Consider the following 56,214-nt stretch of genomic DNA (forward strand, 5'->3'; position numbering starts at 1 on the left):
CGCGCCCGCCGAGCACCTGCCCGCCGGCTACCCGCCCGCCGAGCACCTGCCCGCCGGCTACCCGCCCGCCGGGCACCTACCGGCCGGGCGTCCCTCCTCCGGCCACCTGCCCGCCGGGTACCCACCGGCCGGGCGTTCCCCCTCCGGCCACCCGCCGGCTCGGCACACCGCGGCAGGTCCCGTACCGGCCGTGCACGCTCCCGCCGGTCCCGCACCGGCCGTGTACGCCCCCGTCGTCGCCGCGACCGCCGAACACCCGGGCGGACCCGGGTCCACCCCGCACGCGTTCCCCCCGTCCACGCCCGTCCCGCACGCGACCGCCGACCCCCCGCGGAGAACGTCCGCGCCGGCCGGACCCGCCGATCCCGCCGGTCCGGTGCCCGCGGGGCGCGTGCCGGTGGAGGCCGCGGCCACGGCGTGGGGCGAGCACGGGGTGGTACCCGCGCAACTGCCCGCGGACGTTCCGCACTTCGTCGGCAGGACCACCGAGATCGCCCAGCTCGACGCCCTGCTCGACGAGCGGATCGGGCAGGGCCTGCTGACCATCGCGCTCGTCACCGGCGTCGCCGGGGTCGGCAAGTCGGGCCTGGCCGTGCACTGGGCGCACCGGGTCGCCTCCCGCTTCCCCGACGGGCAGCTCTTCGTGAACCTGCGCGGCTACGACCTCAACGCGCGGCCCCTCACGCCCGGCGAGGTCATGGATCGCTTCCTGCGCGCCTTCGGCGTCGGCGGCGAGCGCATCCCCGAGGACCTGGACGAGCGCGCCGGTCTGCTGCGCACCGTCATCGGCAGGCGCCGGTTGCTGCTCGTGCTGGACAACGCCCGTGCCGTCGAGCAGGTCAGGCCGCTGCTCCCCGGCTCCGGCACCTGCTGCGTCGTGGTGACCAGCAGGGACCCGCTGGGGGACCTGGCCCCCACGGAGGGCGCCAGCGTGATCCAGCTGCAGGTGCTGGGACCGGACGACTCCGCGGCCCTGCTGCGTGGGGTCGCCGACCCCGTGGCCATGGGCGAGGACCCCACCGCCACGGCGCTGCTCGGCGAGCTGTGCGACGGGCTGCCGCTGGCCCTGCGGATCGTGGGCGCCCGCCTCACCGCCCGCTCGTACTGGACCCCGGCCCGGCTGGCCCGGCGGCTCGCCGACGAGCGGCGCCGCCTGGACGAGCTGAGCTACGGCCAGCTCACCGTACGGGCCGGCTTCGCCCTGAGCTACCGCGACCTGAGCCCGGAGGCGGCGCTGATGTTCCGCAGGCTGGGCCTGCTGGAGGCGCCCGACTTCGCCTCCTGGGCGGGCGCGGCACTGCTCGGCATCGACGTCCTCGACGCCGAGGACCTGATCGACCGGCTGGTGGACGCCCAGCTCGTCGAGGTGCAGGGACGCGACGGCGCCGACCAGATCCGCTACCGCTTCCACGACCTGATCCGGCTGTACGCCAGGGAGCGGGCCCACGCCGAGGAGACCGCCGAGGACCGTCTCGCCTCGGTCACCCGCGCGCTGGGCTGCTGGCTGGCGCTGACCGAGGACGCGCACCAGCGGGAGTACGGCGGAGCCTTCACCCAGGTGCACGGCACGGTGCCCCGGTGGCGGCCGGACGACGCGGACGAGCTGCTGGAACGGCCGCTCGACTGGCTGGAGGCCGAACGCGGAGCCCTCGTCGCCGCGATCTCCCAGGCCGCCCGCCTCGGCGCGTCCGAGCTGTGCTGGGACCTCGCCGTCACCGCCACCACCCTGTTCGAGGCGCGCAGCCACTTCGACGACTGGCGCGGGACCCACGAGACGGCCCTGGCCGTCGCCCGCGAGCACGCCGACCTGCGCGGAGAGGCCGCCGTACTGTGCTCGCTGGGGAGCATGTACCTCTTCCAGCAGGAACCGGACAGGGCCGGTGAGCACCTGCTGGCGGCCCGCGAGCTGTTCGAGCGGCTCGGGGACTCCTACGGACTGGCGCTGACGCTGCGCAGCCTCTCCCTGCTGGACCGGCTCGCGGGCCGCTACGACCTGGCCCTCGACGGTTTCCACGCGGCCAAGAAGATCTTCGTGGAGACGGGGGACCGGTTCGCCGAGGCCCACGTGCTCGGCGGGATCGCCCAGGTCCACACCGACCGGGGCAGGACCGACCTGGCCGAACCGCTGCTCAGGCAGGCCCTGGAGGTCTTCCGGCGGCTCGGCAGCGAGCGGGGACAGGCGCAGATCCTCAACAGGCTGGGGGAGGCCCTGCTGCGTCAGGACCGTCCCGAGGAGGCCGAGGAGATCGCCCGGCGCGCGCTCGTCCTGGTCAGGGACCGGCGGGACGGCATCGGCCAGGCGTACATCCTGTGCGGGCTGGGGGAGATCCAGATCCGCCGGGACCTGCCGGAGGCCGCGGTGGAGAGTCTCGGCGAGGCGCTCGCCATCGCCAGGGAGGTACGCGAGCGCTTCGTGGAGGCACGGATCCACCTGGCCTTCGGCCAGCTCCACACCCGGCGGGGCCGGTTCGACGAGGCGGTGACCCACCTCCTTGAGGCCCTGCGGTTGTCCACCGACCTGGACACCCGGCTGTGGCGGTTCCGGGCCCTGTCCGCGCTGGGGGAGGTGTTCGCCCTCAAGGGGGACGAGGCCGCCGCCTTCGACGCGCTGAGCCGGGCCCTGGACTGCCGTACCGGCATCGCGCCGGAGGACGACCGGCGGATCAGGGCGCGGCTGGCGGTGCTGTCGGAGGTGTCGGGGCTGTCGGGGGACGCGTCAGGTCCACGTGCTGTCGCCGGTGGTACTGGCGATTGACGAGGCCACGCCGAACGTGACCTGCCCCATCGCCGGAGTGAGCGTGAGGAGCGCGGCAGTTGCGGTGACCTTCGCGGCCCAAGTGATCCACCGGGACATCTTCCACCTCGTTCGTTCGTGTCGGCTGCTTCCGGCGACGAACGTAGGACGGGGCGGGATCGCATCGGCATCGCATCGGTCATCGCCGGGCATCGGGGGCGGACGGGCCGTGCCTGGCACGGGCACGGGCACGGGTGGTGACACGGGTGCGGGTGTGAACGAGGTCAGGACGTCCCGCCCGCCCCCGTGCCCACGGTGTGGTCCCAGGCCTCCCGCAGCCACCCGGACCGCTGCGCGCTGCCCCGGTCGACGGCGGCCAGCCGGTCGCCGACCTGCTCCAGCAGGAGAAGGACGTGCTCCGGGCCGGTCGAGCCCGCCGTCCGCTTGCGCCGCACGCCCGCCTCCGGGTCGAGCAGCTCCCGCACCTCGTCCTGCCCGACGTCCAGGGCGAGGCCGAACCGCTCGCCGGCGGCGACCAGGCCCGCCGCCGAGAGCGCCCCGGCCGACGCGCTCCACGCGTCGACGACGGCCCGCGCCGTCCCCTCCGGTACGCCGTGTTCCAGCACGAGGTGACCGGTGACCGCCGAGACGGCCGCGGGCTCGTCCCGTACGGCCCGGCTCGCGGGCTCCGGGTGGAACCGCACGTCCGTCACCACCCGCTCGAACAGCGCGAGCATCGTGCCGCAGGTCGTGAACAGCTCCTCCGCCGCCTCGCCGCCCTCCCCGCCGATGCCCTCGGGGTCGGTGTGGCCGAGGTCACCCTGCGCGGCCACGATCTCGTACGAGAGCCCGGTCAGGTGGCGCGCCAGGTCGCGGGTCCTCTCCAGGACCGGCGCGCCCGGGGCGTGCGGCCCGGTGGAAGAACCAGCCGGAGAGGAACCGGTGTGCGAGGGCCCGGCGGGGGCGTCCGGTGGGCCGATGAACCGCAGGCCCGGCCCTGCCCACCGGATCAGGTCGTTCAGGAAGCGGTTCAGCGTGGTGGCGAGCACCGACAGCTCCGCGGCCGAGCGCAGCACCCAGGCGCCGGAGACGGCCGAGGTCAGCGCGTGCGGCTGCGGCCCGTCGAACCCCAGCGCCACCGCGAGACGGTGCCGGTCCAGCGGCGCCTCCAGCCCGGTCATCACCCCGGCCCCCAGCGGGCAGAGGTTGACCGCGTCGAACGACGCCTGGAGCGACTCCGCGGCCCCGGCCGTCGCCTCGGCGAGCGCGGCCAGGTAGAAACCGAAGGTCATGGCCTGCGCGGGCCTGTTCCCCCGCCGGGGGCACCCCGGCATCACGGACCCGGTGTGCCGCGCCGCCGCCTCCAGCGAGGCGCGGGACAGCCGGCTCAGCGCCGTCACCGTCTCCAGCAGCCGCTCCCTGCCCCGCATGAGCCACGCGCACGCCCGCACGTCGTCGCGGACGGGGGCGTCGTACCGGACGCGCACGTCGTCGGGAAGACGCGACCTGACGCACGCCTCCAGGGCGGACAGCGGATCCGGCGCGACGGCCGCCGTGGCACCGGCCGCGTCGCCCTTTGCCCCACCGGCCGCGCCGTCCGCCGCCACGAGGGGAAGGGCCAGCACGGCCTGGCGGATCCGCTTCTCCGTCTGCGGGCCGATCAGCCCCGTGCGGGTGTACTCGCCGGCTCTGGCCAGCTCGATCCAGCGGTGGTGGTACGGCAGGGAGTGCGCCCCCTGGCGGGGCCTCCGGGCCGGGACCGCACCGCCGGGATCGTCCGCGGCGCCGGGGGCGCCGGGGGTTCCGGAGACGTCGGGGGCGTCAGGGACACCGAGGTCGTCGAGGGTGTCGCGGTCGTCGAGGCCGAGGCCGCCGCGTGGGCCCGCCGGGGCCCGTCGTGTCCGTCCGGTCGCAGGCATGGACCCCACGCTTCCCGTGCGCACCGGAGGTGACCAGGAGGAACGACCGGCGATATCGCGGCGATACCAAGACGAGAGCGGTCGATGACCGACCTTTCCTAGCGTGACGCCATATGTCATAGCAGGGGGTTCATGTGAGGTCTGTACCGTTGTCCGACGGCCTGGGATTCGCCCGGCTGCTGCGCGCCCACCGGGGCAGGGCGCGGCTGACCCAGGAGGAACTGGCCGAACGCGCACGCCTGAGCGTGCGCACGCTGCGCGATCTCGAACGGGGCCGCACCCGCTACCCGCACCGCGCCTCGGTGCGTCGCCTGGCCGCCGCCCTGGAGCTGACCGGTGAGGACCGGCTGGCCTTCGAGGCGACCCCGCCGCCCCGCCCGCTCACGGCGCTCCCCGGTGCGCCCGCGTCCCCTCCCGCCGCTCCGGCCGTGCTCTCCCTCCCCGGACGCGACCCGTCTCCCGGCCGGGACCCGTTTCCCGAACGGGGCGCGTTCTCCGGGCGAGACCCGTTCTCGGGACGCGACCCGTTTCCCGGACGTGTCACGTTCCCGGCGCGCGGCCCGTCCCGGGAGTGGGGCCCGTCCCCGGAGTGGGCACTGCCCCCGGTGAGCGACAGCGTCACGCTGAGCCGCCTCCTCCCGCTGCGCGAGGCCGAGGACGCGGTGATGATCGCCTCAGGGGGCGGGAGACCGGCGGTGGTGACCGTCACCGGCCCGGCCGGGACCGGCAAGACCACCCTGGCCGTCCAGTGCGCCCACCTGCTGCGCCGCCGGACGGGGATGGACGCGCTCTTCGTCGACCTGGGCCGCGACCGCCGTGACGCCCGCGAGCTGCGCGCCGCCCTGCGGATGGCGCGCCTCGGCCTGGCGGCGTCCCCGGCCTCGGGCGGGCGCTGCCTGCTGCTGGTGGACGGCGCGGACGGCCGCCGGGACGGATCGGCGGCGGGCCGGGTGCCGCCGCTGCTGACGCTCGGGTTCACCGGGATCGTCGTCACCGGCAGGGAACCGATCGCGGGACTCGTCCCCTCCCGCAGGATCGTCCTCACCGACCCTGGATGAGACCCGCGTCACCCCGCCCCGCCGGACCGCACCGCCGGTCCCGGCACGGCGATCGCGGTGACGATCAGGCCGTCGGCCACCAGCCAGCGGCCCTCGAAGCCGGTCACCTCCCGGCCGTCCACCACGGGGCCCGGCACCAGCAGCCGGGCGGTGAACGTCCCGGAGGGGGAGAACGACAACCGGGCCTCCTCGAACCCCAGCCAGCGGCGGGCCAGCGGGAACCACGCCTTGTAGACGCTCTCCTTGGCGCTGAACAGCAGCCGCTCCCACTGCACGCCGCCACCGAGACCGGCCAGCTCGGCGCGCTCCTCGTCCAGCGAGATCGAGGGCAGGATGCCCTCGGGGAGCGGCTCGTGGGGCTCGGCGTCGATGCCGACGGTCAGCGCCTCCAGGGAGACGGCCGCCGCGCGGTAGCCGGCGCAGTGGGTGATGGCGCCCACCACCCCGTCGGGCCAGCCGGGCGCGCCGCGCTCGCCGGGCAGGATCGGCGCCGGCGGCACCCCGATGCGGGCCAGCGCCTGGCGGGCGCAGTGGCGCGCGGTGCCGAACTCACGCCGCCGCTTCTCCACCGCGCGGGCGACGACCGCCTCCTCCTCGGGGAACAGCGCGACGTCCGGCGGGTCCTCGAACGCCTCGGCGCTCGTCACCCACGACGGCAGGATCTTCTCGATCATGCGACGGGCTGCGGGCTGGGCAGGATGTGCCGCAGCCTGCCGGGCGGGGTGGAGCGGGGACGCCATTCGCGTGGGTAGCCCAAGGAGACCTCCTCGAAGCGGACACCGTCGTACCAGGTGGTGCGGGGGATGTGCAGGTGGCCGTAGACGACCGTGTGGGCGTCGAAGCGCACGTGCCAGTCGGCGGTGCGCTCGGTGCCGCACCAGATCGCGAACTCCGGGTGGTACATCACCTGCGTGGGGTCGCGCACCAGCGGATAGTGGTTGACCAGCACCGTCGGGACGCCGGGCGGCCTGGCCTCCAGTCGCCGCTCGGTCTCGGCGATCCTGACCTCGCACCAGGCGTCCCGGGTCGGGTACGGGTCGGGGTGCAGCAGCATCTCGTCGGTGCAGACCACGCCCTTGTCGTAGGCGATGGCCAGCGCCTCCTCCTTCGTCGCCACCCCGGGCATGCGGAAGGTGTAGTCGTACAGCACGAACAGCGGGGCGACGGTGACCGGGCCCTCCGGGCCGGTCCAGGTGAGGTACGGGTCCTCGGGCGTCGTCACCCCCAGGCCGCGGCACAGCTCGACCAGGTGCCGGTAGCGCTCCTCGCCGCGGAGCTGGACGGGGTCGCTGGGATGGGTCCACAGCTCGTGGTTGCCCGGCGCCCACACCACCTTCTCGAACCGCTCGGCGAGCAGGCCGAGGGTCCACTCGATGTCGGAGACCTTCTCGGACACGTCACCGGCGACCAGCAGCCAGTCGGAGGCGGACAGAGGCCGCAACTCCTCGACGATGCGCCGGTTCTCCTTGTACCCGATGTGCAGGTCGCTGATGGCCAGCAGTGACGTCATGCCCGGCCCGCCCTGTTCACGGCCAGGGCCGCCGCCCCGCGCGTTCCCTCGTCCACGAGCACCGTCGCCTCCGTCCAGCGCGCTTCCCCGAACCCCGCGACCCGGTCACGAGACCGTGGTCCACGGGTAAGGAAGACCCTCTCATGACCGCGCCCGGCCGCACACCCCGCCCCGGCGCGGAACGTGCCATGCCGGTCGGCGCACGAGTGCGGCGATACCCGTGCGCCCGCCGGGGAGAGCGGCGATTCTTGACCCATGACCACCTCGAGGACGACCGTCCCCCACCCTCCGCCCGCCTGCCACATCGCGCCCCCCGACCTGCTGGAGGCGGTGGCCGGGCAGGGCGCCCCCGACGAGCGCCGGGCCGCGCTCAGGACGCTGGCCACGTCGGAGAGGGCCCGGGCGCAGCGCGCCTCGGTCGCCGGCGTGCTGCGCCAGCTCAGCCTCACCATCTCCGACGTCGCGCCCGCCCCCGGCATGGTGCGCACCGTCTACGACGTGGAGAACGGGGGCGACTTCGACCTTCCCGGACGCCGGCGCCGCGGGGAGGGCGACCCGCCCTCGGGGGACGCCGCGGTCGACGACGCCTACGACGGCGCGGGCACCACCTACGACTTCTACCGGACGGTCCTGGGCCGCGACGGCATCGACGGGCGCGGACTGGAGATCGTCTCCTCGGTCCACTACGGGAACGACTACGACAACGCCGCCTGGACCGGCTTCCAGATGATCTACGGTGACGGCAGCGGGCAGATCTTCACCAAGGGGTCGCTCACCAGGGCCGTCGACATCGTCGCCCACGAGCTGACCCACGGCATCACCCAGTTCACCGCGCACCTGGTCTACAGCAAGCAGGCCGGGGCGCTCAACGAGTCCTTCTCCGACGTCTTCGGCTCCCTCGTCAAGCAGTACGACCGGGGCCAGAGCGCGGGTCAGGCCGACTGGCTGATCGGCGACGGCATCCTGGGCAGCGCGCTGCGCGGGACGGCCCTGCGGTCGCTGAAGGCGCCGGGGACCGCCTGGTCCACCCCCTCCGGGGGCCGCGACCGCCAGCCCGCGCACATGCGCGACTACGTGGACCTGCCCGACGACGGCGACCCCGCCAACGACCACGGCGGCGTCCACATCAACTCGGGCATCCCCAACCACGCCTTCTACCTGGCCGCCACCGCCATCGGCGGTCACGCCTGGGAGCGCGCCGGCCGGATCTGGTACGTCACGCTCACCGAACGGCTGCGTTCGCGCTCGGACTTCCAGGAGGCCGCGGAGGCGACGGTGGAGGTCGCCGGGGAGCTGTTCGGCGAGGGCGGGGACGAGCAGGGGAAGGTGCGCGACGCGTGGCGGCAGGTCGGCGTCCTCTGACCGGGAACCACCCGCGGCGGCCCGCGCCGCGACCCGGCCCGCCCCGGGACGCACGGCTCCACGAGGCACCGCTCCATGAGAGACCGCTCCATGAGGCACGGCTCCATGAGGCACGGCTCCATGAGGCACTGATCCATGAGGCACCGATCCATGCGTCACCGGTCCGGGACGCGCCGCTCCCGGGTCGTAGGATCGTGCCATGAAGGTCTCGATCGTCCGCGGCGGCGGCATCGCCGGCCTTGTCACGGTCACCACGGCCGACTCCGCGTCCCTGGCCCCGCACGAGGTCGCGGAGTTACGCGCCAGGGTGGAACGGGCCGTACCGGCCGGCGAGCCGCCGCCGACGCCCCCGGCCACCGCCCGGCCGGACCGTTTCGACTACGAGCTGACCGTCGAGGACGAGGACGGCACGCGCACGGTGCGCGCGAGCGAGGGCACGCTGTCCGCGCCGCTGCGCGCGCTCATCTCGTACGTGGCCTCGCTCCCGGGACGGCAGGAGCGGATCGGCCCGCCCGGCTGACCCCGCGCCTCACTCCCGCGTCCCACGCCCTTCACCCCGCGTCCGTCACCCCTCACCTTCGTGACCTCCCCCCCCCGCACCGTGCATCCGCCCCGCGTCGCTCGTCCTCGTTCGAGCGTTGTTCGAGCGTTTGACCACGTGAGACTCCGCACGGTCACCGGTTTCGGCGGAGACGTTTCCGTCGATCGGTCCTCCGGGGATCGATTCACGGGGCGCGGCGAGGTGGCCGGGCAGCGGAGGCGGGGCGCCGCCGCTTTATTACGCCTTGGCTGCGATTGCCGATACGGCTGGATTATCAGCCTGAGTGAAACCACATTTACCAGGAGCACTTCGGATATGCGGAGGTATATGTGAGACGCTTCATCATCACCGCGGCCGTCGCCACCCTCACGGCGGCAGCGCTGGTGCCCCCCGCGCAGGCCCGGCAGGCGATCGCCGAACCGGGTGCGGAGACCGAGTACGTGGTCCTCTACAAGGAGGGCGCGAACCCCGCGGACGCCCAGCGGGCCATCAAGGCCGCCGGCGGGAGCATCGTCAAGGAGAACACCGCGGTCGGCCTGGCCACCGTCACCACGACGAACACCGGCTTCGTCCAGGCGGTGAGCGGTGCCGCCTCGATCGAGGGGTCCGCCCACAACCGGACCATCGGCAGCGTGCCCACCGCCAGGAAGGCGGCCGCGACCCGCTCGGCCAACGAGGTCAAGGCGGTGGAGAAGGCCGGTCACGGCGCGCCCGCCGCCTCCACCCACGGCAAGCCCGCGCCCGCCGCCGAGCCCCTGTCCGAGCTGCAGTGGGACATGAAGCAGATCCGCGCGACCGTGGAGGGCTCCTACCGCTACCAGCAGGGTGACCGCGGCGTCCTGGTCGGCGTCATCGACACCGGCGTGGACGGGTCCCACCCCGACATCGCGCCGAACTTCAACAGCAGGCTGAGCCGTAACTTCACCGTCGACGTCCCCGTCGACGCGAACGGCGCCGAGGTCGACGGTCCCTGCGAGGCCGAGCCGGACCGCTCCTGCAACGACCCGGCGAACGTCGACGAGAACGACCACGGCACGCACGTGGCGTCGTCGATCGCCTCGCCCATCAACGGGCTGGGCATCGCGGGCGTGGCTCCCAAGGTCTCGATCGTGAACCTCCGGGCGGGCCAGGACTCCGGCTACTTCTTCCTGCAGCCCAGCGTCGACGCGCTGACCTACGCCGCCGACGTCGGCGTCGACGTGGTCAACATGAGCTACTACATCGACCCGTGGCTGTTCAACTGCGTCGACAACCCGGCCGACTCCCCGGCCGACCGTGCCGAGCAGGCCACCGTCATCAAGGCCACCCAGCGGGCGCTGAACTACGCGCACGCCAGGGGCGTGACCCTGGTGGGGGCCGCGGGCAACGCCGGCAGCGACTACACCAAGGAGATCACCGACTCCTCCAGCCCCGACTTCGCCGGTGTGCCCGGCGAGCTCCCCTACGAGCGCACGATCTCCCCGAGCTGCGTCTCCATGCCGGCCGAGGGCGTGCACGTGATCTCGGTCGCCTCGACGGGCATCAGCAAGCGCAAGTCGTACTACTCCAACTACGGCAACGGCTACATCGACATCGCCTCCCCGGGTGGTGACGTCTACGACCGGCCGGACAACACCCGCGACGTGACCAGGGCCACGCTCTCGGCCTACCCCAGGGCGCTGGCCGAGGAGCGCGGCGAGCTCAACGCCGACGGCACGCCCAACGTCGACTACGTGGTCCGCAGCTGCCGCGGCGACGTCTGCGCCTACTACCAGTACCTGCAGGGCACCTCGATGGCCTCACCGCGCGCCGCGGGCGTGGCCGCCCTGATCGTCAGCAGGTTCGGCGTGCCCGACCGGGCGCACGGCGGCAAGAAGCTCGCGCCCGCCGTGGTGGAGACGGTCCTGAAGGCCACCGCGACCAGGACGCCCTGCCCCACCCCGCGCGCCTACGAGTACACCAGGCACCTGTCGGACGGCACCACGAACGTCACCACGCACACCTGCGAGGGAGGCTTCCTGCGCAACGGCTTCTACGGTCACGGGATCGTCGACGCCCTGAGGGCGGTCCGCTGACCTGATCCCGGCGCCCCGCGCCGCACCACGACGGCCATCCGGCCACCCGGTCATCACCGGTGTGGCCGGATGGCCGTCCGCGTTCCCGCCCCCGGCCCGCGTCCACCTGCCCGCCCGCGTTCCCGCTCCCGGCCCGCGCTCACCCGCCGGCCCTCGCCCGCCCGCCCGGTCCCGGTCTCCCGCGCCATCTCCCGCCGCCGCGCGGGTGATCCGCATGATTTCGCAGCATCTTTACGCCTTCTTGCGCGATGAGTTGATTTACCCGCAGCCCGCCCCGGGGATGGGTCGCCCGACGCCGTCGGCCATCGGGTCGTGAGCCTGCCGCCGGAAGACGCATCCGAACGCGGTCCCGCTTGCGAATTCCTCTATCGACGCAAAGGAGTGATGCCCATGGCCGCCGTCACCCGCGAGAGCGACCGGCTCCGTGAGCGGATGGACCACCACCTCGACCGGCTTCTCGAGCGGGAGGCGTCCAGGCTCGCCTTCCTCGGCGACGACCTGGAGGTGATACGCGAGGTACTGCTCGGCTTCGTCCGCGCGGGCGGGAAGCGGCTGCGGCCCTCGTTCGTGTACTGGGGCCACCGGGCCGCGGGCGGTTCCCCCGACGACGAGGCGGTGCTCGCCGCGGGCTGCGCGGTGGAGCTCGTGCACGCCTGCGCGCTCATCCTGGACGACGTCATGGACGAGGCCGACACGCGGCGCGGGCGGACCACGGCCCACCTGGTGCTCGCCGGCCACCACCGCGACCGCGACTGGCTGGGCGACCCGAGGCGGTTCGGCGAGTCCACCGCCACCCTGTTCGGCATGCTCGCCTACACCTGGGCCGACGCGGCGCTGCTGGTGTGCGGGGACGGCCTCCCGGCCGCCCTGGAGGTGTTCAACCGGCTCAGGAGCGAGGTCGTCGGCGGGCAGTACCTCGACCTGGTCCACGCCGCCAGACGCGGCGGGGACGTGGAGGAGGCCGGGCGCATCTCCACCTACAAGTCCGGCAAGTACACCGTCGAGCGCCCCCTGCACCTGGGCCACGCCGTCGCCGGCGGGCACCCCCGGCTGCGCGCCGTGCTCAGCGCGTACGCGCTGCCGCTGGGGGAGGCCTTCCAGCTCCGCGACGACGTGCTCGGCGTGTTCGGCGACCCGGCCACCACCGGCAAACCCGTCGGCGCCGACCTGCTGCAGGGCAAGCACACCTGGCTGACCGCGGTGGCGCGCGAGCGGGCCGGGGAGTACGGCGCGGCCCTGCTGGACGACGTCGCCGACGACGAGGGAGCGGAGGCCGCGCGTGCCCTGATCGTCGCCACCGGCGCGCTGGAGGCCGCCGAGGAACGCATCGCCGACCTGGTCGCCCGTGCCGTGGCGGCCCTCGGCGCGGGCGACGTCCCGGCCGAGGCCGCATGCGGGCTGGCCGACCTCGCCGACCTGGCCACCAGGAGGAGCGCGTGAGTCCCGTCGTGGTGATCGGTGCCGGTCTCGGCGGCCTGGCCGCGGCGGTCCGCCTGGCCGCCGCCGGACGTGACGTCACGATCGTGGAGGCGGCCCAGGTGCCGGGCGGGTGCTGCGGCACCGCCACCGTGGGCGAGTACCGCTTCGACACCGGCCCGTCGGTGCTGACCATGCCGGACGTGCTGGCCGACGTCTTCGCCGCCGCCGGGGAGGACATGGAGAGCCTGCTGCCGCTGCGGCGGCTGGACCCCTACTACCGGCTGCGCTACCACGACGGCTCGCACCTGGACGTCGTGGAGGGCGAGGACGCCATGGCCGAGCAGGTGCGCGCGCTGAGCGGCGCCGCCGAGGCCGACCGCTACCGGCGCCTGCGCGCCCGGCTGGGCGAGCTGTTCGACGCCGAGTGGCCGGTGTTCATCGACCGCGACATGACCCGGCTGCGCGACCTGGCCAGGCCGGCGGTACTGGCCCGCCTGGCCGCGCTGGGCGGCTTCCGCAGCATGGACGCCCTGGTCAAGAGCCACGTCACCGATGAGCGGCTGGTCAAGGCGCACACCTTCCAGGCCCTGTACGTGGGCCTGCCGCCCCGCCGCGCGCTCGGCATCTACGCGGTCATCGCCCACATGGACACCGTCGGCGGCGTCTTCTTCCCGCGCGACGGCGGCATGCACGCCATCCCGCGCGCCCTGGCGGCGCTGGCAGAGAAGGCGGGCGCCCAGATCCGCTACGGGGTGCGCGCCGTGAAGGTCGAGTCCGGCGCCTCGGGCGTCTCGGGCGTCCGGCTCGACACCGGGGAGCGCCTGGCGGCCGGGAACGTGGTGGTCGCCTGCGACCTGTCGCGCGCCCACACCGGGCTGCTGCCGCCGGGGGCGGGCGACTGGAGGCTGCGCCGTCCCCGCTACTCGCCGTCCTGCCTGGTCCTGCACTTCGGCCTGGACCGGAAGCTGGCCGGCCAGGCCCACCACACGCTGCACTTCGGGGCCCAGTGGGACGCCACGTTCGACGCGCTGCGCGCCGGACGGCCGCAGCCCGACCCCAACCTGCTGGTCACCTACCCCGAGTCCGACACCGGCGCCGCGCCGAACGGTCACGCCACCCTCAGCGTGCTGGAGCCGACCGCCAACCTGCGCGGCGGCGCCGACTGGGACGACCTGAGCCCGCGGCTGCAGGACCGGCTGCTCGGCAGGCTCGCCGACCTCGGCTACGGCGACCTGTCCTCGGCGCCGAGGCTCACCATCGACCCGCCCGCATGGGCGCGGCTGGGTCACACGGCCGGCACCCCGTTCGCCCTGGACCACCGCTTCAGCCAGACGGCCTGGTTCCGGCCGGCGGGCGCGGCCCGGCGCGTCCCCGGCCTGCACTTCGCCGGAATGTACACCGCGCCGGGGGTGGGGGTGCCCCCGGTGCTCATCTCCGGCCGGCTGGCCGCGCAACGCGTACTGGAGACCCCCCGATGACCCTGACCGCGAGTTACGAGTACTGCCGCAGGCTCAACGCCCGGCACGGCCGCTCCTACTACCTGGCGACCCTGCTGCTGCCCGCCTGGAAACGGCCGCACGTGCACGCCCTGTACGGCTTCGCCCGCTACGCCGACGAGATCGTGGACTCCTTCACCATGACCGGGGACCGGGCGCGGGCGCTGGAGGACCTGACCGCCAAGGTGTCCGGCGCACTGGCGGGCGCCACCGGGGACGCCGGGACGGACGCTGCCGGTGACCCGGTGATCCCGGCGTTCACCCAGACCGTCCGCTCGTTCGGCATCGACCACGGCGACGTCACGGCGTTCCTGCGGTCGATGCGGGCCGACCTGACCGTCACCCGCTACTCCAGCTACGACGACCTGCTGGAGTACATGGAGGGGTCGGCCGCGGTGATCGGCACGATGATGCTGCCCGTCCTCGAACCGCTGCCCGGCCTGGCGGGCAAGGCCAGGGAGCCCGCCCGCCAGCTCGGGCTGGCCTTCCAGCTCACGAACTTCCTGCGCGACGTCGTCGAGGACCTGGAGCGCGGCCGGGTCTACCTGCCCCTGGAGGACCTGGACAGGTTCGGCGTGCGGGTGGACGACCTGGGGCGCCCCGCCCCCACCCCCGCCCTGCGCGAGCTGCTGGCCTTCGAGACCCGGCGGGCCAGGGACCACTACGCGCGGGCCGAGGAGGGCATCGAGATGCTGACCCCCTCCTCGCGGCCGTGCCTGCGCGCCGCCGTCGCGCTGTACGGGGGCATCCTCGACCGGATCGAGGCCGCCCGCTACGACGTGCTCGGAGGCAGGGCCGCGGTGCCGAAGCGGCGCAGGGCGGCGATCTTCGTACGGCACCTGCTGGCCGCCTCCGCGGCCGACCGCGCCGAGCGGCGCGTGACCGTCGAGGTCCCGTGAGCCGATCGGACGGCACGGCCCCCGGCGCGCGGCCCCGCACGCCCTCACCGCCCACGGGCCCGTTCCCCACGGGCCCGTCCTTCATGGGGCCCTCTCCCACGGGCCTGTCCTCCACGAACCCGCCCCTCACGGGCCTGTTCTTCACGGGTTCGTCCCCCACGGACCCGCTCCCCGCGGGTCCGTGCTTCGCGGGCCCGTTCCCCACCGGCCCGGAGCGGTCCCCCGCCGGGCCCGTACATGTCGTCGTCAGGAGAACGTGATGTCGGAGCCTGTGGTCGTCGACGCGATGGGCGGAGACCACGGACCGGTCGAGACCGTCGCCGGAGCGGTGAGGGCCCTGCGCGAGCTGGGCATCCCGGTGGTGCTGGTGGGCCGGGGCGAGGGCGTCCGCGCCGAGCTCGCCCGTCACGGCGCCGTCGGGGAGATCGACGTGGTGCACGCCGAGGACGTCGTCCCGATGAGCGAGCGCGGCGCCGGAGCCGTCTCCTCCACCACGAGCAGCCTGACCGTCGGCTGCGACCTGGTCCGCCGGGGGCAGGCGTCGGCGTTCGTGTCGGCGGGCTCCACCGGGGCGGTCGTCTCGTGCGCGATCCGCGGCATCGGGCGCGCCCCGGGCGTCCTGCGGCCGGCCCTGGCCATCGCGCTGCCCTCGGTCACCGGCGGGGCGACCGTGCTGGTCGACGCGGGGGCGACCTCCGACCCCACCCCGGAGATGATCGCCCAGTTCGCCGTGCTCGGCGCCTCCTACGCCCGCCTGGTGCTCGGTGTGGCCGACCCGTCGGTCGGCCTGCTGTCGATCGGCTCGGAACCGGGCAAGGGCAACCGGCTGACCCGCCGGGCCGGCGAGCTGCTCCCCGCGCTGCCGCTGCGCTTCCACGGCAACGTCGAGGGTCACGACGTGCTCGCGGGCACCGTCGACGTGATCGTCACCGACGGCTTCACCGGGAACGTGGTGCTCAAGAACGTCGAGGGCTCGGTGCGGACGGCCCTGGCGCTGGTGGCGCGCTCCGGTGGCGTCGCCGCCGAGGAGGTGCGCCGGGTGGCCCGCCTCTACGACCCCGAGACCCACGGCGGGGCGGCGCTGCTCGGCCTCACCGGCACCGTGGTCGTCGCGCACGGCTCCTCGCCGGCGGCGACGATCGCGCGGGCCTGCGCGGTGGCGCACGACCTCTCCCGGGACGGGACCACCGGCAGGGCGGGGGACCGGCTCGGCGCGGAACCCGTCCGGTGAGCACCGCGCCGTGTCGGTCGGCCACGCAGAACCCGCCGGACCCGCCGCATCTGTCGGATCTGTCGGACGCGCCGATCGTGCCGGACCCGCTGTCCGTGCCGGATCCGCCGACCGTGCTGGACCTGTCTTCTGTGCCGGGCCCGCCGGGCCGGTCAGGCCAGCGGGTCGGCACCGTCCCAGGTACCCTCGCTGGCGTACGGGGTGAACCGGGCGAAGAGGTCCTCGGAGTACCAGCGCTCCGCGCGCGTCCTGCCGATCACCTGGCGGTGCGCGCGTCCCCGGTGGGCGAAGTCGCGCATCGCGGCCTCGTCGCGCCAGAGCGAGAACGTGCCCTGCCGGGCCAGCGGCCACTCACCGATGCCGACCGAGGCCAGGCGGCCGTCCTGCTCGGCCAGGAGCCGGTCCACCTCGGGGACCGACCGGTAGAACGGCACCAGGCGCGAGGGCCGGACCGACGCGCGCGTCAGCACCGCGACCGGCCCGCCCGGACCGGGCATCCCCGTGCCTGCCCGCGTCCCGGCCGGATCCGGCATCCCCCCGGGACCCCGGTCCCCGGCGGGTCCGGCCGGCCGCCCGCCTCCCGGCAGGGAGCCGAACGGTTCCGCCTCTCCGGTCCCGTGCTCCGTGGACGATCGCACAGGCCGCCCGCCCTCCGGCAGGGAGCCGAACGGTTCCACCCCGTCCCACCTGCCGCGCGAGGCCAGCGGGGCCAGTCGCACGTGCCAGGACTCCGCGGTCTCGCCCCGCCAGCGCGCCGATATCGGAGAGGTGGCCAGGAAGCGGTCGAGATCGCTCTCCTGGCGCCACACCGCGAACAGCGCCCAGCGCCGCAGGTCGGCCGCCAGGCTGGTCGACGATCCCCGGCCGGAGCCCAGCAGCCGCCAGAACACCAGCCCCGGCGTGCGCCTCAGCACCGGCCGGTCGTACGCCATGTAACGCATACCCCCTAAATCGGGATATCTCGCCAGATGGAAGGAAGCGATGGTTCCCCTGCTCGTCTCGGTCATCGGCGGTTACCTTCTCGGGTCCGTGCCGGTCGCGGTGCTCGTCGCCCGCGCGTACGGGTTCGACCCCCGCGAGGTCGGCGACCGCAACCCCGGCTTCTGGAACGTCAGGGAACGGCTCGGCTGGCGCGCCGCCGTGCCGGTCTTCGCCGGTGACATGCTCAAGGGCACGCTCGCCGGGGCACTCGCCCTGCTGGCCACCGCCACGCCCCCGACGTGGACCGGCGGCGTGGACGCGGGCGCCGTGCCCGAGGTGTACCTCGCGGTGGCCGCGGCCATGGCCGGGCACGCCTGGCCGGTCTTCGCCGGATTCAGCGGCGGCCGGTCGGTGCTCACCTTCGCGGGCGGCTTCGCCGTCGTCTGCCCGCCGGCCTTCCTGCTCGGCGTCGCCGCCCTGATCGCGGTGGCGCTGGCCACGAGGTCGTTCGCGATCGGGGCGCGCGTCGGTGTGTTCGGTCTCCCGCTGCTGCAACTGCTCTTCGCGCCGGTGGCGCAGGTGGCCGGGACCGGGCTGCTGATGTGCCTCATCGGGCTGCGTTTCGGTCAGGCCGCGAAGTCCGCCCGCCCCTCGTGACCCCTTCCGGCCGCGCGCCGTCAGGGTCCAGGAAGGCGCCCTCACGGTCCCGGCCCGGCCGGACGTCCGTCGTGCTGGCGGGGTAGACGCGGCCCCGCCAGTGGCGCACCGGCCGCAGCGTGGCCTGCGTCAGCCGCAGGGCCGCCACCGGGTCCAGCAGCGGCGACAGCAGCACCCCGGGACCCGGCCGGGTGTAGCTGCCGCGCAGCGCGCCGGCCAGCAGGAACCGTACCGTCAGCAGGCCCAGGTCGAGCCGGGTGGGACGGCCGGCCGCCAGCCGCAGCACGGGCAGCGCCGCGGCCAGCCAGACCACCGCCAGGTCGGCGGCCTGCCAGCCCGGCGTGGTGACGTCGCGCAGCGACAGCGAGCGCCCCCACTCCCGCCACACCCCGCCGGCCGAGTCGTGCATGTCGACCTCCAGCAGGCCGCCGCCGTCCAGGAACCCCACGGCCCACCCGCCGCCCGCCAGGGTCCTGGCCAGCGCCACGTCGTCGGCCATGTTCCCCCGGACCCGGGCGAACCCGTCCGCGTCGAGCATCGCCGTACGGCGGAAGGCCAGGCACTGGCCGTTGGCCACCGCGCGGTGCGGCGCCGGTGGGGCCGACGGCCCGATCGGGCCGAAACGGTAGACCAGCGTCGTCAGGAACGAGGCGTGCAGCGCCTGCTCGGCCACGCCCTCGCACACGAACCTGGGGCCGACGCTCACCAGGTCGTACTCCTCCAGGGCCGCCGCGAGCGCGCCGAACAGGCCCGGCGCGGGGCGGGCGTCGGCGTCCAGGGTCACGACGACCTCGTTCTCCGCCGCCTCGATGCCCTGCTGCACCGCCCACTGCTTGCCCACCCAGCCCTCGGGCGGCGGCGTCCCCGCCACGACCCTCGCGCCCAGGCCGGCGGCCAGCTTGGCGGTGCCGTCCCGCGACTCGTCGTCGACGACGACGACCTCCGTGACGGCCGGATCGGCGAGCGCGGCCGCCAGGCACGGCCCCAGCCGCTCCTCCTCGTCACGGGCGGGGATCACCACCGAGACGCGCGCCGTCGTGGTCGGCGCGGGGGTGCGCGGCGCGGCCAGCGGGGGCAGCCGCCGCCGCCCCCGGGCCAGCCGCACCGCCACCGCCACCGCGGCCGCCGCCTGCAGGGTGTTCAGGATTCTCATCGCCTACCTCCACGCAGAGTCGTCCGTACGCCGGGTCTCATGCCCGCCCCCGGACCGGCGAGCCGGGGGAGCCGGGGGAGCCGGTGGGGAAGTCCTCCTCCACCAGCGAGGACACGATCCTCGCGCCCATCGCGACCAGCGGCAGCCCGCCCCCCGGGTGCGCCGAGCCGCCCACCAGGTACAGGCCGCGCCGGGGACCCCGGTTGCCGGGGCGGCGGAACGGGGCCAGCGGGCCCGAGTAGGCGCCGCCGTAGATCGAGCCGCCCCACGCGCCGTAGCGGTCGCGCAGGTCGGCGGGGGTGAACAGGTCGACGAACCGCAGCCGCCCCGACAGGTCGTGGCCCCGGCTCGCCAGCCGTTCCAGCACCAGGTCCCGGTAGGACTCCGGCGACATCGGCCACCGCTCCGGGTCCCGGGACGGGACGTTGACGAGCATGACCCAGTTCTCCGTGCCCGCGGGCGCCTGGGAGGGGTCGTCCACCACCGAGCAGCCGATGTAGACCGTCGGGTCCTCCGGCGGCCTGCGGCGGCGGAAGATGTCGCCGAACTCGCGCCGGTAGTCGGCGGAGAAGACCACCGAGTGGTGCCCCAGCCCCTCGGTCCTGCCCTCCACCCCGGCCAGCAGCAGGAACGCCGAGGAGGAGGTGCCGAGCCCGGCGACGCGCCGCAGCATCCGCCGGTCCGGCAGCAGCCGCCCGTACAGCGCCGCCGCGTCGGTGTTGGCGACCACGATGTCGGCCCGCTCGGACTCCCCGGAGGCCAGGCGCACCCCGGTGACCCGGTCGCCGTCGGCGAGCACCCGCTCCACCGTGGCGCCCAGCACGACCTCCACGCCCGCCTTCTCCAGCATCAGGGTCAGGGCGTCGGCGATACGCGGCAGCCCGCCGGGGACGTACCAGCCGCCCTCGCCGTGCTCGATCGCCGGCACGCAGCCCAGCGCGGCCGGAGCCCGGTAGGGGTCGGAGCCCGCGTAGGTCGCGTAACGGCCGACGTACTGGCGCAGGCGCGGGTCGGTGAAGAAACGGCGCGCCAGGCCGTCGAGGGTACGGCCGGGGGAGACCGCCAGCAGGTCCGCCAGGCGGGCCTCGGCGGGCGGCGAGGTCAGCGGCCCGGTGAAGAACGTGCGCCGCGACGCGTCGAAGCACTTCCGCGCCCAGTCGTGGAAGGCCAGCCAGGAGCGGCCCTCGCCGGGGGCGAGCCGGTCCACCTCGGCGGCCATCCGGGCCGGGTCGCGGTGGGCGGCCAGCGTCGAGCCGTCGGCGAAGCGGTAGTGGCACAGCTCGTCGAGCTCCACCAGGTCGAGTTCCACCCCGAGACCGGTGAAGATCTCGGGCAGGGTCAGCAGGGAGGGGCCGAGGGAGAAGGTGAAACCGTCCCTGGTGTGCTCGGCGAGCTTGCCGCCCAGCCGGGGGAGCCGCTCGTACAGGCGCACCCGGTGCCCCCGCCCCGCCAGCAGCAGCGCCGAGACCATGCCCCCGACCCCGCCGCCTATCACGATCACGTCCGGCATCGGTGCCTCCTGGAGAGCAGGGCGAGAGTTGCGAACAATCCCATCGATACTCCTCCCGCGGCGGCGACCAGAGGGTCCGGCGGGTCGAAGACCGCCGCGAATCCCACGGTCTCCATGAACGCCATCACCGTGTAGATCGACACCAGCCCGGCGTTCCACGCGGCGGGCCCGGCCAGGACGCGCTCCATCACGAACATGACGAGCAGCGAGACGAGGAGCCAGCCCGCGAAGTTGCTGAGCGGGACGCCCCGGTAGGGGCCGGGGTCGTGCCAGACCCACAGGCCCAGCCGGAGCATCTGCGGGTCCAGGAACAGGTCCCAGGCGGTCAGCGCCAGCGCTCCCACCACGACGCGCGCCACCCGGCTCGCGGGTGCCACCGCGGCGGCCACCGCGTGCGCGGCCAGTCCCATGCCGCCCCACGCCAGCGCCACGATCACCGGCACCCCGCCGAGCTGCGGGCGCAGCACGCCGGTGTAGTGGTAGCCGCCGAACGGCACACCGGTCCTGATCCCCACCCACTCGGCGGCGTACCCGGTCACGACCACGGCGGCGAACGCCACGGCGGCGCGAGCGGCGCCGTGGGTCGTCGCGGCGAAGGCCAGCGCGCTCCCGGCCAGCAGCAGCACCACCACGGCGGTCAGCGTGATCGGCCGGGGCTGCAGACCCGAGGCGACCTGCGCGGCGACCATCGCGCCCAGCAGCACCACGCCCAGCGCGCCCGCCGCCCGCCTCGACCGCGCCGTCCCCGGTCCGTCCGGTGGTGGCCGCTCCCGCAGTGCGCCGAGCCCCTGCCGTCCGCCGTTCACCTGTTGGCTCTGCCCCATGAACGGTCATTCGAGCGGCTGGGCGCGGTCAGATTCACTTTGAGGTGCCGATCTTGCCGCGAAAGGCCTCGATCTCACCGTGGAGGGCCCGACTCCGTCGCGGAAGGCCCCGGTCCCAGAGAGGGTTCCGATCCCTGAGGAGGTCCCGTCCCGGTCCCGGTCCCGGTCTCGGTCCCGTCCCGGTCCCGGTCGCGCCGCGCCGTCCGGCTCCGGGGCCGTTCCGCTCCCGCCGTGGCGGCCGGGTCCGTGAGGGGTTCCGTTCCCGCCCCGGTGGCCCGGTCCGGGGCGGTGCCGTACGGCGGCGGGGGGTGTGATTGGCTGTGCGACCGTGGACGTCGCCGATGTGCTGTGGCTGATGGGAGCCGGGACGCTCGCCGGGGTGGTCGGCACCGTGGTGAGCCTGGCCTCGATCGTCTCCTACCCGGCACTGCTGGCGTTCGGCCTGCCGCCGCTGGCGGCCAACGTGACGAACACGGTGGCGCTGACGTTCCACGGGGTGGGGGCGGCCATCGGCTCGCGGCCCGAGCTCGCCGGGCAGGGCGAGAGGGTCGTACGGCTGGGCGGGATGACCCTGCTCGGCGGGGCGGCCGGGGCGGCGCTGCTGCTGGCGACCCCCTCCACCCTGTTCGAGGTGATCGCGCCGTGGCTCATCGCGGCCGCCTCGCTGCTGCTGGTCCTCCCGCCGAGGGTGGGGCGCGGACTCGGCGGCGAGGACGGGTGGGGAGCGCGCGCCGCGATGTTCGCCGTCGCCCTCTACATCGGCTACTTCGGCGCGGCGGGCGGAATCCTCATGTTCGCGGTGCTCTCGGCGGTGCTCGACCAGGCGCCGGTCAGGGTCAACGCCCTCAAGTCCGTCGTGTCCTCGCTGGCGAACGCCGTGGCGATGATCGCCTTCGCCCTCTTCGGGCCGGTGGAGTGGGTGGCGGTGGTCCCGCTCGCGGCGGGGTTCTTCCTGGGCGGCCTGCTCGGGCCGCCGATCGCCCGCCGCCTGCCCGGCCGCGCGCTCCAGCTCGGCACCGCCGCCTGCGGCCTGGCCGTCGCGGTCAAACTCGGTCTCGACGCCTACGCGTAAACGGCACGCTCGGCCTCGTCGCTCACACACAGGCGTCGAGCCCGGCCCCGATGCTCACGCGCGGGCCACCCCGTGCCGGCCGTCCCCGGGGCGTCTGCCGGGGTGTGGTTCTCCACACCCCGCACCGGCCGCGCACCTCATTCCCGCCGTTCCCCGATCGTCCGTACCCTCGGGGCATGGCGGATCGGCCGAGCGGTACGAGGGACGGCGCGCGCGTCGCGGCCGAAGGGGTGCGGTTGCTGTGGACGGTGGTCCTCGGCGCGGTCACCGCCCTGCTCACCCTGGTCTTCGTGCTGTTCACGCTGCCGTTCACCGGCCGTCCGGCCGTGTCGGGGGCCGCGCGGCGGCTGGCCGTGCTCGAAGCCCGCCGCCTGCGCCTGGACCCCGCCGCCCTCGGACTCGGCGCCGGCCCCCCGGACGGCCCCCCGGACGGGCCCCCGGACGGGAGGGAACTGCGCTACCTGGCGGCCAGAACGCCGGTGGGCGTGCTCGGCGGCGTGGTGGTCTTCCTGCTCGTCATCGGCGCCTGGACGGCCGTCACGCTCGCGTGGTCCTGGGGGAGGGGGATGCCGTTCGACGGCATGACCCCGAGCGTGCCGCTGCTCGCCTACATCTTCCCGGCGGGTCTCGTCCTGCTGTTCCTGGTCCTGTCCGGTGTGGCGGGAGTGCACGCGCTGGAACGGCGGCTGGCCGCGTACATGCTCGGATCCGACCCCACCGAGGCGTTGCGGCGGCGCATCACCGAGCTGGCCGAGAGCCGCGCGGGCGTGGTCACGGCCGTCGACTCCGAGCGGCGCAGGATCGAACGCGACCTGCATGACGGGCTCCAGCAGCGGCTGGTGGCGCTGTCCATGCTGGTCGGGCGCGCCCGCAGGGGACGGCCCGAGCTGCTGGAGCAGGCGCACGAGCAGGCGCAGCAGGCCCTGGCCGAGCTCCGCGAGGTGGCCTGGCGGGTCTACCCGTCGGGACTGGACTCCCTGGGGCTCGCCGACGCCCTCGCCGGGGTGGCCGAGCGCTCCGGCGTCCCGGTCACGATCGTCTGCGACCTGCCGGTACGGCCGCCGACCGCGGTGGAGACGGCGTCGTACTTCGTGGTCAGCGAGGCCGTGACCAACGCGGCCAAGCACGCCCGCGCCGGCACCGTCACCGTCGAGGTCCGCGCGCACGCCACCGGAGGCGGCACGGGACACGACGCGGGACACGACGCGGGACACGACGCGGGGCACGGCACAATGGTCGTCGTGCGCGTACAGGACGACGGTGTGGGCGGGGCGGACGCGGCGGGCGGCGGGCTCTCCGGGCTGGCGCGGCGGGTGGCCGCGCTGGACGGCCGCTTCGGCGTGACCAGCCCGCCCGGCGGGCCCACCACGATCGTGGCGGAGTTGCCGTGCGGGTGATCCTGGCCGAGGACTCCACCCTGCTGCGCGAGGGCCTGGTGCGGCTGCTGGCCGAGGAGGGCCACGAGGTGCTCGCCGCCGTCGGCGACGCCGAGGCGCTGGTCGCGGCGGTGGCCGCGCACGAGCCCGAGGTGGTGGTGGTCGACGTGCGGATGCCTCCCACCCACACCGACGAGGGGCTGCGCGCCGCCCTGGAGATCAGGCGGCACCGGCCGGGGGTCAGGGTGCTGGTCCTGTCGCAGTACGTGGAGAAGCGGTACGCCACCGAGCTGATGAGCGGGAACGTCGAGGGCGTGGGATACCTCCTGAAGGACCGGGTGGCGCAGGTGGGCGACTTCCTGGACGCGCTGGAGCGGGTGGGGGCCGGGGGCGCGGCGTTCGACCCGGAGGTGGTCAGGCAGCTGCTCGCGCGCACCAGCCACGCCGACCCCCTGACCAGGCTGACCGTACGCGAGCGCGAGACGCTGGAGCTGATGGCGCAGGGCCTGACCAACGGCTCGATCGCCCAGGCCATGCACGTGTCGCAGAGCGCGGTGGAGAAGCACGTCAACGCGCTGTTCGACAAGCTGGAGCTCTCCCACGCGACCGGCTACAGCCGCCGCGTCCTGGCCGTCCTGCGCTACCTCGGTTCCTGAACCCTTTGCCCGAGGCGTAGCGTCGCAGAGACAGAGTTTCACGAAGGAGGGGCGAGAGATGGCCAGGAAGGCACCGCGTGACGAGGTCGGCGAGGACGGTCTCAAGGTCTCCCCGCCCAAGGAGTGGGCCGCAGGCATCCCGGGGGTGACCCGGTCGCTGGCGACCGCCCAGGCCCAGATGGGTGTCGGCCGCACGCTGCTGACCCTGGCCGGCGTCAACCAGAAGGAGGGCTTCGACTGCCCGGGCTGCGCCTGGCCCGAGGGCGATCATCGCAGCCCCGCGGAGTTCTGCGAGAACGGCGCCAAGGCGGTGGCCGAGGAGGCCACCGTACGCCGCGTCACCGCCGACTTCTTCGCCCGGCACACCGTGGACGACCTGGCCCGCCACACCGACCACTGGCTGGGGCAGCAGGGGCGTCTCACCTCGCCGATGCACAGGGCTCCCGGCTCCGACCACTATGTGCCGGTGAGCTGGCAGGACGCCTTCTCCATCGTCGCGAGGGAGCTGCGCGCGCTCGACGACCCCGACGAGGCGCTGTTCTACACCTCCGGCCGTACCTCCAACGAGGCCGCGTTCGCCTACCAGCTCCTGGTGCGCAGGTTCGGCACCAACAACCTGCCCGACTGCTCCAACATGTGCCACGAGTCCAGCGGCTCGGCGCTGAACCAGACCCTCGGCATCGGCAAGGGCACGGTCTCGCTGGAGGACCTGCACCGGGCCGATCTGATCTTCGTGGTCGGCCAGAACCCCGGCACCAACCATCCCCGGATGCTGTCGGCGCTGGAGCGGGCCAAGCGCGGCGGCGCCCGGATCGTCGCGGTCAACCCGCTGCCCGAGGCCGGGCTGCTGCGCTTCAAGAACCCGCAGCGGATCTCCGGGCTGGTGGGCAGGGGCACGACGCTGGCCGACCGGTTCCTGCAGATCCGCCTCAACGGCGACCTCGCGCTGTTCAAGGCCCTGTCGCTGCTGCTGCTCCAGGCCGAGGAGGCCGCTCCCGGCACCGTGGTCGACCGCGACTTCGTCGAGACCCACACCCTGGGCTTCGACGCCTGGGCACAGGACCTGCGCTCCCTGGACTGGGCCGAGGTCGAGGAGGCGACCGGGCTGGACCGCCCGGCGATCGAGGAGACCGTACGGGACGTGCTGGGCGCGAAGTCGGTCATCGTGTGCTGGGCGATGGGCCTGACCCAGCACAAGAACTCCGTCGCGACCATCCGGGAGGTCGTGAACTTCCTGCTGCTGCGCGGCAACGTGGGCCGTCCCGGCGCCGGGGTCTGCCCGGTGCGCGGCCACTCCAACGTCCAGGGCGACCGCACCATGGGCATCTACGAGCGCCCACCGGCCTGGTTCCTGGACGCGCTGGGCAGGGAGTTCGGCTTCGAGCCGCCCCGCGAGCACGGCTTCGACACCGTGGAGGCGATCAGGGCGCTCCGGTCGGGGCGGGCCAAGGTCTTCGTGGCGATGGGCGGCAACTTCGTGTCCGCGACCCCGGACACCGCGGTGACCGAGGAGGCGATGCGCCGGGCCCGGCTGACCGTGCAGGTCTCCACCAAGCTCAACCGCTCCCACGCGGTCTGCGGGCGGGAGGCGCTCATCCTCCCCACGCTGGGCCGCACCGAACGCGACACCGGCGGCGCGCCCGGCGGTCCCGGTGGTTCCGGAGGTCCCGGCGACCGTGCCGGGCGGTTCGTCACCGTCGAGGACTCCATGGGCCTGGTCCACGCCTCCCGGGGCAAGCTGCCCCCCGCCTCCGGTGACCTGATCTCCGAGGTGGAGATCGTCTGCCGGCTGGCGACGGAGCTGTTCGGCGACGACCCGCACGTGCCGTGGAAGGAGTTCGCGGCCGACTACGACGCGATCCGCGACCGCATCTCCCGGGTGGTGCCCGGCTTCGACGACTTCAACGCCCGCGTCCGCGTCCCGGGCGGTTTCGCGCTGCCCAACGCGCCCCGCGACGAGCGGCGCTTCCCGACCGCGACCGGGAAGGCCAACTTCACCGTCAACGCGCTGGAGGTGCTGCGGGTCCCGCCGGGGAGGCTGCTGCTGCAGACGGTCCGCAGCCACGACCAGTACAACACCACGATCTACGGCATGGACGACCGCTACCGGGGCGTGCGCGGCGGACGCCGGGTGGTCTTCGTGCACGCCGGGGACCTGGCCGAGCGGAACCTCTCCGACGGCGACATGGTGGACCTGGTCAGCGAGTGGCCCGACGGCGAGCGCAGGGCCGAGGCGTTCCGCGTGATCGCCTATCCGACCGCGCGCGGCTGCTGCGCCGCGTACTTCCCGGAGACCAACGTGCTGGTGCCGCTGGACTCGGTCGCCGACACCTCCAACACCCCCACCTCCAAGAGCGTCGTCGTCAGGCTCGTCCTGCGGGACGCGGACGGTGCCTGACGTACGGCCACGGGATCGGCGTCGGTCCCGGCGTCCTCCTCCCGTTCCCGTTCTCGGCGCCCGTCACGGTCGCTGAGGTGTCACGTGGAGGAGGACACCGTTCACCCGGTGGACGGGGCCGACGGGCTCGACGGGGTCCACGCCACCGGCAGCCGCACCGGGCCGCTGATGGCGTTCCCGACCTTGTACTCGACCCGGTCGGGTGAGATGGCCATCCGCAGTCCGGGAAGCCTGCGGACGAGCAGTTCCACCGCCATGACGACCTCCACATGGCCGAGGTGGCGCCCGATGCAGTGATGAGCCCCGTGACCGAACGACAGATGTTTTCCGGTACGGGCGAAGTTCATCTCGTGCGGATCGTCGAAGACCCGGGGGTCGAAGTTCGCGGCGTCGTGAGAGGGAATGACGACTTCGCCCGCCCGCAGAAACGCACCGCTGGGCAGCGTCACATCCTGCGTCACCCGGCGTGGCATTTCGTCGGCGGCGGAATTGGAGAACATCCGCTCCAGCTCGTTGACCGCACCGGCGACCATGTGGGGATTGTCGACGAGATATTCGTAGGCGCTCTTGTGGTCCTCGTACGAGTGGGTCAGGAGCACCTGGACGAAGGTCCCGATCGAAGCGGTCGCGGTCTCCCACCCTCCCACTATCAACGCGATCGGGAGCATGATGATCCGCTGAGGGGGAAGGGACGCCCCGGCGGCGGCGATCTGCGACAGCAGGTCGCCCTCGGGCTGCCGGCCGCGCTGCTCGATGAGCCCCGCCAGGTAGCCGGCCATCGCCGTCGTCGCGCTCTCCGTGTCGGCGCGGGTCAGGGTGTTGTTGGCGAGGAACACCTCGCTCCACCTGTGGAACTGCGGCCTGTCCTGGTGCGGTAACCCCAGGATGTCGCCGATGGTGTCCAGGGTCAGCGGCATCGCGAACGTCTCGACGAGATCGGCCGGCTCCCCCCGGGAGAGCATCACGTCCAGTTGCGCCGTGGCACGCGCCTCGATCTCGGGGCGGCGTTCCTCCACCGCCGCGGGGGTGAACCAGTCCTTGACGACGTTGCGTACCGCCGCGTGATCGTCCCCGTCCAGCCCCAGGAGGGTGTCGCCGATCTCCACGTCGTCGACGTCGAGAGCCGCCTGCCGGGAGAACGTCCTCTGGTCCCTCAGCACCCGCACGACATCGTGATAGCGGGTGACGATTTTCGCCGCCGTGCCGTTCGCGCGTTCGATGTCGACGACGCCCGTGCCGGTCTCCCGGACTTTGTCGTACGTTCTGCTCTTGTACAGGCCGGGTCGATTGATTCCATCCGCTCCCTGGTCGAATGGATGGGCGATCGGGCAGGTGAGGCCCTGCGTCTCGGGAGTGGTCGTCAAGGCGGCGTTCTCCTTTGTCGGGACTCATGTTCCCTGGGCAGGAATGAACCGTGGACGGGGCATGATGAATGGTCCGGGAACAGAGTACGAGCCGGGAAACGAGTGTCAAGGCGAGCGCGCCGGGTGTGCGACCGGACCGAGGTGTTCGTGAGGACGAAGAAAAACACACCGTGAATTCGGCCGGTCACCAGGTGGCGGTGCCCAGGGAGCAGGAGCGGAGGTGGGAACGCCTGCCCAGATCCGCCAGCAGTGCGTCCCACTCGGCGCCGACGACGTCGAGGTCGTAGCGGGAGGCGGTGCGCAGCGCGTTGTCTCCGAGCCGATCTCCTTGCTGCTGCCCATCATGAGGACCTTCCCGGACAGGCCCGCCTCCTCGATCCGCTCGCGCAGCCGCTGTTCCCGGTCCGGGGTGCTGCCGCCGTAGATGCGCAGGACCCAGTCCGGGTGCGCCTCGGCGACGTGCTTCCAGGCCCTGACCAGGCGGTCGAAGCCCTTGGCGTGGACCACCCGGCCGATGGCGATCACCGTCTTCTCCTGGAGCGTGGAGACGTCTCCGGCCAGGGGAGGGACGGCATTGGGGATGCGCAGCAGCCGCGGGGGGGCGTTCTGCTTGAGCAACGCGGCGTACTGCTCGCGGTCGGTCTCGGTGAGCGTGACGAACGCGTCGAACCTGCCGTACCGCCTCTTGATGAGCCGCAGCATCTCGGGCTTGTGGGTCTGCAGGGTGACGTGCTCCTGTCCGACGGTGATGACGCCGGGCGGCGCGAGCAGGGCGGCGGCCAGGGCGTACGCCGGGCGGGTGGCGATGAGCACGCCGCCGCGCAGGGACCGCAGGAAGCGCAGCAGGCGCAGGTCGGTCCAGAGCGTGACGGCCTGGCGGACGTTCTCCTGCTCGGGGACCAGCCTGCTGGCGAAGCGGGAGAGCAGCCGGGCCGCCGGGCCGCGCGGCCCCACCCTGTCGTCCAGGAACGACACCCGCACCCCCGGCGGGATCGGGAAGAACGGCTCCTCGGCCGCGCGGACGGCACTGACGATCTCCACGTCCCGCTCCCGCGCCAGATATCCCGCGAGGTTCAGCACGGTCCGGATCGTGCCGCCCATTCCGTGGGCGTGGTGCAGCAGGATCCTGACCGTTCCCGTGTCGGGCGCGGGTGCCCGCCGTGCCCTCCTGTCGTTGAGCCTTCTGAGTGACCACAGTGCCGCGTTCACGGGCAGCCTGCGGATCTTCCCCGTCATCGAAGGTCCCCGTTCACGTGTGTGCTCGTCCCGAGACGCGCTCCCGGGCCTGTCCGGCCTCGCGATCGCGAATGCCCCTTGGCGGGGAGAGCGTGGATCGGCCGGTGTGGCGATCGGCAGCCGGGCCGACGAGGACGTGGCCTTCGTCTGTTCTCTCCGGTCATGCGATGTCATGATCTCTTATACGCCTCACCCCCGCGGGGGGTTGCCCGCGTACGACCCGGCGGGGGCGAAGGTGACCCGCGGTCGGTCTGTCAGCAGCAGCCACCGCTCGCCGTGGCGCCGGCCGCCCGAGGTCGCTCGCCGGTCTTCTCCGCGCCCGTGTCGCAGGCGCCCGACGCGACCGGGTCCTGGACGGTGCTCGCGGACTTGCCAAGGGTGTCGGCGTCGGCCTTGACGACGTAGACCTCCCACGGCTCGGCGCCGGGGCCGGTCACCCACACCTTGTCCTGCAGGGCGTAGCAGCAGGAGGTGTCGTTCTCGGCGAAGGTGGCCAGCCCGGCGTCCTTGAGCCGCTGGGTGGCCGCCTCCACCTGGGCGCTGTCGGTGACCTCGACGCCCAGGTGGTCCAGGCGGGTGTCGTGGCCTTCCTCGCCCTCCAGCAGCACCAGCTTGAGCGGGGGCTCGGCGATGGCGAAATTGGCGTAGCCGGGGCGGCGCTTGGCGGGCTCGACACCGAACAGTGTGGAGTAGAAGGCGATCGAGCCCTCCAGGTCGGCGACGCGCAGGGCGAGCTGGACACGGGACATGGCGATCCTCCACGAGGTCGTGACCGGGGGGTGACGGCCACCACCCGGAACTGTTTAGATGAACATCTATACAGTGGTTCGGCTTCAGCTTGCAGGCTGCTTAGATCTCTGTCAACTTAGAGATATGTCGAAACAAGCGTCGCCGGTCGTGGACCCGGCCGGGACCGATCAGGCCGGGCAGGCGTGCTGCGCGCCGCTGGTGTGCGCGCCGCTGAACGCGGCCGAGGCCGAGGAGCTGGCGCCGTTGTTCAAGGCGATCGCCGATCCGGTGCGGCTGCGCCTGCTGTCGCTGATCGCCTGCCACGAGGGCGGCGAGGTGTGCGTGTGCGACCTGACCGGCGCCTTCGAGGTGACCGGCCCGACGATCAGCCACCACCTGAAGGTGTTGCGCACCGCGGGGCTGATCGACGGCGAACGACGGGGAACGTGGGTCTACTACCGGGTCAACCCGGGCGTTCTGGAGCGGCTCTCGGCGATCCTGGGATCGCGCGCCACGGCGATGACATGAGCACCGGCGCGGGGCCGCGCGTCACGGCCATGACCGCAGGGCATGCCGCCCAGGTACTGGCCGTCTACCGGCTCGGCATCGACGAAGGCCATGCCACATTCGAGACCACCGTCCCGACCTGGGAGCGGTTCGAGGCGGCCAAGCTGCCCGCCCACCGCCACGTCGCCATCGGCACCGGCACCGGCCATGACGGTGACACCGACGGCGGCCGGGTGCTGGGCTGGGTCGCGGCGGTCGCGGTCTCCGACCGGTGCGCTTATGCCGGGGTGGTGGAGCACTCGGTCTACGTCCACCCCGGCGCCCGGGGCCGCGGCGTCGGCTCCGCACTGCTCGCGGCCCTGATCGCCTCCACCGAGGCCGCCGGGATCTGGACGATCCAGTCCGGCGTCTTCCCCGAGAACACCGCCAGCCTCGCCCTGCACGCCCGCGCCGGGTTCCGGGTGATCGGCACCCGGGAGCGGATCGGCCGCCACCACGGCATCTGGCGCGACGTCACGCTGATCGAGCGCCGCAGCCCGCTCATCTTCTGACACCACACGCAGACCCGAGAGTTTCGGGTGCGACAGGCCGGACAGCATGCACGGACACTCTCGTCGCAGTCGGCAGCTCCGTGATCGCGATCGCCCCTCGCGGGAGAGCGTGGATCGGTCGGTGGCCGGCCGGCCGGCCGGTCAGGGCAGGGCGGGGGCCGACGGCGGGCTGTCGGTCCAGCCGACGTGGAGCACGGTCGTGGTCGACGTCTTGTGCAGGAACGGCCTGCCGTCGATCGTGGTCTTCGCCCCGCGGGCCAGCAGCAGCATCGTGCCGGTGTCGACGATCACTTCGGTCTCGAGCTTCGTACCCTTGTTCCCGCGGCCGTTCGCGTGGTCGAAGGAGAGGCGCTCGCCCGTCCTGCCCAGCGCGTCCTTCGCCTTTCCCCGGACGTGGACGCCGGGCCTCGTCGGCAGTGCCCGGTAGGCCGCGACCCGGACGTTCTTGGGCACCGGCACCTCGTGCAGCATCGAGATCAGCGTTCCCGTCACGTGACCGTCGACGGCGTCCTCGGGAATGTCCGCGGTCGGGTCCGCCTTCCGGACCCGTACGGCCTTCTCGATCCAGTCCTTCAGCCCGGCCGGGTCCGCGGGCAGCCGCTGGAGCTCCTCGTACGACAGTTGCTGCCCGGCCAGGTAGAACACGTCCGCGACGCCCTTCGTCGGGCCGACACTGCCCTTGTCCGGAAGGGTGGACAGGGAGGCCTTCCTGCCGTCCGCGGTCCGGCTCCACCTGGCCGGGGAGCCGTCGCGGCGCCACGCCCGCTCGTCGGCCGCGCTCTTCGGCCGCGTCGCCAGCTCCCGGTACCCGAACCAGCTCTTGCCGCCGGGTGTGGTCCAGTCCTCGGAGAGCCGCCGCACCTCCACGTGGTAGCGGTTGGGGCCTTTCCCCAGCTTCCAGGGGTAGGTGGCGGTCCACAGCGTCCTCGTGTGCCAGTAGGCGCCCTGCGGCGGGTCCGCCACGGCGCGGGACACGGCGACGGGCCGCGGCTCCGTCGCGCTCGCCGGGCCGGGCGGGGCGACGACGCCCACCGCGGCCAGGGCGGTGCCGATCGCGATCAGCAGCCGCCCCGGCGAGGTCGCGGTCGTCGTCTGTTCTCTCCGGTCATGCGATGTCATGACCCCCTATACGCCCGGCTCCTCCGGAAGGTTGCCCGCGTACGATCTTCAATTCGCGCAGCAGAGATCTTTTAGACATTTATCGCCGGTCGGGCGATTTTTCGGGATGTGAACTCGCCGGGGGCGCGGGCAACGCGCAATGCGGTGCGGGCGTATTAGGAGGCATGACATTGGACGGACAGGAGTGAGCGATGCCGAGGACAACGGGTTCGCGGCGTTCGTCGCCGCGCGCGGCACGAGCCTGCTGCGGGTCGCCTACCTCGCGTGCGGCGACGAGAAGGAGGCGGAGGACCTGTTGCAGACGGCGCTGGAGCGTACCTACCGGAACTGGGACCGGGTGCGCTACGACAACCCTGAGCCCTACCTCCGCCGCATCATCGTCAACGCCTCCATCAGCCGCGCCCGGCGCCGGGCGATCATGCGGGTCATCCCGATGCACACCCCCCCGGAGTCCGCGGCACGCGAGACCGACGTCGACCTGCGTCACCTCCTCATGGACACCCTGCGCGGGCTGCCTCCCCGGCAGCGCGCGGTGGTCGTCCTGAGGTACTGGGAGGACCTCAGCGAGACGCAGACCGCGGAGATCCTCGGCTGCTCGACGGGCACGGTGAAGAGTCAGGCATCGAAGGCGCTCGCCAAGCTCCGCGCGGCGATCGGCCCGGAAGCGGCGGAAGGAGTGATCGGGAATGTCCACGCCTGAGAGTGGCCTCCGCGCGCCCGAGGACGACCTGCGGAAGATCATGGCGGACGAGGTCGAGAGGCTGCACGCCCCGCCGGACCTGCTGGACCGGGTTCTCCGTGCCTCGCGGAAGAGGAAGACGCACCGGATCAGGCTCACCGCCCTGGCCGCGGCCGTGGCCGTCGCGGGCGCGGGTACCCCCCTCTACCTGGCCCTCGGCCCGGACGCCTCGACCGTAGGGGTGCCCGATCCCGCCGGGAGGGTCGCGGCCACCGGGACGCCGGACCCGAGTCTCACCGCCGTGGCCGTGCCGGAACCTCCCGCCATCGACGACAGCGGGCCGCCCCCGCAGCCCGAGCCCAGGGATTTCGGCGACCTGGGTGACGGGAGGGCCTTCGGGAGCCTCAGGGTCGGCTATCTGCCCGACGGCCTGCGGTGGTCCAACTGGTCCCTGGACCGGGGTGAGAAGTACACGACCTCGTGGAACTACGACGGCGACGAGAACGGCGCCTACTGCGTCCAGATCTACGTCTACGAGGGCCGGGCCGCCCAGGAGGCCGACGAGAGGGTCCGGGGACACCGCGAGGAGGGGACGGGGAAGGAGGTGACCGTCGGCGACGGGACGACCGCCTACCGGGTCACGGAGGGGGTCGGCGAGGACGGCGGGAAGGGCACCCCGACCGTCTTCCTGAGCGTGGGAGAGGGACGGCGGGTCACGGTGATGTTCAGCCCCGACTACGCCGAGGACCTCGGCACCGACGAGAGGGTCGACCGCGAACTGAGGAGGATCGCCGCGGGTCTCACCGCCGAGGACTGACCCGCCCGGCGGCGCGTTCGCGACAGGTCCGCACGATCCCGGCCATCATGGCGGCGCCCGCGCCGATGGCCAGGGCGTGCTGGACCACCGCCACCACCGGATGCTCCTCCGGTACGTAGCCGACCGGCCGCAGCACCGCCACGGACAGCTTCCAGCACCCCCAGGCGAACAGCGATCCCGAGGCGGTGAAGGCCAGGGAGAGCGGGACCCAGACCGGTGTCCGGCCGGTGTGCCGGGGGGAGGTGATCACCCAGATGCTCCAGGCGCCGGCGAACGCCCACAGCGCCCAGTTGCCGCTCAGCAGGCGCTCGTTCACACCCATGCCCCGATGGGCGGGAGCCAGCCCGAGCGTCCCGCCGAGCGCCCAGTACAGCCACGACGACCCCAGCGCGAAGGCCACCGCCGCCGCCACCCTCGTCGCGTACGGACTCCGGGGCGGACCCGGACCGTCCCCGAGGCGGCCCAGGAACGCGTGCGGCCAGCGCTCCCGCATGTAGATCGGAAGACCGGCCGCCAGCCCGGCGGCCATCCCGGCGAACCCGATCGTGATGAAGACCCCCTCCCAGGCCGGTATCGCCACGACGCCCCCGGACGCGCTCCCCTCCGCACCCCCGGCTCCGGCCGCGCCGAGCACGGCGTTCGCCACCAGGTACGGCAGCATCGGCACCAGGAAACCCGCGCCCGTCCACGCGGCGAGAAGCAGGGGAGCGGCGGGGATCCGGCGGCCCCAGGGCTGTGCCAGCGCCAGCCCCAGCGCGATCCCGACCGCCGCCATGCCCACCGTCACCGCGTTGAGCGCCACCCAGTTCCCGGCGCCGGACGCCCCGCCGCCGGTGAGGGCGGCGAGCACCCAGATCACCTTGACGACCAGGTAGAGGGACAGCGTCGCGGCCGCCCCGTACCCCGCGAATCTGCGAACGGCGCTCCACCGCGCACCGACGCCGGCCGGTTCCGTACCGGCTGTTCCGTAACTCATCCCGCGATCATGACGACGTCGCCCTGAGAGAACGCTGAACGCCTCTCAGCCCGTTCTCAGCCGGGAGGGGGGCATCAGCCACGACCGGGCCCGGAGGAGGAACGTCAGCCTGCAGACCATGACCGCGACACCGGCTCCGGACGTCACCGCCAGCAGTAGCGCGAGTGCGGGATAGAGGTAGACCGCCTGCGGCCAGGAGATGTCCCGGCCCTGGTAGAGCAGGCTCACCACGTGGTGGAGTTCGACGAGCAGGGCCGGCGGCAGCAGGTACGGCAGAAGCCGGGCGGCGTTTTGCCAGGCGGGGCGGTGGCCGGCCGCCCAGCGGCGGGCCCGAACGACGCCGCACGCACCCAGGGACGCGGCGCCGAGCACGAGGACCAGCGTCGCCAGGTCGATCCAGACCAGCGGCGTGGCGGGACGCGACGGGGTGCGTCCCTCGATGAGGTCGATGAGGCGCGCGCCGATGGCCTGGGCATCGCGGTGCAGCGTTCCGGTGTTGGCCATGACGGCGACGCCGTACCCGCTGCCGGGCATGATCGCCTGGTAGGCGGTGAACGTCATCATGTCGCCGTCGTGCTCGGTCAGCGGCGTTCCGGACGGGCTGGTGTCAGCCTGCCACCCCAGGCCGTAGCCGTCCGCGGACGGCCGGTGCATCTCGGCGACCGCGGCGGCGGAGACGACCGGCGTGCCGTCCGCTCCGCGTCCTTCGCCGGTGTGGGCGATGAGCCAGGCCGCCATGTCGTGGGCGGTGCTGAGGACCGCGCCGGATCCGGCGCCGAAGGCCGGTGGTTCGGGCAGTGCGAGCGCGGTGCCGGCGACCATGAGGTGGCCGCGGCTGCTGGGGGGCAGTTCGTCGGCGGTGTCGATGGTCCGGCTGTCCGCCATGCCGAGTGGTCCGAACACGTGCCGCCGCAGGTAGTCGTCGAACGGCCGGCCGCCGACGACCTCCACCAGGCGTGCGGCCACCTGATAGTTGGGATTGTGGTACTCGAACCGGCTGCCCGGCTCCGCGGCCAGGCGGGCGGTGCGCATGGCGGCGACCGCCTCGCGCAGGGTGCGCACCGGCGGGGCGCTGAACGACGGGTTCGTCCGATCCGACAGGCCGGAGGTGTGGTTGAGCAGCTGCCGCACGGTGACCCGTCCGGCGCGCTCGTCCGCCGTCGTGAACTCCGGCAGGTATGTGCCCACGGGTGCGTCCAACCGGATGCGGCCGGTGTCGACCAGCTGTAGCACGGCCAGCGCCGTCATGGACTTGCTGACCGACGCCACGGCCATCACCGTGCGATCCGTGACGGCTTCGCCCTGCCCGGTGCGCCCGTAACCCGCCACATGGATCACGGTACGACCTCGCGTCACCGCAACCGCGACACCCGGCACGCCGGTCGCCTCCCGGTAGGACCGGACCGCCGCGTCGATCGTGGCCGGGGCGACCTGCGGGGGTGGGGTGGCGGGAACGGCCGGGGTGGTGAGGAGCAGGGCGGTCAGCATTCGGATCAGCATCGCGCCAGCCTGCGCGGCGATCGGCCCCCGGCGCATCGGACCACCGTCCGATGCGCACGCGGGTGGCCGCCGCTACGGTGGCATCCGTGCTGATCTCTCGTCGTGCCCTGCTCGCGGCCGACGTGCTGCTCGCCGTCGCCGTGACGGGCGCCGCGGTGCTGCGGACGCCGGCGTCCGGCCTGGCGGTATGGGCGTTGTCGGGGATCGTCGGCCTGCCGCTTGCGGCGCGGCGCAGGTGGCCGGCACCCGTCCTGATGATCGTGGCGGCGGCCGCGGCCGCCGCGGTGCTCACCGGAGTGGGAGCGGAGGTGACGGTGTGGGCGCTCGCCGTCGCGCTGTACCCGGTCGCCCTCACCTCGGCGCGGGCCGCGGCCCGGGGTCTGTCCGTCGCGCTGGCGGCGCTCCTGGTTCCCGGGCTCACCGACGCCGCCACGAACCGGCTGCCTCTCGTTCCCGCCACGCAGGGGGAAGAGTCGTTCAGCACCGCTCCAGCTCTGGTGAGCGTGGTCAGCGTCGTCGTCCTGGCGGGCTCGTGGTCACTGGCCTGGGTGGTGCGGACGCGCCACCGGCACGCCGCCGAACTCGCCGAGCTGCGCACCGCCCAGGCTGTCACCGAGGAACGGCTGCGTCTGGCCCGGGACGTCCACGACGTCGTCGGACACACCCTCAGCCTCATCGCCATGAACGCCGCCGTGGCACGACACCTGGGCACCGAGCAGGACGCCGCCCTGCGCACCGTCGAACAGGTCAGCCGCGCCGCCTTGGAGGACATCCGAATCGTGCTGGGCGAACTGCGCCACCGATCCCCGCCCGGCGCCGGCGAAGACGACTCACCCGATCTGGCCCTCGCGGGGGCGCTGATCGACGCCACCCGGGCTGCCGGCGTGGACGTCACGGTGGACCGGCCGGACCGGCCGGATCTGTCGGCCGTGCCGGCCGCCGTGCAGACGTCCGCCTACCGCATCCTGCAGGAAGCTCTCACCAACGTGCGCCGGCACGCCGATGCCCGGCACTGCCACGTCACCGTCACGGCGATGCCGCACGCCCTCGTGCTGAGCGTGGTCGACGACGGCACCGCCCTCCGAAGCGGCCCGGCGGCCGGGTACGGACTGGTGGGCATGCGGGAGCGGGTCGGCCTGCACGGCGGCACGTTCACCGCCGGCCCCGAACCGACCGGCGGATTCGCTGTGCGGGTCACTCTTCCCTTCCCGACATGACCGGCAACGCACTCCGCGTCCTGCTCGCGGACGACGAACCGCTCTACCGAGCCACCGTGCGCCGCCTGCTCGACGCCAGCCCCGGCATCACTGTCGTCGCCGAAGCCGGCACCGGACGCGAGGCAGTGGCCCTGGCCGCCGACCTCTGTCCCGACCTCGTCCTCATGGACGTCCGCATGCCCGACGTCGACGGCATCACGGCGACCGCGCAGCTCACCGCAGGCCCGCACCCACCCCGGGTCCTCATCCTGACCACCTTCGACCTGGACGACCACGTCTACCGGGCGCTGCACGCCGGCGCCGGCGGTTTCCTCCTCAAGGACACCACCCCTGCGCGGCTGCTCGACGCGATCCGTACGGTCGCCGCCGGCGAGGCGCTGCTCGCCCCCACCGTCACCCGCCGGCTCATCGCCGCCTTCGTCGATCGACCGGCCGCCACCCGGTCGCTCGACGGTGTGACACCCCGCGAACGAGAAGTCCTGACGCTGATCACCCGCGGCCTGTCCAACAGCGAGATCCAGGCCACCCTGCACATCAGCCGGGCGACCCTCAAGACCCACATCGGCCGGCTGCTGACCAAACTCGACGCCCGTGACCGCGCTCAGCTCGTCATCACGGGTTACCGGACAGGTCTCGCCGAAGAACCAGGATCCGCTTCTGTTCCGATGGGAGGCTGATGACGGCCCGATCGCGCCTCGTCGGCCGGAAGACGACGTCGAGTGCGGCGCGGCCTGAGCGATAGCCGCCGGGACTCGGGCAGGAGAGCGGGTCGCGAGATCCGGCCACGGCCATCCGCACGTATCGTCGCACCGGAGTCGTTGTCATCCCTGTTCGGATATGTCGGCAGGTAAGGCTTCACACGGTCCGGTGCATGCCGACCGAAGCCGGAGCCGTCTGGCTGAATCCGAACTTCTCGTACAGGAACTGAGCGTCGCCGTCGGCGATCAGCGAGACGTAGGCGCCGGCCGGTGCCCGCCGCTCCAGCTCGTCCACCAGCTCCGCCATGATCCGTTTTCCCAGGCCCCGGCCCTGGTGCTCCGGCGCGACGCAGATGTCGACGATCTGGAAGAAGCAGCCGCCGTCCCCGACGACCCGGCCCATCCCGACCGGCTCGTCCCCGCACAGCACCGTCACCCCGTGCCAGGTGTTCGGCAGGCCCGCCTCGGCGGCCTCCACCGTCTTGGCGCTCAGCCCCGAGACCACCCTCAGCCGGAGATAGGTCTCCACGGACGGCGAGCCGGCACACAACGAGTAAGAGTCGGTATCAGCGTTCACCTGCTACAGACTATGGAAGAAGGGGTCGAAGGGTAAAGGCCGCAGGCGCTCGACCCGCCTCGCGAACGAGGGGAAGCCGGTAATCTCCGCCGCTCTCCTCGGCCCCACCCTGACCGGTGCCGTTGGATTGTCCGCCCGGGACGGAACACGAAGGCGGGCGGTTTTCGTAGATCACCGGGCCGAGGTCGCGGGCGCTGTCAGCCGAGGCCGAGACCGTCGGTTCTCACGCGGCCGATGAAACTGTCCCACTCGGCGGGGGTGAACAGGAGTGCGGGGCCGCCGGGATCCTTGGAGTCGCGTACGGCGACCAGGCCGGGGCGGCCGGTGGCGTTTCCGAGCCTGGCGACCTCGACGCAGTCGCCGCCGTTGTCGCCGGACAGGCTTGATTTGACCCACGTGACGTTACTCAGGTCCACTTTTCCTCTACCGTCCTCTGGATGAGCTCGATGGACATGCCCAACGGCAGCGCTTCGGTCCGGATGGCCTCGAAACGCTCGACGGCGACCGTGACGTCTTCCTGTTCGCTGGTGATGAGACCTCGTACGGCCGTCTCCGCATACAGTACGTCGCTTCCTCCTTCCAGAGTGGCAATGGCGAATCCGCCCATCAAGCCCGAATGCATCCCGTGAGGGATCACCTGAACACTCAGCCGTGGATTGACCACTGAAATCAAGTGCTCCAACTGATCCTTCATCGTCTTGGTGCCGCCGATCGGCCGATGGAGAACCCCCTCGTCGACCACGCATCGGTAGGTCGGAGGCGGCGGATCCTCTCGGGAAAGGATGGCCTGACGATGCATGCGCGCCTCCACCGCCGCCTCGTCCCCACGGAGCACCGCGCGGGCATATGCGTCGGTCTGAAGCAGTCCGGGAATCAACAGCGGCTGATAGGTCCGGACAGTGGTCGCCACCTGCTCCTTGTCATGCCATTTCCCGAACCACGGAGGAAAGGATCGTCCTTTCCTCCAGTCCAGGAGCCGGCCCAGGGAGCCACCCGTCGTGAGGGCCTCGTCGCAGACCTCGGCGAACTCCGGGCTGGCCGGGAGCTGTCCCGTCTCCACGCCGCTGATCAGGGACTCGCTGAAGTGGATCCTCTCGGCGAGCTGCCCCTGGGTGAGACCGGCGGCCTTGCGGTAGTGGCGCAGCTCCCTGCCCCAGATCGCCTGAGGCGTATGGAGATTGGCGATGACGACCTCCTTGCCGGAGTTCAACAAAAGACGCGTGAACTCCAATCAACACGCTTGGTAAACGTTTCGTGACCAAGAGTAGTGACGTTTCGGCACCCTGGACACAGGAAATCCGGAACGGAGAAAGAAATCATGGAAGAGGCACTTCGCGCGAGCGCGGCCCCGACCGAACGCCGTCACACGATGAATCCCGGCCTTTCCCCGCTGGGGGAGAGGTGGATACCGCGCGACCCGAGATGTGTCGCCTCGGCCCGCCGGTTCGTGCGCGACATCGCCGCCGACTGGAACGCGGCCGACGGCATTCCCGACATCGCCGAACTCCTGGCCTCGGAACTCGTCACCAACGCGCTCGCGTACGGCTCACCGGACGCCACCGCCGAGAGCCCCGTCCGCGTCACGGTCGGCAGGGAGGGGGAGTTGCTCGTCGTGGACGTCCACGATTCCTGCATCATGGTCCCCCGGCTGAGGCGGGCCGGTGACCTGGAGACCTCCGGCCGCGGCCTCGCCATCGTCTGCGACCTCTCCCGCAACTGGGGCTGGACCCTCAACCCCTACGGCAAGTCCGTCTGGTTTCAACTGGAGGCCTGGCCGTGAAGCCGGAGCCGGCCCCCGCGGGACGGCTCCGGGGAGCCGTCGAGGCCAGAACGCCGGGTCGCCGTCGGCGACGCTTTCCCGGCGAGCGTCGCGTCAGTGAGGCCTTCTCAACGCGCGTCGCGTATCCCGAGGATGTACGTCGCGGTGAGCGCGACGGCGCGGTCCTCGTCGCGGGACAGCTCCGCCAGGGCACGGGACGCCGCCGGTCCCGGGATGTCGGCGAGCGCCTGTGTCAGCCGCCGCCGGGCGGCCGGGTCGGCGCTCCCGGGGGAGAGGCGGCCGACGAGCGCGGTGGCGATCCGGTCCGCCAGGTCGGGACGGCCCGCCAGCCCGCTGAGCGTGTCGGCCGCGTCGACGTCGTTCGTCCCCTCGACGACCATGCCGACGAGCGCCGGGACCGCGTCGGCCACCCCGCGCGCCCCGAGCGCCAGGGCCGCGTACCCGCGGACCACGACGTCGGGGCTCGCCAGGGCGTCCCGCAGCAGCGCGGTCGCCGCGTCGTCCGGGATCTCCGCGACGGCCTCGACGGCACGCCTGCGCACCTCGGCCACGGGTGAGCCCAGGCCCTCCGCCAGCGACGCCAGCCCGCCGGTGCCCGATCGCGCCAGAGCCCACCGCAGGGCCCCGGCGACGTGCGGGTCCGTCTCGCTCAGCACCGCCTCGACCAGTGCCTCCACCGGCACCACGGCCTCCTCGGCCGAGGACAGTGCCGCGCGCTGGCGCTTGTCGGGGCTCTTCGACCCCAGCTCCCGCAGGAGCGCGACGACCTGGAGGACGTCGCGCCAGTCGCCGGGCTCGGCGGCGGCGATCCGGCTCAGCCGCGTGAGCAGCTCGGTCTCGGCCGCGATGCGTTCCCGCGTCCGGCGGACGAGGCCGTCGACGAGCTCCGAGGGCGCGAAGCCGGGATCGTCGAGCGCGCGGCCGATGTCACGCAGCGACATCCCCAGCGACCGCAGGCTCTCGATGTGGAAGATCCGCAGGATGTCCTCACCGGAGTACTCCCGGTAACCGGCGCCGGTACGGCCCGTCGGCCGCACCAGGCCGAGCGCGTCGTAGTGCCTGAGCATGCGGGCGCTGACCCCCGACCGTCGTGCCACATCGCCGATCAACACCGTCCGTCACTCCTCCTGGCCGTTCCCGCCGAGGGCCACGACGCGCTTCGCCTCCTCGATCGCCGGCTCGAACGCGGCCTCCGGGTCGGCCAGCAGCCGTTCCGTGGCGACCGCGTGCGCGCGTACGCCGGGGTCGGGATCCATCATCGCGGCGCGCAGGGCCGGCAGGATCACCTCGCCGAGCGCGATCAGCGCCCGGCTGAGGCTCAGCCGCGTCTCCCGCCCGCCGTGGCCGAGCCGTGCCGCCAGCGCCGCGGCCAGCTCCGGCTCCTCGCCCTCGGGTACGAGCACGACCGCCGCCCGCCACGCGCTCCGCGCCACCTCCTCGTCGGCGTCGGCCAGCAGCTCCCGCGTGATCACCGGCCACGCCCGCCGATCCCCGATCTTGGACAGCGTGTGCAGGGCCTGGCTCCGTGCCTGCGCGCGCTCCGAGCGGACCTCGTCGACGAGCCGGGGGAGCGTCGCCGACACCGGGTGTCGGGTGAGGGCCCAGGTGAGCATGTCGCGCACGTAGAAGTCGGGTTCGACCGCGCACCGTTCGACGAGCGTGCCGACGAGCTCCGGGTCGGGGTCCGTGCCGGCCGCCAGCGCCGCCCGCAGCCGCACCGACGAGCGGCCGTCCTCCAGTGCCTGAAGGGTTCGCATCGTGTCCGTGTCCTGTTCCCGCATGGTCAAGGGGACCACCTCCTCGGCCACAGTGAAGACCTTGTCACCGTGTCAAGGTCAAGCGGGACCGGGTCATGCCGTGGGATCACGGGGGGTGTCAGGGGCGTGCGATCACCGGGGGGTGCCAAGGCTGTGGGATCACCGAGGGGGCCAAGGCCGTGAGATCACCGGTCGCACCCGGTCACCGGCGGGAGTCAGGGCTCCACGCCGATGTGTACCGGACCGCCCTCCGGGTCCACCCCGGACAGGATGCCCGACGGGACGCGGAACACCCGGCCGGGGGCCGCGGGCCACCACACCCGCCTGCGGGCGACGACCTCTCCCTTCTGCCGCAGGACGATCCGGGGGAAGCGGATGTAGCGATCGCTCCACAGCAGGAGCCGTTGGCGGGCCGGGGCGGGGTCCGCGGGGCGGAAGATCTCCGGCGACACCCAGCGGAAGGGCTCGTCGGCGAGGAGCCGTACCTGCTCGGCCGGGGGCTTCCGCCCGTCCAGCCAGGCGACGACCGCGTCGGCCACGTGGGTGCCGTCGATCGCCGCGATGTCGGCCGTGTCGACCGGGTGGAGCAGGTTGCCCGCGGCGAACACGCCGCGCCGTTCGGTCCGCAGCGCGCCGTCGACCATGGGGCCGTTCGTGCCGGGGTCCAGGGCGATGCCCGCGGCGCGTACCAGCTCGTGGTCGGGGATCCAGCCGCCGGTCAGGACGAGCGTGTCGCACTCGACGACCCGCCGCTCACCGGTGTCGATGTCCTCGATCTCGACCGCTTCGAGCTCCGGCCGGCCGATGACCCTCGTCACGCGGGTGCGGGTGGCGACCTTCGTCCGGAAGAGGATCCTGCCCGGGACGCTGAACAGGGCGTAGGAGTCGGCGCGGGGATACTCGGTGGTCATCAGGACGGTCCGGCAACCGGCCTCGCGCAGCGTCAGCGCGGCCGACCAGCTCACCAGCTCCGCGCCGACGACGACGGCCCTGCGGCCGACCTTGCCGTGCCGCAGGTGGACGAGGTTCTGCAGGTGGCCGGTGGTGTAGACGCCGTGGGCGCGGTCCCCGGGGATGAGGCGGGCCGGGCGCGGGCGCTCGCGGGCGCCGGTGGCCAGGACGACGGCCCGCGCCTCGACGCGGACGCGGCCCTGCGGGGTGGTGGCCTCGATCGCGAGGTCACCGGCCCAGTTCGTCACGGTGACGCCCGTCCGGATCGTCGCCCCGGCGGCCTCGGCCTCCCGCACGAGCCTCCTGGCGTAGGCGGGCCCGCTCATGAAGCGCCTCATGTCCCTGATGCCGTAGCCGGGATGGTCGCTGTGGCGGGGGATGCCCCCGGCGGTGTCCTCCCGGTCCAGGACGAGCACGTCGCCCTCGACCCTCGGCGCGAGCTCGCGGGCGGCGCTCAGCCCGGCCGGTCCGCCGCCGACGACGACGACGGCCGGGGTGAGGACGGTGACGGCGTCGGCGGCGGTCGCACCGGTGGCGCCGGTCGCGCCGGTGACATGGGGGGTCGTCATCGTCGGGCCTCCAGCGGTGCGTGGTGGTCCTCGCCGGTGCCCTCGTCCTCACCGTCGCGGACGCTCTCGCGGTCGTGAGCGCGGGCGCTCTCGCACTCCAGCAGCCCGGCGATCTCGGCGCCGCAGTAGAACCCCTGGCAGCGCCCGTTCAGTGCCCGGGTGCGGCGGCGGAGCCCCTCCAGGCCGGCCGGCGGGATCGGCGAGCGGAAGGCGTCGCGGATCTCGCCCGCGGTCACCCGCTCGCAGAAGCAGACCACCTTCCCGTACGCGGGGTCGGCGGCGATCCGGGCGGCGTCCTGGTACGGGCGCGTGGTCGCCTCCCCGAGGTTGGGCATGCGGGGCGGCTCCGGCAGGTCCTCGCGGGGCACGAGCGCCAGACCGGCGTCGCGGGCGATCTCGGCGACGTACTCGGCGATGGCGATGCCGGCGGTCAGGCCGGTCGAGCGGATCCCGCCGACCAGCACGTAGCGCCGCTCGGAGTCGGCCTCGACGAGGTAGTCGGGGTGGTCGCTGGCCGCGCGCAGCCCGGCGTAGGTCGCGGTGACCTCCTCCCGCAGGAGGTCGGGCATGAGCCTCTCGCCCTTGGCCATGAGGAACTCCAGCCCCTTCTCCGAGGTCCCGGTGTCGGTGCGGTCGGTGAGGTCCTCGGCGGTGGGGCCGAGCAGCACGTTGCCGTAGACGGTGGGGCTGATCAGCACGCCCTTGCCCCGCGAGCTGGGCACCGGCAGGATGATCTTGTTGACCAGCGGGCGGGCGAGCTTGTCGTAGACCACCAGCTCGCCACGCCGAGGGGTGACGGTGAAACGGTCGTGGCCGAACAGCCGGTCGACGACGTCGGAGCCGAGCCCGGCCGCGTTGACGACCCAGCGGGCCCTCACCTCCCCGCCGGAGGTGCGCAGCACGGTCGCGTCACCGGTGTCCTCGGCCGACAGGACCGCCCGGTTCAGCAGCAGCGTCACCCCGCGGCCGACGGCGTCGGTGGCCAGGGCGAGGTTGGTGGTCCAGGTGCAGATGATCGACTCGTCGGGAACGGTGAGACCCCCCAGGACCCCTTCGCCCAGGTGGGGGAGCTGCCGGTACACCTCGGCGCAGTCGATGATCTCCGTTTTGGTGTACCCGTTCCGCTCCGCCTTCTCCTGAAGGCCCGGCAGCGCGTCGAGCTCCTCGGCGGTCCAGGCCACCAGCACGGCCCCGGTGTGCTCCACCGGGATGCCGGTCCGCGCCGCGTAGTCGGAGAGCAGGTGGTAGCCCTCCCGGACCAGCCGGGACTCAAGGGTGCCGGGCGTGGCGTCGAAGCCGGTGTGCAGGATGGCGGTGTTGGCCTTGCTGGTGCCGTCGCCGACGTCGTCGCGCGCGTCCAGCATCGCGACGTCCAGCTCGTAGGCCGCCAGCTTCCTGGCGACGGCCGAGCCGACGATGCCGGCGCCGATCACCACCACGTCGAACACGACGGACTCGGTGACGTCGGTCTTTCCGGTGATGTCGTTCACTGTGGTGCCTCCTCGGTCAGGGCGGTGGCGACGGCGTCTCTCCAGCGGGAGCGGAAATCCGCCGCCCGGTCCGCGGACCATCGGGGTTCGTACGTCGTGCTGGGCTCCCACGCGTTCACCGCGTCCCGCAGGGGGAGCGACGGGTCGAGCGCGACGCGGGCCAGCGCCACCGCGCCCATCGGGGTGGCGTGCTGGGAGGGGTAGACGTCGATCGGGATCCGCGTCAGGTCGGCGACCGCCCGCATGAGGACCCGGCTCCGGGTGAGCCCGCCGTCGACCCGCAGCCGGGTCAGCGGCCGTCCGAGGTCGGCGGCCACCAGGTCGCCCAGCTCGGCGACCTGGGCCGCGATCCCTTGCAGGACGGCCAGCACGAGGTGTCCCGGGCCGGTGGAGAGCGTCATCCCGGAGAAGGAGGCCCTGGCGTCGGGACGCCACCAGGGGGCGGCCAGCCCCGCCAGCGCCGGGACGCACAGCACCTCTCCGGCGTCGTCGGCCGCGACCGTGTCCAGGTCCGCGGCGGTGGCGACGAAGCCGAGGTCCTGCATCCACCGTACGGCGGAGGCGGCCGTGTAGACCTGGCCGTCGAAGCAGTACGAGGTCTCCCCCCGGACCCGCCAGGCGATCGAGGCGGCCAGCCCGGCGGTGGAGCGCGCGGCCGAGGCGCCGGTGTTGGCCAGCAAGAACGCGCCGGTGCCGAAGGTGCACTTCGCCTCACCGGCCCGCAGGCAGTTCTCGGCGAGCAGCGCCGCCTGCTGGTCGACCACGAGCCCGGCGACGGGGACGTGCCCGCCGAACGCGGAGGTGTGCCCGGCCACCTCGTCGGAGGAGACGATGCGCGGCAGGCGCTCGGTGCCGAGCCCGAACAGCTCCAGCAGGTCGGGGTCCCACTCGCCGTCGTCGAGCCGGGTGACAAGCGACCGGCTCGCCGTGGCGACGTCGGTGACGAACTCCCCGGTCAGGTGGTGGACGAGCCAGGAGTCGGAGGTGGTGACCACCCCCTCCCGGGTCACGTTCCGGCGCAGCCAGGCCATCTTCGGCGCGGAGAAGTACGGGTCGAGGACCAGGCCCGTGACGGCGGCGATCCGCTCCGCGAACCCGCTCAGCTCCGCGCAGACGCTCTCGGACCTGCGGTCCTGCCAGACGACGGCGGGGGAGAGGGGGGTGCCCGTCGCCGGGTCCCAGGCGAGCACGGTCTCGCCCTGGTTCGCCAGCGTGACGGCGTCGACCGCCACCCCGGCCCGCGCGACGGCCTGGCGGCCGGCGTCGAGGACCGAGTCGAGGAGCTCGCGCGGGTCCTGCTCGACCCCGCCCCCCGGCAGGTAGGCGGGGCGGACCGGCAGCTCGGCGAGGCCGAGCACCTCGCCGCCGGAGTCGACGACGATCGCCTTGGTGCCGGAGGTTCCCTGGTCTATCGCCAGTACGACGGTCACCGCCGGTGCCTCCCCTCCGCGCTCTCGTCCCCGGCGATCCCGGGCCCGGTCGCGGCACCGGTCGTGGTGCCGGTCGCGGTGCCGGTCGTGTCGGCGGTCAGGGCCGCGTCGATGGAGTGCATGTCCGGCATCGCCAGGCCCTTCACCCCCTTGGTGAGAAGCAGGTAGGCCAGGTACGCGGCCCCCAGGGCGAGCATGATGAGGACGTAGATCCACGGCTCCACGAACGAGGCGTCGCGGAAGAGCAGCAGCTCGAACACGAGCCAGACCAGGGCGACGACGATCACCGGGATCTCCCAGCGGCCCAGGTCGAAGCCCTTGCTCGGCGGCAGCGACTTGCGCTTGACGACGTACATGACGACGGTCCCGGTGTAGATGATCGCCGGCAGGAGGGTGGCGGCGGCGAACAGGCCGAAGAGGGCGTCGGTCCGGGTGGAGAAGACCGCCAGGATCAGCTCGCCGACGACGAACATGAACACGGTGGCCTTCAGCGGCGTGCCGAAGCGCGGCGAGACCTGGCTCAGGGCCTGCCAGCCGGGGAAACGCCGGTCGCGGGACATCGCCCATACCAGGCGCACACCGGTCATGAGGATCACCATGCCGCAGGCGAAGATCGCGATGACCACCAGCACGAGCAGGGCCGTGCCCACGACGGGGCCGAGCACCCGGCTGATCACGTCCGCCACCGGCGTCCCCGACTTCGCCAGCTCGACCGGGTCACCGGCGAGCAGGGTGACGGCGACGAGGAACAGGAAGCCGAGCACGCCCGAGGCGAGCACCGCCTGCCACATGGCGCGCGGGACGACGCGGGCGGGGTCCCTGGTCTCCTCGGCGAGGTTGGCCGCCGACTCGAAGCCGACGATGGTGAACGCGCCGAGCAGGAAGCCCAGCATCCACGGCCCCGCGGAGGTGAGCGTGCCGAAGCTGAGGTAGTTCTCGGCAGGGACGGCGCCGGTGCTGAACAGGTTGGCGAAGTCGACCTCCTTGGCGACGAACCCGACGCCCAGGAGCAGCAGGACGAGGGCGATCATGCCGACGAGCTCGGCCGTCACGGCGAAGTTGTTGACCCGCTCGGTCCACTTCGTGGACAGGGCCACCAGGACGGCCTGGAACAGGATGACCACGCTGGTGATCACCCACGCGTTCAGCGCCGTCCCCTCGTACCCCAGCAGCACGGGCATGACGGTGGAGGCGATCGTGTAGTCCACCGCCACGACCACGATGGCCAGGAACGTGAACGAGATCCAGCCGATGATCCAGCCGAGGACGGGGTTGGCCAGCCGGGACATCCACTGGTAGGAGTACCCGGTCACCGGGATGCGCGCGGCCAGCGAGCCGAAGACGAACGCGACGGCGAGCTGACCGATGATCACGAACGGCCAGGTCCAGATACCGGCGGGCCCGGAGCTGTTGAGCACCGCGCCGTAGGTGGTGAAGATGCCGGTGGCGATCGAGACGAAGGCGAACGCCACCGCGAACGAGGCGAAACGCCCGGTGCCGCGCTGCATCGCCTGCCTGTAGCCGAACTCCTCGACGTTTCCGCCGGTTTCGCGGCCGTCCCCCGCGGGGGGTGAATAATGGCTCATGGGTTACCAGCTCCTGTGTTCCCTGTCAGATGGCGCATCGGTGTGGTGATCCGAGCCGGGTGGCGTTGCCGCGCCACCCGGCTCTTCCTGTGCCGGGCTTCGTGGTCGATCCGGGGAGTGTTCACGGCAGGACGATCACCCCGCCCTCCCTGGTGACGGCGTCACGGATGGCGGAGGGGGGTTCCGTCTCCGTGACGAGCCCGGCGAGCTCTCCCAGGTCGGCGACCCGGTGCCGGGCGACCAGCCCGAACTTGCTCGAATCGGCGAGCACGTACGAACGGGTCGCGTTCCGGAGAATGATCTTCCGGGTCGCGATCTCGTCCAGGTAGTAGTCGGTCAGCCCGGCCGCCGCGTCGACGCCGCCGGAGCCGAGGAACGCGACGTCGGGGTTCAGGTCCGCGAAGAACGCCTGGGCGACAGAGCCGGAGAGCGCGAGATCCCCGGCCCTGAGCCTGCCCCCGCAGACCAGGACCTCGACGCCCGGCCGCTCGGACAGCTCCGCCGCGACCAGCAGGGAGCACGTGGCGACGATCCCGGAGAAGTCCAGCGGCAGGGCCCTGGCCACCTGCACGGCGGTGGTCCCCACGTCGATCACGACCGTCTGGCCGGGACGCGCCAGCCCCGCCGCGGCACGCCCGATGCGGCTCTTGGCCTCCGCCGCGGTCCCGGTGCGCTCGGCGAACGGGGCCTCCTCGCCGGCTGCCTGCCCGAGCGCGATCGTCGCGCCCCCGTGGACGCGCGCCAGCGTTCCCCGGCGTTCGAGCAGCACGAGGTCACGGCGGATCGTCTCCGCCGACACGCCCAGCTCACGCGCGAGATCGTCGGTACTGACGACCCGGGAGGCCCGGAGCGCCTCACCGATCCGCGCGTGCCGCTCAGTGGGCAGCACGACTGACCACTTCTGTGGACTCTTGTGGCTCCATGCGGAAAAGTATGCGCCGATGGTGTTACAGGGTCAATGCACTCCTGTCACACCAGTATTTTTTACCCGTCCTTGCCGATCCGCCGGTGAACAGGGCCTTCGCGGCTCGATACAGGTCTCAGGACGGGGCTCTGCCCCGGGGGGTCGATCCGGTCTCGGCGGTCGATCGGCCTCGGGGTGCGGTCCGGTCCTGCGGCTTGATCCTGCGGCTCGGTCCGGTCTCAAGGCGCGGTCGCCGCCCTCGGGCCCTCGGGCACGCGAAAGGCGCCGGCCTGGACAGGCAGGCGCCTCACGGGTGGGGGCAGACGGACGGCCGTCAGGGCTTGCGCGCGACCCCCACGTACCCCATCCGGGCCATCTCCTCGTCGACGAGCGTCTCGGTGTCCGGGTCGGAGAACGGCGGTATGCCGTCCCCCATCCGCCCGTTGGCGAGGCCCGGCGGGATGAGCTCGAAGTCGCCGAAGAAGCGGGAGATCTCCTCGCCCGTACGGGGACGGAACGGCGTGTTCGCCTTCTGGTAGAACTCGCTGATCCGGGCGGTGCGCTCGGGGGCGGCGTCGCTCCCGACGTGGGAGACGGCCAGGTAGCTTCCTGGCGCCACCGCCTCGCGGTAGGCGGCGACGAACGACTGGGGGTCGTCCTCGTCGGCGATCAGGTGCAGCAGGAACATCATCAGGACCGCGACGGGCCGGTCGAAGTCGATGACCGCCCGCACCTCGGGGTTGCCGAGGATGTTCTCCGGCACGCGCACGTCCCCCTGGACCATGGCCACCCCCTCGCCCCCGGCCCCGGCCAGCAGGGCACGGCCGTGCGTGCAGACCACCGCGTCGAGGTCGACGTAGACCACGCGCGCGTCCGGCGCGAGCCGGAGGGCGACCTCGTGCACGTTCTGCTGCGCGGGCAGCCCCGAACCGAGGTCGAGGAACTGCCTGATCCCCTTGCCGATGAGGTACTCCACGACCCGGCCGATCAGCCTGCGGTTCTCCAGGGCCCCGTCCCGGGTCTCGGGAAGCACACTCAGCACCATCTCGGCGAGCTCCCGGTCGGCCCGGAAGTTGTCCTTGCCGCCGATGAAGTAGTCGTACATCCGGGCCGCGTTCGGGATGAACGGGTTCACTCCCTGGGGCGCCTGTTCCTGCGTCATCAGCGTCCTTGCCGTGCGTGGGGTCTTCGCGTGCTGAACCCCGTCATGATCCCGTTGTTTTACGTTAAATGCCACCTTTTCGGGTCGTTGGGACCGCCGGGGCGGCGGCGTGGCCGCGGCGGTCCCGACGCGCAGGCGGGGTGGGCCGGGCCGGCCGGGAGGTCGCCGCCGGGCCGCCCTCGGGCCGCGCCCGAAGCCGCCGGGCCGCCCGGGGGCCGCGCCCGAACCCGTCTCCGGGCGGCCCGATCCCGGCCGGTAGGGTACCCGGATGGCGAACCTCCGGGAGCAGATCCTCACCCACCTTGGCGTCACGGCGACCATCGACCCCAAGGTCGAGATCCGGCGGCGGATCGACTTTCTCAAGGACTATCTGCGGTCGACCCCGGCCAAGGGGTACGTGCTCGGGATCAGCGGCGGCCAGGACAGCACGCTGGCCGGGAGACTGTGCCGGCTCGCCTGCGAGGAGCTGCGTGCCGAGGGACGCGAGGCCGTCTTCTTCGCGGTGCGGCTGCCCCACGGCGTGCAGGCCGACGAGCACGACGCCCAGATCGCACTGGAGTTCATCGGGCCCGACCGGTCGATCACGGTGAACGTCAAGCCGGGCGCGGACGCCGTCGCCGCCCAGACGGCGCTCGGCCTGCGGGAGGCGATGGGGGACGCGTTCGAGCTGAGCGACTTCGTGCGCGGCAACGTCAAGGCGCGCGAGCGCATGGTGATCCAGTTCGCGATCGCCGGGCAGCTGGGCCTGCTCGTCGCGGGCACCGACCACGCGGCCGAGGCGGTGACCGGCTTCTTCACCAAGTACGGCGACGGCGGCGTCGACGTCACCCCGCTGACCGGGCTGACCAAGCGCCAGGGCGCCGCCCTGCTGCGGGAGCTGGGAGCGCCCGCGAGCACCTGGGAGAAGGTGCCGACCGCCGACCTGGAGGAGGACCGGCCCGCGCTGCCCGACGAGGTGGCGCTCGGCCTGACGTACGCCCAGATCGACGACTACCTGGAGGGCGCCGACGTGGCGCCGGAGGTGGCGGCGAGGCTGGAGTCGCTCTACCTCGCGACCCGGCACAAGCGGGCCGTCCCGGTCAGCCCCCTCGACGACTGGTGGCGGGACGCGCCCGTCCGGTGAGACCCCGGCGCCGGTAAGCGGCCGTACCGTCATCCCGGCCGCACCTTTACCCTCGCCGTGTCGTCGCCCCGGCCGGACCTTCATCCTGGCCGTGCCGTCATCCTGGCCGTGCCGTCATCCTGGCCGTGCCGTCATCCCGGCCGTATCCTCCTCCCGGTCGTATCCTCGTCCTCGGAACGAGGAGGCGGGCATGGTGGACTTCGTCATCGTCGGGGGCGGTTCGGCGGGGTGCGCGCTCGCCGCCCGGCTGTCGGCCGATCCCGCCAACCGGGTGCTGGTGCTGGAGGCGGGCCGCCCGGACCACCCCTGGGACGTCTTCATCCACATGCCCGCCGCGCTGCCCTTCCCCATCGGCAACCGCCTCTACGACTGGAAGTACGTCTCCGAGCCCGAGCCGCACATGAACGGCCGCCGGATCCACCACGCCCGGGGCAAGGTGCTGGGCGGCTCCAGCAGCATCAACGGGATGATCTTCCAGCGGGGCAACCCCCTGGACTACGAGCGCTGGGCCGCCGACCCGGGGATGGGCACCTGGGACTTCGCGCACTGCCTGCCGTACTTCAGGCGCATGGAGAACTGCCCGGCCGCCGACCCCGCCGACCCGATGCGCGGGCGGGGCGGGCCGCTGGTGCTGGAGCGCGGACCGGCGCGCAACCCGCTGTTCGGAGCCTTCTTCGAGGCGGTACGGCAGGCCGGGCACCCGCTGACCGACGACGTCAACGGCTACCGCCAGGAGGGCTTCGCCCGCTTCGACCGCACCATCAGCAGGGGGCGTCGACTGTCGGCCGCCCGCGCCTACCTGCACCCGGTCATGAACCGCCCCAACCTGAAGGTCAGGACGCGGGCGTTCGTCACCCGGATCCTCTTCGAGAAAGGACGCGCCGTCGGCGTCGAGTACGACGGCCGGACGGTCCGCGCGGGCGAGGTGATCCTGTGCGGCGGCGCGATCAACTCCCCGCAGCTGCTCCAGCTCTCCGGGGTGGGGAACGCCGCCGAGCTGGAGGCCCTCGGTGTCGACGTCGTGCGCGACCTGCCGGGCGTCGGCGAGAACCTCCAGGACCACCTGGAGGTCTACATCCAGTACGCCTGCCGCAGGCCGGTCTCGCTGCAACCGGCGATGAGGTGGCGCAACCGGCCGTGGATCGGCGCGCGCTGGCTGTTCCTGCGCAGCGGCCCCGGCGCGACCAACCACTTCGAGGCGGGCGGCTTCGTCCGGAGCGACGACGAGGCCGGCTACCCCAACCTGATGTTCCACTTCCTGCCCATCGCGATCCGCTACGACGGCTCCGCGCCCGCGGGCGGGCACGGCTACCAGGTGCACGTGGGGCCGATGTACTCCGACGCGCGCGGCTCGGTGAAGATCACCTCCACCGATCCCCGGACGCACCCGGCGCTGCGCTTCAACTACCTGTCCACCGCGCGGGACCGCCGCGAGTGGGTGGAGGCCGTCCGGATCGCCCGCGACATCCTGAACCGGCCCGCGATGGACCCCTTCAACGCCGGGGAGATCTCACCCGGCCCCGGCGTCGAGACCGACGAGGAGATCCTCGACTGGGTGGCCAGGGACGGCGAGACCGCGCTGCACCCCTCGTGCACCGCGCGGATGGGGGTCGGCCCGATGTCGGTGACGGACCCGCTCTCCCTGCGGGTGCACGGCCTGGAGGGACTGCGCGTGGTGGACGCCTCGGTGATGCCGTACGTGACCAACGGCAACATCTACGCGCCGGTCATGATGGTGGCGGAGAAGGCGGCCGACCTGATCCTGGGGAACACCCCCCTCGCCCCCGAGCACACCCCCTTCCACCGCCACCGCGCCGGCCCCGCCCGCTGACCGCCGCGACGCCCGTCCCCCGGCGCCTCGGCTCGAAGAGCCCGCACGACGGGCCGCACCGCGGTGATGCGCGGGCCGTCGCGGGCGGGCCGGGGGCTCTGCGTCCCGGGCGTCACGGGGAGGGTCACGGGGCTGCTGCGGGGGTCATGACCAGGCGGGCGGTTCCCGAGGCGCGGGGCGTGGTGGCGTGCAGGACGACGCGGTGCAGGTGGTCGCCCCACACCTCGGTCAGCCTGGCGTCGCCGAGCGGCACGCGCTCGACGCGGGCGGTGAACGCGGCCGGGTCGTGGCGGACGAGCAGCGGGCGCCGCCGTCCCGCGACGGAGACCAGGCCGGGCGAGACGGTGACCTCGCCGTGCGCCATGAGGCACAGCGCCAGCCTCGACGGCGTCCGCCGCAGCTCCCAGCGGTCCTCGACGACCACCTCGGCCTCGTCGCCCCGCCGCAGCCGCAGGGTGCGGTGCCAGGCGCGGACGCCGGCGTGCGCGGGCCAGGCGGGGGCCAGGTCGAGCGACAACGCGGCCCGGTCGCCGTCCAGCGTGCAGGAGACGTCGCGGGCGCGGTGCCCCTGTCCCGGGGCCTGCATGACGCCGTCGATCTCGGGGAGGTTGTGGTAGGAGCTCTGCATGGTCCAGATGTCGTACCGGCCGGGGCCGAAGGTGCGCGCGGTGTAGTCCCCGACCCCCGCGTCGACCAGCACGGGCCGGCCGTCCAGCGCGACGATGAACGACCCGACGTCGTTGTGGTTGTGGCTCTCGGCGTTGTGACCGCCCTTGGCGGCGAGGAACAATCCGCCGGGCGATCCCCGACGCTCTCTCGCGACCATGACCTGCACCGACGGCAGCCAGACCTGCTCGACGTACGGGGCCGTGCCCGGGACCGCTTCGAGGGTCGTGTCCGGGACCGCGCCGGAGGTGGGGGAGGGGGAGGGGGTCGCGTCGCGCCACGCGGTGTCGAACAGGCCGGCCAGCGTCCGGCCGAGGCCGACCTCCTGGTGGACGACCGGCGGCCCGGTCCGGCGCCTGGCGAGGGCGTGCGCGACGACGTCGCCGTCGCCGGTCAGCAGTCCGGCGCGGTACGGGATGTCCAGCGCCGTCTGCTCGGGCAGGTGGGCCTTGCCGTCGGCGAAGTTGACGTACCAGTCGTCGTCGATGTGCATCCGGTGCAGGTAGGCGGCCATCTCCCGGACGAGGGGGAGCGCGAACGCGTCGAGCCGGCCGCCGCCGGCCGAACGCAGCGTCTCCAGGCTCTCGACCAGGCACGCGGCGGCACGCCACCAGTACGACACGCCCTCCTCGCACCCGCCGTCCGCCCCGTACGCCGCGACGAAGGCGTCCAGCCCGCGGACCGCCCTGACGACCGTCTCCAGCATCGCCTCCCGGCTCTCCGACAGCAGGAGCGCGCAGACGAGGATGTTGGAGTGGATCCACGGATTCCAGTTGCCGACCGGCCTGACCCGGTCGTCGTACCAGTGCCAGTGACGGGCGAGGTAGGGGTCGAGGAGCCGGTGGCGCACCTCCTCGCGGAGCCTGCGGCGCACCACGGCGCCGCGGGAGTCCAGCGCGTCACCCGCCACCAGGTCGGTCCAGGCGAGCAGGGCCGCGCTCTCGGCGGCGAACAGGTCGACGAAGGGCCGCCGCGGGTCGGGCAGCTCACCCCCGTCCTCGCGGGAGAACTCCTCGTGCGCGGGCAGGCACCAGGTGCTCTCCTCGCACAGCAGCCAGACGCCGTCGCGCACCTCGTCCAGCAGGCGCTCGTCCCCGCTCACCCCCGCGCCGAGCACCGCCGCCGCGAGCCTGCGCCGCCGTTCGAAGTAGGGTCGCTCGAAGCCGAGCCGGTCGCCGGTCCTGGCGTAGCCGGCGAACAGGCTCGCGGGCAGGGCCGGCCAGGGGGTGCCGGCCGTGCTCCGGGCCCGCCCGGCCAGGGCGTGCCGGGTGTCAGGTCCGATCCGCTCCCAGGCGGGGTCGCCCAGGGAGGGGAAGGGGCGCCACGCGCCGGGGCCGGGCAGGTGGGCGGCCAGCTCGTGGGGTGACAGGATGCCGGACAGCGGGCCGGTGCGGGCGGGAGACATGCGATCACCCTTTCAGACCGGTGAAACCGATCCCGCGCACGATCGGGAGAACGAGTCCACGCCTCGGCGACAGGGGGTCACAGGTGCTGAGTGCTGACCGAAGATCACGGATCCTGGAGTCCGCGCGACGTGAGGGGGCGGTCCGCGTCTCCCGGCTGGTCGGCGAGCCGGGCGTCTCGCACGTCACGGTCCGCCGGGACCTGGAGGCCCTGATCTACGACGGCGTCCTGTCACCCCGCGAGCCGGCCGGCATGGCCGATCCCTCCCTGACCGCGGTCGCCCCCGGCGGGGAACAGGTGGGGGTCGTCGCGACCCGGCTGCTGTCCGGCCTGATCGGGGGACGGACGGGCCGGACGCCCCTGCACGTCCAGATCGAGCCCCGCCTGCACATCCGCCGGATCACGGCCCCGGTGCGCGATGCCTGACCGCGTGCTGGTCACCGGCGCGGCCGGCAACGTCGGGCGCGCCGTCCTCGACCTTCTCGCCCGGGAGAACGTGACCGCGACCGCCCTCGTGCTCCCGCCCGGCGGGCCGTCGCGGGACGGGACGCCGGACGGTCACGGCGACCTTCCCGCCGACCGCGTCGTGACGGGCGACGCCCGCGACCCGGCCGCGGTGGCCGAGGCCATGAAGGACGCCGACGCCGTGATCCACCTCGCCGCGCTGCCCTCGCCCGACCTCGGAACACCCGAGGAGGTCTTCACCGGTAACGCGCGGGCGACCTTCGTCGTGCTGGAGGAGGCGGGCCGCCGGGGGGCGGGCAACGCGGTGATCGCCAGCAGCTACGCGATCGGCGGGCT

50 protein-coding genes (1 of these 50 running past the window's edge) are annotated in these 56,214 nt (G+C 73.2%); 25 read left to right on the top strand and 25 right to left on the bottom strand.

The features are described 5' to 3' along the window. On the top strand, window positions 1–2,755 hold a 2,755-nt coding region (locus ACLQ2R_RS22255), incomplete at its 5' end, for an ATP-binding protein (RefSeq protein ID WP_425962262.1). A gap of 263 nt (window positions 2,756–3,018) precedes the next feature. Here ACLQ2R_RS22255 and ACLQ2R_RS22260 read toward each other — a convergent pair. Continuing rightward, window positions 3,019–4,653, bottom strand: coding sequence for a lyase family protein (locus tag ACLQ2R_RS22260; RefSeq protein ID WP_425962263.1), 1,635 nt, complete (start codon window positions 4,651–4,653; stop codon window positions 3,019–3,021). A gap of 149 nt (window positions 4,654–4,802) precedes the next feature. Between ACLQ2R_RS22260 and ACLQ2R_RS22265 the strand changes: the two genes are divergently transcribed. Then, the gene (locus ACLQ2R_RS22265) at window positions 4,803–5,711 is read left to right on the top strand and encodes a helix-turn-helix domain-containing protein (protein ID WP_425962265.1); all 909 of its coding nucleotides are present in this window, start codon (window positions 4,803–4,805) and stop codon (window positions 5,709–5,711) included. An 8-nt stretch (window positions 5,712–5,719) separates the two neighbouring features. On the opposite strand, the gene ACLQ2R_RS22270 is transcribed toward ACLQ2R_RS22265, so the two are convergent. Both ACLQ2R_RS22270 and ACLQ2R_RS22275 read right to left on the bottom strand, forming a co-directional pair. After that, the gene (locus ACLQ2R_RS22270; RefSeq protein ID WP_425962267.1) at window positions 5,720–6,385 is read right to left on the bottom strand and encodes a 4'-phosphopantetheinyl transferase family protein; all 666 of its coding nucleotides are present in this window, start codon (window positions 6,383–6,385) and stop codon (window positions 5,720–5,722) included. After that, the gene (locus tag ACLQ2R_RS22275) at window positions 6,382–7,221 is read right to left on the bottom strand and encodes a metallophosphoesterase family protein (protein ID WP_425962269.1); all 840 of its coding nucleotides are present in this window, start codon (window positions 7,219–7,221) and stop codon (window positions 6,382–6,384) included. Before ACLQ2R_RS22275 ends, ACLQ2R_RS22270 begins: the two co-directional genes overlap by 4 nt. Window positions 7,222–7,476: 255 nt before the next feature. Between ACLQ2R_RS22275 and ACLQ2R_RS22280 the strand changes: the two genes are divergently transcribed. The 7 genes from ACLQ2R_RS22280 to plsX all read left to right on the top strand — a co-directional run bounded on the left by ACLQ2R_RS22280 (window position 7,477) and on the right by plsX (window position 16,223). Beyond that, on the top strand, window positions 7,477–8,583 hold the full coding sequence (locus ACLQ2R_RS22280) for a M4 family metallopeptidase (RefSeq protein WP_425962271.1): 1,107 nt from the start codon (window positions 7,477–7,479) through the stop codon (window positions 8,581–8,583). Window positions 8,584–8,782: 199 nt separating this feature from the next. Beyond that, the gene (locus ACLQ2R_RS22285; protein WP_425962272.1) at window positions 8,783–9,103 is read left to right on the top strand and encodes a protealysin inhibitor emfourin; all 321 of its coding nucleotides are present in this window, start codon (window positions 8,783–8,785) and stop codon (window positions 9,101–9,103) included. A gap of 350 nt (window positions 9,104–9,453) precedes the next feature. Then, the gene (locus ACLQ2R_RS22290; RefSeq protein WP_425962273.1) at window positions 9,454–11,178 is read left to right on the top strand and encodes a S8 family serine peptidase; all 1,725 of its coding nucleotides are present in this window, start codon (window positions 9,454–9,456) and stop codon (window positions 11,176–11,178) included. A 390-nt stretch (window positions 11,179–11,568) separates the two neighbouring features. Beyond that, on the top strand, window positions 11,569–12,618 hold the full coding sequence (locus tag ACLQ2R_RS22295; protein WP_425962274.1) for a polyprenyl synthetase family protein: 1,050 nt from the start codon (window positions 11,569–11,571) through the stop codon (window positions 12,616–12,618). Then, window positions 12,615–14,075, top strand: coding sequence for a phytoene desaturase family protein (gene crtI, locus ACLQ2R_RS22300; RefSeq protein WP_425962276.1), 1,461 nt, complete (start codon window positions 12,615–12,617; stop codon window positions 14,073–14,075). The genes ACLQ2R_RS22295 and crtI overlap by 4 nt, the downstream gene beginning before the upstream one ends. Then, the gene (locus tag ACLQ2R_RS22305) at window positions 14,072–14,992 is read left to right on the top strand and encodes a phytoene/squalene synthase family protein (RefSeq protein WP_425962277.1); all 921 of its coding nucleotides are present in this window, start codon (window positions 14,072–14,074) and stop codon (window positions 14,990–14,992) included. Before crtI ends, ACLQ2R_RS22305 begins: the two co-directional genes overlap by 4 nt. 259 nt (window positions 14,993–15,251) lie before the next feature. Next, on the top strand, window positions 15,252–16,223 hold the full coding sequence (gene plsX / locus ACLQ2R_RS22310) for a phosphate acyltransferase PlsX (protein WP_425962279.1): 972 nt from the start codon (window positions 15,252–15,254) through the stop codon (window positions 16,221–16,223). A 152-nt stretch (window positions 16,224–16,375) separates the two neighbouring features. Here plsX and ACLQ2R_RS22315 read toward each other — a convergent pair whose 3' ends face one another. Beyond that, on the bottom strand, window positions 16,376–17,164 hold the full coding sequence (locus tag ACLQ2R_RS22315; protein ID WP_425962281.1) for a spheroidene monooxygenase: 789 nt from the start codon (window positions 17,162–17,164) through the stop codon (window positions 16,376–16,378). A 40-nt stretch (window positions 17,165–17,204) separates the two neighbouring features. Between ACLQ2R_RS22315 and ACLQ2R_RS22320 the strand changes: the two genes are divergently transcribed. Then, window positions 17,205–17,801, top strand: a complete 597-nt coding sequence (locus ACLQ2R_RS22320; RefSeq protein ID WP_386234825.1) for a glycerol-3-phosphate acyltransferase — start codon at window positions 17,205–17,207, stop codon at window positions 17,799–17,801. On the opposite strand, the gene ACLQ2R_RS22325 is transcribed toward ACLQ2R_RS22320, so the two are convergent. Genes ACLQ2R_RS22325 through ACLQ2R_RS22335 form a run of 3 tightly spaced genes read right to left on the bottom strand, consistent with a single transcriptional unit; the run spans window position 17,752 to window position 21,288 of the window. Then, entirely contained in the window at window positions 17,752–18,954 is a 1,203-nt protein-coding gene (locus ACLQ2R_RS22325; RefSeq protein ID WP_425962283.1) for a glycosyltransferase, read from the bottom strand. The two genes, ACLQ2R_RS22320 and ACLQ2R_RS22325, sit on opposite strands and share 50 nt — an antisense overlap. 37 nt (window positions 18,955–18,991) lie before the next feature. Then, the gene (locus ACLQ2R_RS22330) at window positions 18,992–20,464 is read right to left on the bottom strand and encodes a phytoene desaturase family protein (RefSeq protein ID WP_425962285.1); all 1,473 of its coding nucleotides are present in this window, start codon (window positions 20,462–20,464) and stop codon (window positions 18,992–18,994) included. Continuing rightward, window positions 20,452–21,288 (bottom strand): carotenoid biosynthesis protein, encoded by an 837-nt coding sequence (locus tag ACLQ2R_RS22335; RefSeq protein WP_425962287.1) that lies wholly within the window; start codon window positions 21,286–21,288, stop codon window positions 20,452–20,454. The genes ACLQ2R_RS22330 and ACLQ2R_RS22335 overlap by 13 nt, the downstream gene beginning before the upstream one ends. 328 nt (window positions 21,289–21,616) lie before the next feature. On the opposite strand from ACLQ2R_RS22335, the gene ACLQ2R_RS22340 reads away from it, so the two are divergent. The 4 genes from ACLQ2R_RS22340 (at window position 21,617) to ACLQ2R_RS22355 (ending at window position 26,790) form a co-directional block, all read left to right on the top strand. Continuing rightward, window positions 21,617–22,360, top strand: a complete 744-nt coding sequence (locus tag ACLQ2R_RS22340; RefSeq protein WP_425962289.1) for a sulfite exporter TauE/SafE family protein — start codon at window positions 21,617–21,619, stop codon at window positions 22,358–22,360. Between the two features lie 176 nt (window positions 22,361–22,536). After that, a complete protein-coding gene (locus ACLQ2R_RS22345; protein ID WP_425962290.1) occupies window positions 22,537–23,757 on the top strand; it encodes a sensor histidine kinase in 1,221 nt (406 codons plus the stop codon). Then, window positions 23,748–24,392, top strand: coding sequence for a response regulator (locus tag ACLQ2R_RS22350; RefSeq protein WP_425962291.1), 645 nt, complete (start codon window positions 23,748–23,750; stop codon window positions 24,390–24,392). The genes ACLQ2R_RS22345 and ACLQ2R_RS22350 overlap by 10 nt, the downstream gene beginning before the upstream one ends. 58 nt (window positions 24,393–24,450) lie before the next feature. Continuing rightward, window positions 24,451–26,790, top strand: a complete 2,340-nt coding sequence (locus ACLQ2R_RS22355) for an FdhF/YdeP family oxidoreductase (protein WP_425962292.1) — start codon at window positions 24,451–24,453, stop codon at window positions 26,788–26,790. A gap of 101 nt (window positions 26,791–26,891) precedes the next feature. Here the strand turns inward: ACLQ2R_RS22355 and ACLQ2R_RS22360 are convergent, their stop codons facing one another. The 3 genes from ACLQ2R_RS22360 to ACLQ2R_RS22370 form a co-directional block, all read right to left on the bottom strand. Continuing rightward, window positions 26,892–28,154, bottom strand: a complete 1,263-nt coding sequence (locus tag ACLQ2R_RS22360) for a cytochrome P450 (protein ID WP_425962294.1) — start codon at window positions 28,152–28,154, stop codon at window positions 26,892–26,894. Window positions 28,155–28,259: 105 nt separating this feature from the next. Next, entirely contained in the window at window positions 28,260–29,390 is a 1,131-nt protein-coding gene (locus tag ACLQ2R_RS22365) for a glycosyltransferase (RefSeq protein ID WP_425962296.1), read from the bottom strand. Window positions 29,391–29,644: 254 nt separating this feature from the next. After that, window positions 29,645–30,139: an ArsI/CadI family heavy metal resistance metalloenzyme gene (locus ACLQ2R_RS22370; RefSeq protein ID WP_425962298.1), complete on the bottom strand. Its 495-nt coding sequence runs from the start codon at window positions 30,137–30,139 to the stop codon at window positions 29,645–29,647. Between the two features lie 124 nt (window positions 30,140–30,263). Here ACLQ2R_RS22370 and ACLQ2R_RS22375 point away from each other — a divergent pair, with 124 nt between their 5' ends. Beyond that, window positions 30,264–30,647, top strand: a complete 384-nt coding sequence (locus tag ACLQ2R_RS22375; RefSeq protein WP_425962300.1) for a metalloregulator ArsR/SmtB family transcription factor — start codon at window positions 30,264–30,266, stop codon at window positions 30,645–30,647. Continuing rightward, window positions 30,644–31,177 (top strand): GNAT family N-acetyltransferase, encoded by a 534-nt coding sequence (locus ACLQ2R_RS22380; protein ID WP_425962301.1) that lies wholly within the window; start codon window positions 30,644–30,646, stop codon window positions 31,175–31,177. The genes ACLQ2R_RS22375 and ACLQ2R_RS22380 overlap by 4 nt, the downstream gene beginning before the upstream one ends. 141 nt (window positions 31,178–31,318) lie before the next feature. Here the strand turns inward: ACLQ2R_RS22380 and ACLQ2R_RS22385 are convergent, their stop codons facing one another. Beyond that, the gene (locus tag ACLQ2R_RS22385) at window positions 31,319–32,296 is read right to left on the bottom strand and encodes a hypothetical protein (RefSeq protein ID WP_425962303.1); all 978 of its coding nucleotides are present in this window, start codon (window positions 32,294–32,296) and stop codon (window positions 31,319–31,321) included. Between the two features lie 184 nt (window positions 32,297–32,480). Here ACLQ2R_RS22385 and ACLQ2R_RS22390 point away from each other — a divergent pair, with 184 nt between their 5' ends. Then, window positions 32,481–32,996 (top strand): SigE family RNA polymerase sigma factor, encoded by a 516-nt coding sequence (locus tag ACLQ2R_RS22390; protein ID WP_425962304.1) that lies wholly within the window; start codon window positions 32,481–32,483, stop codon window positions 32,994–32,996. Continuing rightward, window positions 32,983–33,792: a hypothetical protein gene (locus ACLQ2R_RS22395; protein ID WP_425962306.1), complete on the top strand. Its 810-nt coding sequence runs from the start codon at window positions 32,983–32,985 to the stop codon at window positions 33,790–33,792. The genes ACLQ2R_RS22390 and ACLQ2R_RS22395 overlap by 14 nt, the downstream gene beginning before the upstream one ends. Here the strand turns inward: ACLQ2R_RS22395 and ACLQ2R_RS22400 are convergent. Together ACLQ2R_RS22400 and ACLQ2R_RS22405 are read right to left on the bottom strand one after the other, a co-directional pair. Further along, a complete protein-coding gene (locus tag ACLQ2R_RS22400) occupies window positions 33,776–34,768 on the bottom strand; it encodes a hypothetical protein (protein ID WP_425962307.1) in 993 nt (330 codons plus the stop codon). The two genes, ACLQ2R_RS22395 and ACLQ2R_RS22400, sit on opposite strands and share 17 nt — an antisense overlap. Before the next feature lie 45 nt (window positions 34,769–34,813). Continuing rightward, entirely contained in the window at window positions 34,814–36,268 is a 1,455-nt protein-coding gene (locus ACLQ2R_RS22405; RefSeq protein ID WP_425962309.1) for a serine hydrolase domain-containing protein, read from the bottom strand. Between the two features lie 86 nt (window positions 36,269–36,354). Here ACLQ2R_RS22405 and ACLQ2R_RS22410 point away from each other — a divergent pair, with 86 nt between their 5' ends. Both ACLQ2R_RS22410 and ACLQ2R_RS22415 read left to right on the top strand, forming a co-directional pair. Beyond that, entirely contained in the window at window positions 36,355–37,485 is a 1,131-nt protein-coding gene (locus tag ACLQ2R_RS22410) for a sensor histidine kinase (protein ID WP_425962310.1), read from the top strand. Beyond that, entirely contained in the window at window positions 37,482–38,162 is a 681-nt protein-coding gene (locus ACLQ2R_RS22415; protein WP_425962312.1) for a response regulator, read from the top strand. Before ACLQ2R_RS22410 ends, ACLQ2R_RS22415 begins: the two co-directional genes overlap by 4 nt. Before the next feature lie 178 nt (window positions 38,163–38,340). Here the strand turns inward: ACLQ2R_RS22415 and ACLQ2R_RS22420 are convergent, their stop codons facing one another. From ACLQ2R_RS22420 to ACLQ2R_RS22430, 3 genes are all read right to left on the bottom strand, one after another. After that, window positions 38,341–38,760, bottom strand: coding sequence for a GNAT family N-acetyltransferase (locus tag ACLQ2R_RS22420; protein WP_425962314.1), 420 nt, complete (start codon window positions 38,758–38,760; stop codon window positions 38,341–38,343). Window positions 38,761–38,957: 197 nt separating this feature from the next. Next, window positions 38,958–39,176 (bottom strand): DUF397 domain-containing protein, encoded by a 219-nt coding sequence (locus tag ACLQ2R_RS22425; RefSeq protein ID WP_425962316.1) that lies wholly within the window; start codon window positions 39,174–39,176, stop codon window positions 38,958–38,960. Further along, entirely contained in the window at window positions 39,167–39,991 is an 825-nt protein-coding gene (locus ACLQ2R_RS22430) for a helix-turn-helix domain-containing protein (RefSeq protein ID WP_425962318.1), read from the bottom strand. Before ACLQ2R_RS22430 ends, ACLQ2R_RS22425 begins: the two co-directional genes overlap by 10 nt. An 87-nt stretch (window positions 39,992–40,078) precedes the next feature. On the opposite strand from ACLQ2R_RS22430, the gene ACLQ2R_RS22435 reads away from it, so the two are divergent. Beyond that, on the top strand, window positions 40,079–40,540 hold the full coding sequence (locus ACLQ2R_RS22435) for an ATP-binding protein (RefSeq protein WP_425962319.1): 462 nt from the start codon (window positions 40,079–40,081) through the stop codon (window positions 40,538–40,540). 107 nt (window positions 40,541–40,647) lie between these two features. Here the strand turns inward: ACLQ2R_RS22435 and ACLQ2R_RS22440 are convergent, their stop codons facing one another. The 8 genes from ACLQ2R_RS22440 to ACLQ2R_RS22475 all read right to left on the bottom strand — a co-directional run bounded on the left by ACLQ2R_RS22440 (window position 40,648) and on the right by ACLQ2R_RS22475 (window position 50,389). Then, the gene (locus tag ACLQ2R_RS22440; RefSeq protein ID WP_425962321.1) at window positions 40,648–41,652 is read right to left on the bottom strand and encodes a HEAT repeat domain-containing protein; all 1,005 of its coding nucleotides are present in this window, start codon (window positions 41,650–41,652) and stop codon (window positions 40,648–40,650) included. 6 nt (window positions 41,653–41,658) lie between these two features. Further along, window positions 41,659–42,297 carry a HEAT repeat domain-containing protein gene (locus ACLQ2R_RS22445; protein ID WP_425962323.1) on the bottom strand — a complete coding sequence of 213 codons (639 nt, stop codon included), beginning with the start codon at window positions 42,295–42,297 and terminating at the stop codon, window positions 41,659–41,661. A gap of 215 nt (window positions 42,298–42,512) precedes the next feature. After that, the gene (locus ACLQ2R_RS22450; RefSeq protein ID WP_425962325.1) at window positions 42,513–43,817 is read right to left on the bottom strand and encodes an NAD(P)/FAD-dependent oxidoreductase; all 1,305 of its coding nucleotides are present in this window, start codon (window positions 43,815–43,817) and stop codon (window positions 42,513–42,515) included. Continuing rightward, the gene (locus tag ACLQ2R_RS22455) at window positions 43,814–45,307 is read right to left on the bottom strand and encodes an NAD(P)/FAD-dependent oxidoreductase (RefSeq protein WP_425962327.1); all 1,494 of its coding nucleotides are present in this window, start codon (window positions 45,305–45,307) and stop codon (window positions 43,814–43,816) included. Before ACLQ2R_RS22455 ends, ACLQ2R_RS22450 begins: the two co-directional genes overlap by 4 nt. Continuing rightward, window positions 45,304–46,737: an FGGY family carbohydrate kinase gene (locus ACLQ2R_RS22460; RefSeq protein WP_425962329.1), complete on the bottom strand. Its 1,434-nt coding sequence runs from the start codon at window positions 46,735–46,737 to the stop codon at window positions 45,304–45,306. Before ACLQ2R_RS22460 ends, ACLQ2R_RS22455 begins: the two co-directional genes overlap by 4 nt. Further along, window positions 46,734–48,323 carry an amino acid permease gene (locus tag ACLQ2R_RS22465; protein WP_425962331.1) on the bottom strand — a complete coding sequence of 530 codons (1,590 nt, stop codon included), beginning with the start codon at window positions 48,321–48,323 and terminating at the stop codon, window positions 46,734–46,736. Before ACLQ2R_RS22465 ends, ACLQ2R_RS22460 begins: the two co-directional genes overlap by 4 nt. Window positions 48,324–48,444: 121 nt before the next feature. Then, window positions 48,445–49,212 (bottom strand): DeoR/GlpR family DNA-binding transcription regulator, encoded by a 768-nt coding sequence (locus tag ACLQ2R_RS22470; RefSeq protein ID WP_425962333.1) that lies wholly within the window; start codon window positions 49,210–49,212, stop codon window positions 48,445–48,447. Between the two features lie 349 nt (window positions 49,213–49,561). Next, window positions 49,562–50,389, bottom strand: a complete 828-nt coding sequence (locus ACLQ2R_RS22475) for an SAM-dependent methyltransferase (RefSeq protein WP_425962335.1) — start codon at window positions 50,387–50,389, stop codon at window positions 49,562–49,564. A 268-nt stretch (window positions 50,390–50,657) separates the two neighbouring features. Between ACLQ2R_RS22475 and nadE the strand changes: the two genes are divergently transcribed. Both nadE and betA read left to right on the top strand, forming a co-directional pair. After that, complete coding sequence (gene nadE / locus ACLQ2R_RS22480; protein WP_425962337.1) at window positions 50,658–51,512, top strand: ammonia-dependent NAD(+) synthetase; 855 nt, start codon at window positions 50,658–50,660, stop codon at window positions 51,510–51,512. A 190-nt stretch (window positions 51,513–51,702) separates the two neighbouring features. Further along, entirely contained in the window at window positions 51,703–53,343 is a 1,641-nt protein-coding gene (gene betA, locus ACLQ2R_RS22485) for a choline dehydrogenase (protein ID WP_425962338.1), read from the top strand. A 124-nt stretch (window positions 53,344–53,467) separates the two neighbouring features. On the opposite strand, the gene ACLQ2R_RS22490 is transcribed toward betA, so the two are convergent. After that, on the bottom strand, window positions 53,468–55,414 hold the full coding sequence (locus tag ACLQ2R_RS22490) for a heparinase II/III domain-containing protein (protein WP_425962339.1): 1,947 nt from the start codon (window positions 55,412–55,414) through the stop codon (window positions 53,468–53,470). An 83-nt stretch (window positions 55,415–55,497) separates the two neighbouring features. Here ACLQ2R_RS22490 and ACLQ2R_RS22495 point away from each other — a divergent pair, with 83 nt between their 5' ends. Then, complete coding sequence (locus tag ACLQ2R_RS22495; RefSeq protein WP_425962340.1) at window positions 55,498–55,839, top strand: DeoR family transcriptional regulator; 342 nt, start codon at window positions 55,498–55,500, stop codon at window positions 55,837–55,839. Then, window positions 55,832–56,214 carry the start of an NAD-dependent epimerase/dehydratase family protein gene (locus tag ACLQ2R_RS22500; protein WP_425962341.1) on the top strand. Its footprint extends 505 nt past the window's final position, so the window shows 383 of its 888 coding nt (coding positions 1–383); its start codon is at window positions 55,832–55,834; its stop codon lies beyond the right edge, outside the window. Before ACLQ2R_RS22495 ends, ACLQ2R_RS22500 begins: the two co-directional genes overlap by 8 nt.

Source organism: Streptosporangium sp. DT93 (assembly GCF_049844535.1).
Classification (GTDB): Bacteria; Actinomycetota; Actinomycetes; order Streptosporangiales; family Streptosporangiaceae; genus Streptosporangium.

Bases quoted from the DNA above. Each gene is read 5' to 3' on its own strand.
- ACLQ2R_RS22260 (WP_425962263.1), bottom strand. From the start codon at position 4,653: ATGCCTGCGACCGGACGGACACGACGGGCCCCGGCGGGCCCACGCGGC.
- ACLQ2R_RS22270 (WP_425962267.1), bottom strand. From the start codon at position 6,385: ATGATCGAGAAGATCCTGCCGTCGTGGGTGACGAGCGCCGAGGCGTTC.
- ACLQ2R_RS22275 (WP_425962269.1), bottom strand. From the start codon at position 7,221: ATGACGTCACTGCTGGCCATCAGCGACCTGCACATCGGGTACAAGGAG.
- ACLQ2R_RS22280 (WP_425962271.1), top strand. From the start codon at position 7,477: ATGACCACCTCGAGGACGACCGTCCCCCACCCTCCGCCCGCCTGCCAC.
- ACLQ2R_RS22285 (WP_425962272.1), top strand. From the start codon at position 8,783: ATGAAGGTCTCGATCGTCCGCGGCGGCGGCATCGCCGGCCTTGTCACG.
- ACLQ2R_RS22295 (WP_425962274.1), top strand. From the start codon at position 11,569: ATGGCCGCCGTCACCCGCGAGAGCGACCGGCTCCGTGAGCGGATGGAC.
- ACLQ2R_RS22305 (WP_425962277.1), top strand. From the start codon at position 14,072: ATGACCCTGACCGCGAGTTACGAGTACTGCCGCAGGCTCAACGCCCGG.
- plsX (WP_425962279.1), top strand. From the start codon at position 15,252: ATGTCGGAGCCTGTGGTCGTCGACGCGATGGGCGGAGACCACGGACCG.
- ACLQ2R_RS22315 (WP_425962281.1), bottom strand. From the start codon at position 17,164: ATGCGTTACATGGCGTACGACCGGCCGGTGCTGAGGCGCACGCCGGGG.
- ACLQ2R_RS22320 (WP_386234825.1), top strand. From the start codon at position 17,205: ATGGTTCCCCTGCTCGTCTCGGTCATCGGCGGTTACCTTCTCGGGTCC.
- ACLQ2R_RS22325 (WP_425962283.1), bottom strand. From the start codon at position 18,954: ATGAGAATCCTGAACACCCTGCAGGCGGCGGCCGCGGTGGCGGTGGCG.
- ACLQ2R_RS22330 (WP_425962285.1), bottom strand. From the start codon at position 20,464: ATGCCGGACGTGATCGTGATAGGCGGCGGGGTCGGGGGCATGGTCTCG.
- ACLQ2R_RS22335 (WP_425962287.1), bottom strand. From the start codon at position 21,288: ATGGGGCAGAGCCAACAGGTGAACGGCGGACGGCAGGGGCTCGGCGCA.
- ACLQ2R_RS22345 (WP_425962290.1), top strand. From the start codon at position 22,537: ATGGCGGATCGGCCGAGCGGTACGAGGGACGGCGCGCGCGTCGCGGCC.
- ACLQ2R_RS22355 (WP_425962292.1), top strand. From the start codon at position 24,451: ATGGCCAGGAAGGCACCGCGTGACGAGGTCGGCGAGGACGGTCTCAAG.
- ACLQ2R_RS22365 (WP_425962296.1), bottom strand. From the start codon at position 29,390: ATGACGGGGAAGATCCGCAGGCTGCCCGTGAACGCGGCACTGTGGTCA.
- ACLQ2R_RS22370 (WP_425962298.1), bottom strand. From the start codon at position 30,139: ATGTCCCGTGTCCAGCTCGCCCTGCGCGTCGCCGACCTGGAGGGCTCG.
- ACLQ2R_RS22375 (WP_425962300.1), top strand. From the start codon at position 30,264: ATGTCGAAACAAGCGTCGCCGGTCGTGGACCCGGCCGGGACCGATCAG.
- ACLQ2R_RS22380 (WP_425962301.1), top strand. From the start codon at position 30,644: ATGAGCACCGGCGCGGGGCCGCGCGTCACGGCCATGACCGCAGGGCAT.
- ACLQ2R_RS22385 (WP_425962303.1), bottom strand. From the start codon at position 32,296: ATGACATCGCATGACCGGAGAGAACAGACGACGACCGCGACCTCGCCG.
- ACLQ2R_RS22395 (WP_425962306.1), top strand. From the start codon at position 32,983: ATGTCCACGCCTGAGAGTGGCCTCCGCGCGCCCGAGGACGACCTGCGG.
- ACLQ2R_RS22400 (WP_425962307.1), bottom strand. From the start codon at position 34,768: ATGAGTTACGGAACAGCCGGTACGGAACCGGCCGGCGTCGGTGCGCGG.
- ACLQ2R_RS22405 (WP_425962309.1), bottom strand. From the start codon at position 36,268: ATGCTGATCCGAATGCTGACCGCCCTGCTCCTCACCACCCCGGCCGTT.
- ACLQ2R_RS22415 (WP_425962312.1), top strand. From the start codon at position 37,482: ATGACCGGCAACGCACTCCGCGTCCTGCTCGCGGACGACGAACCGCTC.
- ACLQ2R_RS22435 (WP_425962319.1), top strand. From the start codon at position 40,079: ATGGAAGAGGCACTTCGCGCGAGCGCGGCCCCGACCGAACGCCGTCAC.
- ACLQ2R_RS22445 (WP_425962323.1), bottom strand. From the start codon at position 42,297: ATGCGAACCCTTCAGGCACTGGAGGACGGCCGCTCGTCGGTGCGGCTG.
- ACLQ2R_RS22450 (WP_425962325.1), bottom strand. From the start codon at position 43,817: ATGACGACCCCCCATGTCACCGGCGCGACCGGCGCCACCGGTGCGACC.
- ACLQ2R_RS22465 (WP_425962331.1), bottom strand. From the start codon at position 48,323: ATGAGCCATTATTCACCCCCCGCGGGGGACGGCCGCGAAACCGGCGGA.
- ACLQ2R_RS22475 (WP_425962335.1), bottom strand. From the start codon at position 50,389: ATGACGCAGGAACAGGCGCCCCAGGGAGTGAACCCGTTCATCCCGAAC.
- nadE (WP_425962337.1), top strand. From the start codon at position 50,658: ATGGCGAACCTCCGGGAGCAGATCCTCACCCACCTTGGCGTCACGGCG.
- betA (WP_425962338.1), top strand. From the start codon at position 51,703: ATGGTGGACTTCGTCATCGTCGGGGGCGGTTCGGCGGGGTGCGCGCTC.
- ACLQ2R_RS22490 (WP_425962339.1), bottom strand. From the start codon at position 55,414: ATGTCTCCCGCCCGCACCGGCCCGCTGTCCGGCATCCTGTCACCCCAC.